The 56,139-nt window shown below is 59.8% G+C and carries 58 protein-coding genes and 1 pseudogene; 35 read left to right on the plus strand and 24 right to left on the minus strand.

Going from position 1 to position 56,139, the window contains the following annotated elements:
- Positions 1-2,556: 2,556 nt before the first annotated feature.
- From JMY24_RS30090 to JMY24_RS30100, 3 genes are all read right to left on the minus strand, one after another.
- Positions 2,557-3,597 carry a ParB/RepB/Spo0J family partition protein gene (locus JMY24_RS30090; RefSeq protein WP_131317170.1) on the minus strand — a complete coding sequence of 347 codons (1,041 nt, stop codon included), beginning with the start codon at positions 3,595-3,597 and terminating at the stop codon, positions 2,557-2,559.
- On the minus strand, positions 3,590-4,279 hold the full coding sequence (parA, locus tag JMY24_RS30095) for a ParA family partition ATPase (protein ID WP_128598587.1): 690 nt from the start codon (positions 4,277-4,279) through the stop codon (positions 3,590-3,592). The genes JMY24_RS30090 and parA overlap by 8 nt, the downstream gene beginning before the upstream one ends.
- Before the next feature lie 1,283 nt (positions 4,280-5,562).
- Positions 5,563-6,855, minus strand: coding sequence for a replication initiation protein (locus JMY24_RS30100; protein ID WP_128598588.1), 1,293 nt, complete (start codon positions 6,853-6,855; stop codon positions 5,563-5,565).
- Between the two features lie 1,950 nt (positions 6,856-8,805).
- Between JMY24_RS30100 and JMY24_RS38565 the strand changes: the two are divergent.
- Positions 8,806-8,997: pseudogene (locus JMY24_RS38565) on the plus strand (TrbG/VirB9 family P-type conjugative transfer protein); the annotation flags it as partial.
- 45 nt (positions 8,998-9,042) lie between these two features.
- Positions 9,043-9,273, plus strand: coding sequence for a hypothetical protein (locus JMY24_RS38570; RefSeq protein ID WP_236597566.1), 231 nt, complete (start codon positions 9,043-9,045; stop codon positions 9,271-9,273).
- A 33-nt stretch (positions 9,274-9,306) separates the two neighbouring features.
- Here JMY24_RS38570 and JMY24_RS30110 read toward each other — a convergent pair whose 3' ends face one another.
- Positions 9,307-9,882: a hypothetical protein gene (locus JMY24_RS30110; RefSeq protein WP_128598716.1), complete on the minus strand. Its 576-nt coding sequence runs from the start codon at positions 9,880-9,882 to the stop codon at positions 9,307-9,309.
- Between the two features lie 432 nt (positions 9,883-10,314).
- Here JMY24_RS30110 and JMY24_RS30115 point away from each other — a divergent pair, with 432 nt between their 5' ends.
- Genes JMY24_RS30115 through JMY24_RS30180 form a run of 14 tightly spaced genes read left to right on the plus strand, consistent with a single transcriptional unit; the run spans position 10,315 to position 25,267 of the window.
- Entirely contained in the window at positions 10,315-11,016 is a 702-nt protein-coding gene (locus JMY24_RS30115; protein WP_027780336.1) for a VirB8 family type IV secretion system protein, read from the plus strand.
- Complete coding sequence (locus JMY24_RS30120) at positions 11,013-11,900, plus strand: TrbG/VirB9 family P-type conjugative transfer protein (protein WP_128598717.1); 888 nt, start codon at positions 11,013-11,015, stop codon at positions 11,898-11,900. The genes JMY24_RS30115 and JMY24_RS30120 overlap by 4 nt, the downstream gene beginning before the upstream one ends.
- A gap of 10 nt (positions 11,901-11,910) precedes the next feature.
- Positions 11,911-13,206 (plus strand): TraB/TrbI/VirB10 family type IV secretion system protein, encoded by a 1,296-nt coding sequence (locus JMY24_RS30125; RefSeq protein WP_201703421.1) that lies wholly within the window; start codon positions 11,911-11,913, stop codon positions 13,204-13,206.
- Between the two features lie 19 nt (positions 13,207-13,225).
- Positions 13,226-14,026 (plus strand): transglycosylase SLT domain-containing protein, encoded by an 801-nt coding sequence (locus tag JMY24_RS30130; protein WP_236597588.1) that lies wholly within the window; start codon positions 13,226-13,228, stop codon positions 14,024-14,026.
- Entirely contained in the window at positions 14,023-15,330 is a 1,308-nt protein-coding gene (locus JMY24_RS30135) for a TrbG/VirB9 family P-type conjugative transfer protein (RefSeq protein WP_201703422.1), read from the plus strand. The genes JMY24_RS30130 and JMY24_RS30135 overlap by 4 nt, the downstream gene beginning before the upstream one ends.
- Positions 15,327-15,761, plus strand: coding sequence for a lytic transglycosylase domain-containing protein (locus JMY24_RS30140; protein WP_128598709.1), 435 nt, complete (start codon positions 15,327-15,329; stop codon positions 15,759-15,761). Before JMY24_RS30135 ends, JMY24_RS30140 begins: the two co-directional genes overlap by 4 nt.
- Positions 15,758-16,321 (plus strand): toxin co-regulated pilus biosynthesis Q family protein, encoded by a 564-nt coding sequence (locus JMY24_RS30145; protein ID WP_201703423.1) that lies wholly within the window; start codon positions 15,758-15,760, stop codon positions 16,319-16,321. The genes JMY24_RS30140 and JMY24_RS30145 overlap by 4 nt, the downstream gene beginning before the upstream one ends.
- Positions 16,322-16,324: 3 nt before the next feature.
- Positions 16,325-17,953 (plus strand): type II secretory pathway protein, encoded by a 1,629-nt coding sequence (locus JMY24_RS30150; RefSeq protein WP_128597355.1) that lies wholly within the window; start codon positions 16,325-16,327, stop codon positions 17,951-17,953.
- Positions 17,954-17,961: 8 nt separating this feature from the next.
- Positions 17,962-19,290: a hypothetical protein gene (locus tag JMY24_RS30155; protein WP_128597356.1), complete on the plus strand. Its 1,329-nt coding sequence runs from the start codon at positions 17,962-17,964 to the stop codon at positions 19,288-19,290.
- A complete protein-coding gene (locus tag JMY24_RS30160; protein ID WP_128597357.1) occupies positions 19,277-20,056 on the plus strand; it encodes a hypothetical protein in 780 nt (259 codons plus the stop codon). The genes JMY24_RS30155 and JMY24_RS30160 overlap by 14 nt, the downstream gene beginning before the upstream one ends.
- 16 nt (positions 20,057-20,072) lie before the next feature.
- Entirely contained in the window at positions 20,073-22,349 is a 2,277-nt protein-coding gene (locus JMY24_RS30165) for an ATPase, T2SS/T4P/T4SS family (protein WP_128597358.1), read from the plus strand.
- Complete coding sequence (locus tag JMY24_RS30170; protein ID WP_128597359.1) at positions 22,346-23,476, plus strand: type II secretion system protein; 1,131 nt, start codon at positions 22,346-22,348, stop codon at positions 23,474-23,476. Before JMY24_RS30165 ends, JMY24_RS30170 begins: the two co-directional genes overlap by 4 nt.
- A gap of 13 nt (positions 23,477-23,489) precedes the next feature.
- On the plus strand, positions 23,490-24,122 hold the full coding sequence (locus tag JMY24_RS30175; protein WP_413231278.1) for a type 4 pilus major pilin: 633 nt from the start codon (positions 23,490-23,492) through the stop codon (positions 24,120-24,122).
- Positions 24,123-24,133: 11 nt separating this feature from the next.
- Entirely contained in the window at positions 24,134-25,267 is a 1,134-nt protein-coding gene (locus tag JMY24_RS30180) for a hypothetical protein (RefSeq protein ID WP_201703424.1), read from the plus strand.
- A gap of 778 nt (positions 25,268-26,045) precedes the next feature.
- Here JMY24_RS30180 and JMY24_RS30185 read toward each other — a convergent pair.
- The 6 genes from JMY24_RS30185 to JMY24_RS30210 form a co-directional block, all read right to left on the minus strand.
- Positions 26,046-27,107: a CAP domain-containing protein gene (locus tag JMY24_RS30185; RefSeq protein ID WP_328809287.1), complete on the minus strand. Its 1,062-nt coding sequence runs from the start codon at positions 27,105-27,107 to the stop codon at positions 26,046-26,048.
- Between the two features lie 154 nt (positions 27,108-27,261).
- Entirely contained in the window at positions 27,262-27,624 is a 363-nt protein-coding gene (locus JMY24_RS30190; protein WP_128597360.1) for a hypothetical protein, read from the minus strand.
- Positions 27,625-27,811: 187 nt separating this feature from the next.
- Positions 27,812-28,999 carry a FlhC family transcriptional regulator gene (locus JMY24_RS30195; protein ID WP_128597362.1) on the minus strand — a complete coding sequence of 396 codons (1,188 nt, stop codon included), beginning with the start codon at positions 28,997-28,999 and terminating at the stop codon, positions 27,812-27,814.
- A gap of 38 nt (positions 29,000-29,037) precedes the next feature.
- Positions 29,038-30,291 (minus strand): hypothetical protein, encoded by a 1,254-nt coding sequence (locus JMY24_RS30200; RefSeq protein WP_201703425.1) that lies wholly within the window; start codon positions 30,289-30,291, stop codon positions 29,038-29,040.
- 36 nt (positions 30,292-30,327) lie between these two features.
- Positions 30,328-30,633 (minus strand): hypothetical protein, encoded by a 306-nt coding sequence (locus JMY24_RS30205; protein ID WP_128597364.1) that lies wholly within the window; start codon positions 30,631-30,633, stop codon positions 30,328-30,330.
- Positions 30,634-30,972: 339 nt separating this feature from the next.
- On the minus strand, positions 30,973-31,689 hold the full coding sequence (locus tag JMY24_RS30210; RefSeq protein WP_236597567.1) for a nuclease-related domain-containing protein: 717 nt from the start codon (positions 31,687-31,689) through the stop codon (positions 30,973-30,975).
- 286 nt (positions 31,690-31,975) lie between these two features.
- On the opposite strand from JMY24_RS30210, the gene JMY24_RS30215 reads away from it, so the two are divergent.
- From JMY24_RS30215 to JMY24_RS30230, 4 genes are all read left to right on the plus strand, one after another.
- Positions 31,976-32,521 (plus strand): hypothetical protein, encoded by a 546-nt coding sequence (locus JMY24_RS30215; protein WP_236597568.1) that lies wholly within the window; start codon positions 31,976-31,978, stop codon positions 32,519-32,521.
- Between the two features lie 124 nt (positions 32,522-32,645).
- Positions 32,646-33,074, plus strand: coding sequence for a hypothetical protein (locus JMY24_RS30220; protein ID WP_201703426.1), 429 nt, complete (start codon positions 32,646-32,648; stop codon positions 33,072-33,074).
- 10 nt (positions 33,075-33,084) lie between these two features.
- Entirely contained in the window at positions 33,085-33,915 is an 831-nt protein-coding gene (locus tag JMY24_RS30225) for a hypothetical protein (RefSeq protein WP_128597365.1), read from the plus strand.
- 265 nt (positions 33,916-34,180) lie between these two features.
- Positions 34,181-35,320: a primase-helicase zinc-binding domain-containing protein gene (locus tag JMY24_RS30230; RefSeq protein ID WP_128597366.1), complete on the plus strand. Its 1,140-nt coding sequence runs from the start codon at positions 34,181-34,183 to the stop codon at positions 35,318-35,320.
- A 36-nt stretch (positions 35,321-35,356) separates the two neighbouring features.
- On the opposite strand, the gene JMY24_RS30235 is transcribed toward JMY24_RS30230, so the two are convergent.
- The 5 genes from JMY24_RS30235 to JMY24_RS30255 all read right to left on the minus strand — a co-directional run bounded on the left by JMY24_RS30235 (position 35,357) and on the right by JMY24_RS30255 (position 37,621).
- Positions 35,357-35,614: a hypothetical protein gene (locus JMY24_RS30235; RefSeq protein ID WP_164853759.1), complete on the minus strand. Its 258-nt coding sequence runs from the start codon at positions 35,612-35,614 to the stop codon at positions 35,357-35,359.
- A gap of 99 nt (positions 35,615-35,713) precedes the next feature.
- Complete coding sequence (locus tag JMY24_RS30240) at positions 35,714-35,974, minus strand: hypothetical protein (protein ID WP_128597368.1); 261 nt, start codon at positions 35,972-35,974, stop codon at positions 35,714-35,716.
- Positions 35,975-36,127, minus strand: coding sequence for a hypothetical protein (locus JMY24_RS30245; protein WP_164853760.1), 153 nt, complete (start codon positions 36,125-36,127; stop codon positions 35,975-35,977).
- Between the two features lie 112 nt (positions 36,128-36,239).
- A complete protein-coding gene (locus JMY24_RS30250) occupies positions 36,240-36,590 on the minus strand; it encodes a hypothetical protein (protein ID WP_128597369.1) in 351 nt (116 codons plus the stop codon).
- Between the two features lie 14 nt (positions 36,591-36,604).
- Positions 36,605-37,621 (minus strand): PRTRC system protein D, encoded by a 1,017-nt coding sequence (locus JMY24_RS30255; RefSeq protein ID WP_128597370.1) that lies wholly within the window; start codon positions 37,619-37,621, stop codon positions 36,605-36,607.
- A 1,122-nt stretch (positions 37,622-38,743) separates the two neighbouring features.
- On the opposite strand from JMY24_RS30255, the gene JMY24_RS30260 reads away from it, so the two are divergent.
- The gene (locus JMY24_RS30260) at positions 38,744-39,886 is read left to right on the plus strand and encodes an integrase domain-containing protein (protein WP_128597371.1); all 1,143 of its coding nucleotides are present in this window, start codon (positions 38,744-38,746) and stop codon (positions 39,884-39,886) included.
- A 235-nt stretch (positions 39,887-40,121) separates the two neighbouring features.
- Here the strand turns inward: JMY24_RS30260 and JMY24_RS30265 are convergent, their stop codons facing one another.
- From JMY24_RS30265 to JMY24_RS30300, 8 genes are all read right to left on the minus strand, one after another.
- Positions 40,122-40,793, minus strand: a complete 672-nt coding sequence (locus JMY24_RS30265; protein ID WP_128597372.1) for a Lar family restriction alleviation protein — start codon at positions 40,791-40,793, stop codon at positions 40,122-40,124.
- Positions 40,794-41,016: 223 nt separating this feature from the next.
- Positions 41,017-41,805, minus strand: a complete 789-nt coding sequence (locus JMY24_RS30270; RefSeq protein ID WP_128597373.1) for a phage Gp37/Gp68 family protein — start codon at positions 41,803-41,805, stop codon at positions 41,017-41,019.
- 21 nt (positions 41,806-41,826) lie between these two features.
- The gene (locus JMY24_RS38575) at positions 41,827-41,970 is read right to left on the minus strand and encodes a hypothetical protein (RefSeq protein WP_236597569.1); all 144 of its coding nucleotides are present in this window, start codon (positions 41,968-41,970) and stop codon (positions 41,827-41,829) included.
- A gap of 413 nt (positions 41,971-42,383) precedes the next feature.
- A complete protein-coding gene (locus tag JMY24_RS30280; RefSeq protein WP_128597374.1) occupies positions 42,384-43,619 on the minus strand; it encodes a DUF1173 family protein in 1,236 nt (411 codons plus the stop codon).
- A gap of 62 nt (positions 43,620-43,681) precedes the next feature.
- Positions 43,682-43,921: a hypothetical protein gene (locus JMY24_RS30285; RefSeq protein ID WP_128597375.1), complete on the minus strand. Its 240-nt coding sequence runs from the start codon at positions 43,919-43,921 to the stop codon at positions 43,682-43,684.
- A gap of 196 nt (positions 43,922-44,117) precedes the next feature.
- Positions 44,118-44,822 carry a hypothetical protein gene (locus JMY24_RS30290; RefSeq protein WP_128597376.1) on the minus strand — a complete coding sequence of 235 codons (705 nt, stop codon included), beginning with the start codon at positions 44,820-44,822 and terminating at the stop codon, positions 44,118-44,120.
- A gap of 51 nt (positions 44,823-44,873) precedes the next feature.
- On the minus strand, positions 44,874-45,017 hold the full coding sequence (locus JMY24_RS30295; protein ID WP_164853762.1) for a hypothetical protein: 144 nt from the start codon (positions 45,015-45,017) through the stop codon (positions 44,874-44,876).
- A gap of 196 nt (positions 45,018-45,213) precedes the next feature.
- A complete protein-coding gene (locus JMY24_RS30300) occupies positions 45,214-45,738 on the minus strand; it encodes a hypothetical protein (RefSeq protein ID WP_201703427.1) in 525 nt (174 codons plus the stop codon).
- Between the two features lie 521 nt (positions 45,739-46,259).
- Between JMY24_RS30300 and JMY24_RS30305 the strand changes: the two genes are divergently transcribed.
- From JMY24_RS30305 to JMY24_RS30360, 13 genes are all read left to right on the plus strand, one after another.
- Positions 46,260-46,481, plus strand: coding sequence for a hypothetical protein (locus JMY24_RS30305; RefSeq protein WP_128597378.1), 222 nt, complete (start codon positions 46,260-46,262; stop codon positions 46,479-46,481).
- 70 nt (positions 46,482-46,551) lie between these two features.
- Positions 46,552-46,929 carry a hypothetical protein gene (locus JMY24_RS30310; RefSeq protein ID WP_128597379.1) on the plus strand — a complete coding sequence of 126 codons (378 nt, stop codon included), beginning with the start codon at positions 46,552-46,554 and terminating at the stop codon, positions 46,927-46,929.
- 71 nt (positions 46,930-47,000) lie between these two features.
- Positions 47,001-47,996 (plus strand): N-6 DNA methylase, encoded by a 996-nt coding sequence (locus tag JMY24_RS30315; RefSeq protein WP_236597570.1) that lies wholly within the window; start codon positions 47,001-47,003, stop codon positions 47,994-47,996.
- A 283-nt stretch (positions 47,997-48,279) separates the two neighbouring features.
- Positions 48,280-48,597 carry a hypothetical protein gene (locus JMY24_RS30320; RefSeq protein WP_128597382.1) on the plus strand — a complete coding sequence of 106 codons (318 nt, stop codon included), beginning with the start codon at positions 48,280-48,282 and terminating at the stop codon, positions 48,595-48,597.
- Positions 48,598-48,712: 115 nt separating this feature from the next.
- Positions 48,713-50,401, plus strand: a complete 1,689-nt coding sequence (locus JMY24_RS30325; RefSeq protein WP_128597383.1) for a PRTRC system ParB family protein — start codon at positions 48,713-48,715, stop codon at positions 50,399-50,401.
- Positions 50,402-50,484: 83 nt separating this feature from the next.
- Positions 50,485-50,949, plus strand: coding sequence for a PRTRC system protein E (locus JMY24_RS30330; RefSeq protein WP_128597384.1), 465 nt, complete (start codon positions 50,485-50,487; stop codon positions 50,947-50,949).
- A 10-nt stretch (positions 50,950-50,959) separates the two neighbouring features.
- Positions 50,960-51,178 carry a PRTRC system protein C gene (locus JMY24_RS30335; RefSeq protein ID WP_128597385.1) on the plus strand — a complete coding sequence of 73 codons (219 nt, stop codon included), beginning with the start codon at positions 50,960-50,962 and terminating at the stop codon, positions 51,176-51,178.
- A complete protein-coding gene (locus tag JMY24_RS38580; RefSeq protein ID WP_236597571.1) occupies positions 51,171-51,386 on the plus strand; it encodes a hypothetical protein in 216 nt (71 codons plus the stop codon). Before JMY24_RS30335 ends, JMY24_RS38580 begins: the two co-directional genes overlap by 8 nt.
- A gap of 41 nt (positions 51,387-51,427) precedes the next feature.
- Entirely contained in the window at positions 51,428-52,417 is a 990-nt protein-coding gene (locus JMY24_RS30340; protein ID WP_236597572.1) for a PRTRC system protein F, read from the plus strand.
- Positions 52,418-52,427: 10 nt separating this feature from the next.
- On the plus strand, positions 52,428-53,153 hold the full coding sequence (locus JMY24_RS30345) for a PRTRC system protein B (protein ID WP_128597387.1): 726 nt from the start codon (positions 52,428-52,430) through the stop codon (positions 53,151-53,153).
- Entirely contained in the window at positions 53,150-53,788 is a 639-nt protein-coding gene (locus JMY24_RS30350) for a PRTRC system protein A (RefSeq protein ID WP_128597388.1), read from the plus strand. Before JMY24_RS30345 ends, JMY24_RS30350 begins: the two co-directional genes overlap by 4 nt.
- Complete coding sequence (locus JMY24_RS30355; protein ID WP_128597389.1) at positions 53,785-54,603, plus strand: PRTRC system ThiF family protein; 819 nt, start codon at positions 53,785-53,787, stop codon at positions 54,601-54,603. Before JMY24_RS30350 ends, JMY24_RS30355 begins: the two co-directional genes overlap by 4 nt.
- A 168-nt stretch (positions 54,604-54,771) precedes the next feature.
- Complete coding sequence (locus JMY24_RS30360; RefSeq protein ID WP_193425332.1) at positions 54,772-55,035, plus strand: hypothetical protein; 264 nt, start codon at positions 54,772-54,774, stop codon at positions 55,033-55,035.
- A 67-nt stretch (positions 55,036-55,102) separates the two neighbouring features.
- Here JMY24_RS30360 and JMY24_RS30365 read toward each other — a convergent pair whose 3' ends face one another.
- Complete coding sequence (locus tag JMY24_RS30365) at positions 55,103-55,651, minus strand: hypothetical protein (protein ID WP_128597390.1); 549 nt, start codon at positions 55,649-55,651, stop codon at positions 55,103-55,105.
- 272 nt (positions 55,652-55,923) lie between these two features.
- Here JMY24_RS30365 and JMY24_RS30370 point away from each other — a divergent pair, with 272 nt between their 5' ends.
- Positions 55,924-56,115, plus strand: a complete 192-nt coding sequence (locus tag JMY24_RS30370) for a hypothetical protein (protein WP_128597391.1) — start codon at positions 55,924-55,926, stop codon at positions 56,113-56,115.
- Positions 56,116-56,139: the final 24 nt, after the last annotated feature.

Raw genomic sequence — 56,139 nt, forward strand, 5'->3', positions numbered from 1 at the left:
GGCGCCCGCAAATGGGTAGCCCTGGAATTGTCATGTACTCCTGGACATTGGCCTGGTACCGACGGTTTTCTGGAGCTCGACTTGAGCCAGGGGCGAATGCCAGATCAACGGTACTCGCCTTGATCCTGATGGGTGACTGGCGCGGATCAGTTCCGCAGCCAGACAGACGAGAAACCGGGCGCGTCATCATGCGCCTCGCAACGCGGTGTGGTGATGACAGATTTGAGTGCGACGTAACTTGAGGCGTCGGGTGGATTCATTTACCTCTTTACCTTGGCCTTTCAATGGGTGACACATTTAATGACGCAACAGAGACAGAATTAATACGTTCTACGGGCGTCGCCCTGCGCTTCACGGCAGGCATAAAAGGCTAAACAGGAAGTCAACGATTACGCCCGCATCGACGCCTGGCCCATCGGAAATAACATCGCTTTTGGTAGGTACTTTCGTGGCCGCAAAACACCAGCCTTCATCGCCCGGAAGTCAGTTATCCGAAAAGGTATCTGTGACGGTTCGATTTTTCTAGCGAGGTTTCGCCGCGCTCGCCGATTGTGGCGTCGCGCCCCTACCCACGCGTCCTGGTTCCGCGATAGTCCGTGATACGGGAGCAGGTCTATTTTGGCGGGCGACGGCGCCGTCAGGACTCCCTGAAGCGATGGCATAGCGGCGCATGGCCGTGTAATCCAGCCGTGAGAGAATTGCCGGCATCGTAATGGGCTTTTCGCCCGCCTGCGTCAGCGGGCAATCACTGCAGTCCGATGGCGGCGTCTTTAAGCCGGAGAGTGGATGACCACGGTAATCAGATACAGCACGTTCCTTGTGGCAATCGCTTTTCCCGCATTTGCAGGCGCCAGGTATGTTGAAGTGTGGACTCCCCTGAGGCGAGACGCGCCACGCGGCGGGTGCATCCCTTGGGAACAGCATCGAAGCATCGGCGCGCGATTGTGCGCACCGGGCGAGGCCACCCGCAACACTCCATCGTTGCCGCAGCGCCCGGCAGCCCGAAGGCATCAGTCGCGGCAGTCGGGCACCGTGCAGGAAAGCCACGCTATGATGACACTCGCCGTCAGATCACGCCTGAGGGCAATGTGCTTCGCGTAGGTGGGGGGCGCGGAGGTCGAGGTCCAAGTGGGACGCTGATGCCGAGTGGGCAACGTAGGGTTACATGCTGCGGGACCGCGCCCTCCTTCAACAGAACACGCATCTCACCGGACGTCTCAATGATCTCGCTGTCTTTCACGATGATGCCGCCGGCGTAGCGTCAGGGGAAGCTGAACAGACCGCCCTTCATTGGTCGACCTAAATAAGTTGTCACAACCCCGTCCTAGCAGGCGCGAGCGAAAGCGCAACCCCGTTGACACTAGATCTGCCTTCGAATCGGAATATAAGTGTGAACCGCGCGGGCCATCAGTCGCCGATCGCTGTTGCGAACGGGGCGACAGGATAACCGCCTCTTCCCCTCGCCAGTCTATCGCTGATCAGGGCCATGGCGCCGCTTTTGCCAACCATTAGGTTCAGTACAAAAACGACTCTTAATCTGCGCTTTCGCTCATCGCGCAAACGAAACTCCCGTGTGTCGCATCACTACAAATTACGTATCGTCTGCTACGCTTTGCTATCCGGAAGAAGTACCAATGCACTTCTGGCTCCACGTGGCGGCCTCGCCTGTTCCGGATCACGCCTCATCGTGGAACAATCGGACTAAAAACAGCCCTAATTGCCACAAAGTCGCCTCTGGCGTGGAGTTTCGCCAATCCGAACGTTGATGGGGTATGTTTCACAACCACGTTCACCCTCCGATGCCCGGACCACTCGGCACTTCAAACTTGCTTGCAACCTGATGAATTTCTGACTGCCAGTTGTTGAGGCGCAGAATGGGAAGTGACGTTCGGCATGCCGGAGACCACGCCTCCTTCAATGACTCCGCCGATTGGCGGTGCTACCACTTTTCCGACAACCCACGGCTGCCTTCAGCACGGGCTCCGCTGCGCGGAGCTGTGTGGCACGCGCCTCCAGACGTACTTGCCCCTTGTCCCGGTTGCCGGGCCAAGCCGGGATGAGCGAAGTGCCGACCGGGCAGTCGAGGGTTCGCACGGAAACTGCGGGTGTCCAAGAAATCTCGAAGCGCCTCGAGCACAAGCGGCACGAAGCGCTCCGTCGCGCCCTTGCCGACAGGGCGCACCGATGCATCGAGCCCAGTTCGGCGCCCGCATAACGGAAGCTGATCTCGTCCGTACAGCGGCCAATCAAACACGGCCAGATTATGCGGAAACTTTTCTTCGAAACGTCACCATATAGCTGCATTGCCTGTGGCTACGTGCGTCGGGACGCCCTGCCCTTAGCCTCCGTCTTTACGTCGAAGTTTGCCGCCGTCGAGTGGACCGGCCCGATACGGGCGGAACGCCAAGCCGCAGGATCGTGGTGCCTCACAAACGCCGAGGCGATTGGCAAACGCGACGGCTGGTAGAGGAGATACCGCATTGCCGTGCGTGCTCGACGGCTAGCAGGGGTTCCTTTCACGGCAAGATCGCTACTGCTTTCTGATACAACTGCATCTTACGTCTGTTCGGATTCCGTTCCCGTTCGCTCCTCGAGCGTAAGGGCAGCGTCACTCAGCTCGCTACTCCATTCCTCGATCAGTTTCTTCATCCTCTCTGCTAGGCGCTGTTGATCATCGCCTTGCACCCCCTGCAGGCTAAGCTCTGTCCGCCCATCCCCAAACAGTTTCAGCTCGCCTAGGGAGACGCCATCACGCCGCTTGAATTGGACGCGCGATTGGTAGTGTGTGCGCCTCGAACCCGGCCGACGCGTCGGTGCGTCGGCCGATGAGACCTGTTCAAGCTTTCGGACGCTGGCTCTACCCTCAACAACCTCATTCAGCCAGTGTTCGGCCACTCGCTGACCTGCCCTATCGAAGATAAGTTTCAAGTTGTACGCGTGGGCGAGGCCAATCGCTTTGGAGTGGTGTGCCATTTTCTCTATGAAGGACACCGGCAACGACGTCAGGTGGATAATCTTATTCACCTGAGCAGGAGCCTCACCAACCGCGATAGCTAGCTCCCGGTAGTCCTGGTACACGCCCTCATCGAGAAGTTTTTTCCAAGCCACTGAATCATCGAATACGGTCTGTTCGTCGCGTTCCTTGTTGGCACGATAGGCTCGCAGATAAAGTGCCTTGGTCTCAAGCTCTTCATCAACGAATTCCGCATCGATATAGTCGTCGCCTCGGGATTTCGCTGCACGTACCCGCCGCTCGCCATCAATGATTACGTACTTGTCAGGGAATCGACCCAGCTTAGTTACTTTGATTGGCTCGAGTTGGCCCTGTTCGTCAAAACTCTTTCTGAGCGTGTCGATTGTCTCGGGGTTGTAGAAGGCGCGAGGGTTGTATGGATTGGAAGCGACGTCTGTGAGCCTCACCTTCAACCGTGATCCTGTAACCGCGGCAACGGGGTGACCGTTCGCGCCGACTAAGCCGGAGGCCTCTCGATGCGCAGTCGCCGCTACGTCTTTTTCTTCGAGACGGGCGACCGCCGACTTTCTTTCGACCGCCATGCCCTGCCTTACCCGACTTGTCAGGTCAAGCTTCTTAGTCATTGACAGCCTCCGCCTCTTCTTCGCTGCTCAGCAGCGCGACGATTTCTTCGTAGAGCGCCTTTATTTCATCTTTGGCCGGTTTCACGCCGCGAACTCCGCGCACGTCAAACACTGTGCGCCCCAAAGCGGCAGTTTGGGGGTAGACCTCTCGACTTCTAACAGTGGTCTGCAAGAGCAGGACGTTACTCTCGGCCAGCACTTCGCTCATTTGACGGTGGAGAACTGTTTTTGAATTACTCTTACTGACCAAAATAGCGAATTTACCTGCCGTATTGTGAACACGCGTTCGTTCGATCAACGCGATCATCCCTTCACTACTCCACAGGTCGAGGGGCGAGGCATTCGTCGGGACAATGGTTGCATCCGCAACGGCGAGAACGCGCCCGGTTGTCAAATCGTCGATGTTCGGCGGGCAGTCAACAAGCACAATGTCATAGTCGTCCGCAAGCCTCCCGATTTCGTTCCCGATATTCTTTTCAAGCCGACGGACGCTGCCTACGCGAAAAGGCAACGGCGCCGTGGGGTCGGCAGTCGCCGCCCAGCTTACGCATGACTGCTGACCATCAGCGTCGGCAACGAAGACTCGATAGCCTTCCGCGGAGAAGGCGCCAGCCAAGTTCATTGTCGTCGTAGTCTTACCGACCCCGCCCTTCTGATTCGCCAGTGCAATTACGAGCCCCATACTCATCCCCTTGATCAAAGCCAATCGGCCGCACGCGCCAGTTTATACGACCCCGCGCAGAATTTCTAGATTTTACTTTAAGTCTATCCCGACTTCGGCTGCCGCGAGCTATCACCTTGCTCACGCATTCAGGGCTGCTGCCATTGAAACCTCGCTTTACCACGTGGCAACGCTCCGATGGCTGCCATCAAACTTAAGGCCGTGCGATTTCGTTCGACTCGGGTGTCGGCGAAACTCTCATGGCGCACCCGCGGGATCGGCGGATCCTTCGACGCCACATCTGTGCTGCCGACACGCTGACACGCGGCGGGACGAGCGTCCGTCTCCATCCGCTAACAACTGCACAGCTTCGCCTGCGGGTCATCAGACGATAGAGCGTTACCACGTGGTAGCGAGCGCCTATTGCGATATCACGTTTCCGAACATCTTTGAAAAAAGCGGCAAATCGGAAGCTGGCACCGGTCGAGATCCTTCAAAGTCGGTCCGTGCCCCGAAGAATGGTGCCCGTCAGAGTGTAGCGATAAAGCGACGGCGATCCTCCGACCTAAGAGATCGATCGCCGGCCGTCTAGCTTTCTGCTCGGGGCGGGCATGGCCGTGTACTTTGGGTCGGAAGGTGGTCCGCGGGAGAGCCGTGTGCCGTTACCACGTGGCAACGGCCGGATATTGCCTCAGACCCTCCCCGCTAGGCCGATCGTAGGGAACCGATTCGTGAACTGTGCATTTGAATGCCGCATGAGCACGCCTTATCACGTGGTAATGGCTGGCAGTAAATGCACGGGGCGATTTGGTCCACGCGCTTATGCGTTGTAAGCGCCGTTTAGCCGCTGGGCTCTCAGTCGTTACGGATGTGCGTCCCTTGGGGTTCCCTTAGCAGTCGGTCGCCCCTGAATTTTCTTGGGAAATATGTACGGGCGTCACGGTGCTTCAGTAACGCGTTCGTACACTTCACAATGTTTTACTGTCTGAGGAGGGGAGGGCGCAGGTGCAAGCATGGAAGGCCGGATCTCGTGCCGCAGCAATCCACTAAGGGGGAAAGTGGCAACGCTGTACCTTAGCTGATACGGCGTCAGTGAAGGAGCATTGACACGGGCACCGTCTCGATTCGTTCGAAGCTTCGCCCGCCGCACCGGGCCTCAAAATCTTTTAGTCGATAAATAGCATATCAAGGCATAGTCGGCAACTTGGACGAACTTGACGCGTCACTCCGCTTACATCTTTGGCCGCGTAAGTTTTCCGCGCGGAACGGAGTTGATTGGTGGTGCGGCAATCGCGCGACCACCTTCAGCTCGCTTTTGAGAGCAAAAACTCAAGCAGCTCGTCGGCAGTTGGCTCGCCCCAAGTGTCCAGCGCCAGCCAAGTAAAAAAACTAGTCTCCGCAAGTTTCGAGGGCTTCTTAGATGTGGATAGCTTTAGATTACTTGCGCCGACTGAGTCGTTGTAGCGCGCGATCAATTGGGACTGGTCGTTGATCTCCAGCTCGAGAAAATAGGCCCTAGCTTCTCCAAGCTTCCAAGCGTCGTACTTGGCACGTAATTGTGCTTGTTGCTCAGCTTTCCCCACTGGCTTTGGCGATTTGTCTTCACCCGAATCCGCGATTGGAGCGTACTCATTGATCAACGCCTTTCTGAAGTAGGCGGGGATATTGTCAATGGGAGACGCGCCTCGCTTGGTAACTCGCCCGTTAGTGTAGACAACGGCTGCACGAACCCGTTGGTCACCGTATTGAGATAGCAGCTTTTTCGCCTCAGAACGGGGGAGCCCTAGCTTGGTCATCTCTTCTATTAGCCCCTCGTTGCGGCCGTCGGCGTCGGGCCCGAGCGTGACGCTCGGCTTTCGAGTCACCCTGAATTGCACGGCCTCAACCTTGCGCCCAACCTTATGTTCAACCAGTTCTAGGGTATGGTCCGATAACTCATTGACTTCCCGTATGCAGGGCAGTAGCACTTTGCTCTTGAATAGTTTGTATTCCTGATACGTCTGCGCGCTTTTGTCCTGTCCTAGAATAAGGTCTCTAAACTTGCCTAGCGGAATCCTTGCGGTCAGCCCTACGCCTTCGTACCGGACTGTGTTCTCCCACAAGGCTAGGGAGTGCGAACGCCGAAACTCGCGAGCAATGCGCATATCGATAAGCGCAAATACCTCTGGATTAAGTAGCTCCCCGCGTATCTGTTCAGAAAAGCTGTACCGCAGCACGGCTTGCTTCAGTTCAGCGCCAGCCAGCAAACCGGACGCCCGCCATACCGTACTGCTATCGGACGCAAGATAGTCCCAATTTACAACCGTGCTGATGAGCGAATTTACGGTGTCTTTAACATACTGGGTGTTGTTGCTGTTCAACCCGCTGTCTTGTGACAATGCTCCGATCGTTATGGTGAAGCTGGACCGACCGGGCTCGACGGACTCCTGTTTGATTGCATTCTTGATGAGCGAACTGAACATCTTTCGCTGTTGCAGGCCGATCTTGCCGGATCTAGGAGCGATATGAATCGCCTGTACCGCTTTCCTCAACAAGTCGGGCGGTTCGACCGAATTGAACAATGACACCTGATTTTCCGCCGACTTGGAGCGCGCCATATTTTGATAGGTAGCCGTTCTTCGTGCGGACTTTATACCTTAGATGGCTGAAGCGCAAGTCTCTTCGAAACCGGATCAACACACTCGCGTAAACCCATGAAAATGCAAGGGTGCACAATGAACCTGACGCCTCCGCCTACCACCATACCCAGCTACCTTTAGCTGAAAAGGTCACCAAAACGGGTGTCTTACGAGGCGCACCTGCAACCGGAACCCGCTCGGGATAGAGAAAGGTAGACGCCTATGGGTATTCCCCACCGGTTGCTACCTATGGAACAGCTGGAGACGGGAAACCCCGCAGAGCTACGCAAAATCCCATGAACGGTTACCTTACCGAAGTCCCATAGCATGTTACCTGTCGGTAGACCCTCGCGACGCTCCGTCGGATAAATGCTCCCATAGATAGCCACCTTATAGAGAGCCCATAACTGGTTACCTTACGCCGTCGTCGCAGGATCATAACCACCGAGGGGTGTTCGCTGCAATCGCCACGATGCAAAACGGCCCATGGGTGACTACCTTAACAACATCCCATAAACGGGCACCTTACGGCGTCCTCCGTAGGAAGGAAAGGCCCCATGACAGTCTACCTTTCCAATACCCCATACCCGGGTACCTTCCCAATTCCTCGGCGGGGAGCCCACAGTCGGTTACCTGTCCCCCATATCCACAGACCTTCAGCCCCATAGGCGACAGCCCTTTCCCCATATCCACATCCCCTTTGCCCCATCAGGGGCTACCGTAGACCCCATGAGTTGCAACCTTATCGTCGTCAAAGCCTTGCCTGGCAAGGGTTCGCGGGGCCCTAAAGGTTTACTAAAGGGGTAAACGGTTCTAAATCTCTAAAGGTTGTGGGTGTTCTAAGAAACGAACTTCCGGACGGATAGGGCGTCCACGATTGACGCTCCTCGTCGCTCTAGAAGAAAGGTAGCCAGTTTTGGGAGGCTTTCTCGGACCGCCACGTGGACGACAGGCGCTCAAACCACCGGCGCAAGTTATCGCGTCACGCTGTCGACAGCGGCCGGCTCCCTTCTCACGAGTTGCTGGCGACCAACGTCCCAGATATCAAAATTGGATTTGTCCTAGTCGACAGATTCCGGCGGAATCGCAGGCGCTGGACAGAGAAGCGACTGCACGGTGACCTTTTTTCTGGGCTGGTAATTTGGGGAGCCCATCCTAAGAGCCCTATGTGTTATTGATGTCAGCCTTTGACCGTTCCCTTCGATGGGAGGGACACGGAAACGGCGGCTATCAGCTGACAGATAATTTCTCTCGCACAAGTCTTAACTCCCTCGCGCGGGGCGCTGCTGCGTTGCGCCCTGCGGGGAGACCGGCCGTAGCTTCTTCTTGTTGGACTTCCTGAGCATCACTTTAAGAACCGCTTCCAGTTCTGGGATCCACGGGGCAATCTGCTCGAAGTTCGGCACGTCGAGCCGCAAATCCTTCTGTCCGGGAACGATCCTCAATTTTACGCCCCCCGCGAGACCGCTTTTCCGGTGGTTAGCGCCGAAAAAATCTCTTCGACTGAGCAATCATCTGTAACGCACGTAGCTCGGCGAGCGATTCAGCCTCACCGAGCTGCCGGATGAGAGTTTGAAGAGTATGGACATTCCGAAACGAGAGGGGACGATTACTAAATAACGTTAGGACCACAGAAGGAAGGTGCGGCCGCGACCATCCTTGACATCTGCGAAAGTGAAATGTTGAATGCGGTTGCAATTGCTCTTGACTTGACCACACGCCTTGGTCCAGCAAGGAAACATAGAATCTTCCCATGTCAAGGGCCGACACCTTATTGGCCCGCGATCGCTGCGGCAGCCGCGCAAGCGAAAGCGATGGACTGACAACTGACCCCGCGATGGGGGTTCCGTCCAGTGGGTTATCGACACCGACGGCTAGAACCACGTCTTCGCCGAATCCGTTAAGCCCGGCCTCGTCAACACGCTGCACCTGACGACGAATCTGCGCGAGTACAACTTCACGCTGATCGCGTTGGCTGCGGGTGGGCTCTTCTATCAGACAGTACGGTTTCAGCATCCGCGCGCCGATGGCTCGGGTGCGCCCGACAAGCTCAACTGGGACTACTCGGTCGACGGCAGCGCCGAATTCAAGCCCGAGGTCATGTTTGACGACGGTCACTCGATCTGGATGCGCATGCCCGCGAAAGCGCAAAGGTGGCCGGTGCGGATGTACAAGGACCACGGCGATCGCGTCGTCGGCCATTTCATTCGCCGAGCACGACGCACGTCGGAGAAGATCAGAGCTCTGTCTTTGGCTGAAAAGCAGCAATTTGCTGCCGAATACATGACCCAAGGAGGAAAGGGCAACACGTATCAGCACGACATCGGCACGTTCAAAAATGCATTGGAGAGAACCGCGTACACCGCGTGGCTTCGCGCCAAGATCGCGGCCGATTAGCGCCTGCGGTACCCGCAACGATAGAGCCCATAATCAACCACCGCTTTTCCTTGTTCTTTCAAAGCCTCCGCTCCAGTCCTTGCCATTACGCGTCGAGAGCAAAAGGTTGAGGAGCTGCTCCAGTTGGGCTATGCGGGGTGCCACTCGCTCGAAGTCCGGCACGTCGAGACGAAGATATTTTTGTCCGTGCACGAGGCTCAATCTCACGCCCTTCTGCTCTTTTTGATGGCCCGTGGTCAGCACGCCGAATACATCTTCCAACGAACAGTCATCAGAGACATACCGGCTTCGACGGACGATCTCAGTCTCCCCTAGCTGTGCGGATAACCTTCGAAGGGTGTCAGCTTGCCGGAACGAGAGAGCCCGGCCAATAAAAAGACGAAGCACCGCTTCGGGCAGTCTGGCTGCAGCAACCATCCGTGACATTTGTGATAGCGAGACATCAAGATCGGCTGCTACGGCTCGTTGGCTGGGCCAGAGACCACGCGATAACAACGACAAATAGAACTTCCCCATTGCGAGGAGCGGCGCGCTTTGTTCGCGTAGCCTCTCATGAAGTTCCGCAGCAGCTTCACGGTCGTCGATACAAGTTTCTTCGAGCGCAAACATCGATTGAGATCCTGTAATAATCCGGCACCTTTTCAGCGGCAACCGCGTGTTCCGTTGCGATTTCAGTAAAAGGACCTTGAGCCGGATCAGGTCTCTTTTCTTTTGAGCTATCGTCCGCACAGCGTTGCGAGGGGCAGCTAAGTCTCGGAGGCTAAAGGGGGAAAACTCGGAAGAGGGCGCTCAAGGAAGCCCCGCAAGCCGCGGTCGCTGCTGTGGAACGCGTGAAACGCGCGTAGGACAACTCTACCGGTTTTTGGGAAGCGCCAATACACCGAAAGCTATCCGTTTTTGCGCTTCATTTAGGGTTAGGACATTGAGCCGGCTAAGCGACAGTGCTCTCGCGGAAAAGCGGTCGCAAATCGCCTCTCTTTTGCATGACTGGCTTCTCCTCAAGGCTGATTCAATTGAGTCGGCCCAAATGGATCGACCGTCATGCGTTTATTCCGCAGCAAAAAGCAGATAGCTCTCTCAACCGCGCCCGGCGGTTACTCAGAAGACGACCCTGAAAAGATCATCTTCGATATGGGCGCGCGTCTGCGCACTGAAGCAAATCATTGGAAAACGTTCTGCTTCATCCTGGCTGTTATCGCAGCGGGAGCGGTGTATTCGCGCAATCCGCCCCCCTCCGTCGTCAAGGCATACGGCGTCTCGTCTGACGCCAACGGCCACGCGGTTGTCACACAGCTGGCTGCCTATAAGCCGGACGACCAGGCAATACGCACTTCGCTGCGTGAATCCGTGGAGCGCTGGTGGACGATTGAGCCGGTTCTCACCGACAACATCCAGACTTCGCGGATGGCCAAGAACATCAACGGCGTCAAGGCCATGATGGTCGGCAACGCGCGCAATCAGTTTGGCGACTGGATCAAGAGCGACGCGCCGTTTCAGGCCATTACGCTGAACCCGAAGCTGGTTCGTGAAGTGCGCGTCACCAACGTTGCGCTGCTTGAAGACTCCACGGGCGTGGTCGAGTTCACGACCAGTACGACGCAGTCGCCCACTGATCGACCTGTGGTCCAGAAATACGCCCTGACGGTTCGCTACCAGATCATCCCGCCGACCTCCGAAGACGCTCTTGGGCCTAACCCGTTCGGAATGTTCTATCCGTTGTTCTCGATCCAGAAGACCCAATGATGATCGTCTCCCGCTCGCTCGCTTCGTGGTGCGTCGCTCTGGCATGCGCGGCAGTTGTATCACCGTCTGTGTATGCCGGGAAGCAAGCCACTCCCAGTTCGGCCGCATCGTTCGATATCGCCACTGCAATGAGCGATCCGATGAGCCCGGTGAATCCATATAACGCCGGTTCCGACCCAATCACTATGCCGGGCGATGCCCGGATGGTCGTGTTTCCCTATAGCCGCGACCAGATCTACCGGGTCATGACTGCGCCGCTCAAGAACACGACGATCGAGCTGGCGAAGGGAGAGCGCCTGACGACCGACCCCGCGATGGGCGATTCCGTTCAGTGGGTTATCGACACTGACGGCGAAAACCACATTTTCGTCAAGCCGGTTAAGCCAGGCCTCGTCAACACGTTGCATCTGACGACAAATCTGCGCGAGTACGACATGACGCTGGTGTCGTCGCCGATGGGTGGGCTGTTTTATCAAACGGTGCGTTTCAACTATCCCGGCTCTGTCATGGCTAAGGTTCGGGCGCGGGAGCAGGCGAGCGGCGGCGCTCGTGGCGGGCAAGGGGATGACGCCGGTACGCAGACGGACTCAGGCCCAATCGGCGTCTCGCCGGACAAGCTGAACTTTGACTACAAGGTATCTGGTTCCGCTTCTTTCAAGCCTGAAACCGTATTCGATGATGGAAAAGCGGTATGGCTGCGTTTGCCCGCCGACGCGCCTTTTGCCGTCCCCGTCGTCAAGGACCACGGCGACTACGTCAGCCCCAACTTCATCCGCCGTGGTCAGTACATCGTTGTGCAGGAGATTGCCAACGAGATCGTGTTGCGTGCACCGAATGAGGAAGTGACCATCACGCGTCGCCGTGCGGGTCTCTTTGGATTCTGAGGAAGAGACCATGAACCAACCGAACGGCCAACAGAACAATCAGCGCGCAACCCTCTTCAAGGGTAAATCGCCTCGCAATGCGCTATTTGCGGTGGGCGGCGTCGCGGCTATTGTGATTGCGGGGCTCGGCTTCTACTACCAGGTCAAGGAGAGCGCGAAGGTCGACGAAGAAGCGGCGCTCCGGAAGAAAGCCAAGGCCGCCGAGGTCGTCGACAAGTCGAACAATCCGCAGGATCTCGACAAGACGATTGAAGATCAGATGCAATCGGCGCGCAAGGCCGCTGCGTCCGAGGCACGTGCGGCAGCCGCCGCGCGCGCGCCGTCCACGGGAGCAACACCGAATGCCGCGCCGGCCCTCACAGCCGACGGCTTCATTAACGATCAGCAGTCGCGCCAGACTAAGGCTGAGTCGGATACAGACGCCATCTTCGCGTCGCCGATTTTCAAGCCGGGCCTGAAGGTCAAGGATACAGCGCCCACGCCGCCGAACCAGATCGCAGGAATACTGACGCCGGCCCAGGTCGCAGCACAACAGGCAGCCGCACAGCAGGCAGCGGCCGGGTCAGTCGGCGACCGGGTGTCGGCAGCACTTGCCGGAGCGGGCTTCGGCAGTCAGCCACAATCCGCACGTCCGTATTCGACTCAGGATCACGATTCGGCCTTTATCAAAAACGTGTCCGCACAGTCTGGCGGTCAGGACTTCGCGCGTGCCGGTTTCGTCGGTCAGGCACGCGGCTGTGTGCTGTCGCCTCCGCATCACATTGGCGTGCTGTCGACCGAGCGTCTGAATTCCGATCGTCCCGGCACCGCCTCGCTGATGGTCGAAAAAGACGTGTACGACAGCATTCACGGCGACTGTCTGATGATCCCGAAAGGCAGCTTTATCACCGCGCCGTATAGCTCGGACATCCAGCCGGGGCAGGAAAGCATTCTCGTGGCGGCGACGGAACTGCGCCTTCCCAACGGAAAACATGTGCCGCTCTTTGGCGCACAGGGCGCGGACGGTGACGGCGCTGCGGGCTTTTCGGGTGACGTTAACAACCACTTCTTCAAGATTTTCGGTACCTCGTTCCTCGTCGCGATCCTGCTGCGCAAATACGACAACAGCGACGCCGCGACGACTTCCAGTCCGCTCGGCGTCACCCAGGTAAGCAGCACGGGCGGACAGGTCGCCGCACAAACCGCACAGTCGATTCTCGAGCGCTACAAGAACATCCCGCCGACGATCACCTCGGATCCGGGCCGGCGTCGTTTCATGCTGAAGGTCAATCGCGACATCGTGCTGGAGCCGTATCGCGATGAATAACTGGATGGCAAACCGCTGGATGATGGGCCTGCTGGTGGCCGCGCTTGCAGCGCATTTTCACCTTGCACGCGCCGCTACGATTGCGGAAGTGATCAGCCCGACGAACATCGTTCTCGCGCAGGGCAATGCCCGTTCGCTCGCCACTCTGGACGGAAAGCCGGTTTTCTGGTGCGGCCTGAAAGCGTTCGAGACCTGGGCAACGCCGCTCCTCGGCCAGCAAGTCGCGAGTAACCCCGACGCAGGCATCACGGTGACCGTCGACGCACACGACGTTTCGCTTGAGCAGTTGCTGGTCAGCAAGGGCTGGTTGCAGCCTGTCGTGTTTGACGACGACGCGCAGGCGGCAATGACCGAGGGCCGCGGTGGCTGGGCATGCGCAAGCGCAGCAACCCCGTTTGAACTGATGCATAACAGTGTCGACCCCAAGGTGCTCGCGGGTATTGCACTGAACGAATCAGGGCTTAACGGTCGCGCCTGGCCCTGGACCCTGAACATTGCGGGGCGGGGTTTCTTCTTCAAGACACGCGAAGACGCCTATCGCGTCGTGCAGTCGCTGATTGCGCACGGTCGCAGCGATTTTGACGTCGGCATTATGCAAATAAATTGGGCGTATCACGCCCGCCGTTTTGCTTCGCCGTGGGACGCGCTGGCGCCGGCGACAAGTATTCGCGTCGCAGAAGAAATTCTCAACGAAAACTATAGCAAGACGCATTCGGTTGCCAAGGCGATCGCCTACTACCACAGCGCCAATCCGGTTCCGGGCCAGGCGTATCTCGCGCGCTTTGCGAAACACCTCAACCAGATTCAGGCCGGATTATGAAGCACACCATTTTCCGCACGGCCTTCGCCTGCGCCACGCTGTCCGTGGTTGTGACGTCGCACGCTGCGAACACCGATCCGTTCGACTTCGATTACGAGATCGCCGGGGGCATTGCAGAGCGCCCCGCGCTCATTTTCAACGACGGCGCAAAGACGTATATCCAGCCGCGCGCGGGCCAGGTCATCACAGCGGCGGGTGGTCATCAGGAAGGCCCGTATGTCGTCGTTGACGGTACGCCCGAAACGATCACCTACACGGTGGCCGGTCGCTCGGCCAGTGCGCGCTGGACGAAAGCCAACGCCTTTATCGGTGCCGGCGCACGCGGGCCGCTCGCTTCGTTGCGCGATGATCAGCCAGCAGCCTTCGACGGCTTCACGAATCGACTTGTGCTGATCGGCTCCCACGGGTCGCTGGAGCCGGTGCGTGCACTCAAAGGCTCGATGCCGGTGGCCGCGATCGTCAAGGCGTTGGTGCCGCAAGGCTGGACCGGAGCTGCGCAAAAAGATGTGGATCTTACTGACAGCAGCAGCTTCTCCACGCGCGTGGGCGAGAACTGGATGCAGGCGCTCGACCGCCTGGTGGCGCAATGCGGCCTTTACGCCGACGTCGATTTCACGTCACGGCACGTGAGGCTGCATCGTGACGCGCCGAAGTCCGGCGCGCTGAATTATGCGGCAGGCCAGAAACCGCCAGCAGATGCGATGGCGCAAACGGGCGCAACGAAGGAAGACGCGGCCAGCGGATCAGTCGTAGCTCCGCCACAACCTTCAATGCTCGCCCAATACTTCGGCGCACAGGCTATCCGCGACGGCGACGACACGCACACGCAGATCCGGTTCGCGGCAAAGCCTGCAACCGAACTGACGTTCAGGACGCCGGAAGGTCGGTCGCTGCATCCGAAATGGGACGACGGTGCTCCTGTCGTGACGGTCGAGCGCGCCGAACGCATGCTCGTTTCCGACGGTAAGCGAGTGGTCGAGGTGGGCCGGTCAGCGGGCACGGTGTACGACTTTGACGCGGCGAGCGCAGCGCATCTCGAGGCGGTTTTCGACCGCGACGGCCAGACATTCTTCAAGTTCGCCGACTCGGTCGTGCAGGTCCATGTGAGTGACGTCAAACACCTCGGTTCGGGTGAGCAGAAGGGCCGCTACTACATGTTCAACGGCACTGCCGACCAGTTCATCGTGACGGCCGATGGCACCACCGTCAATGTCACACGCCGTCACGACGTGAAGTATTTCGAACGGCCCCCAGCGGGCACACCAACAACGGCGTCGGCTGCATCCGGAGCGGCGAAATCATGAGGTGCGTGATTCCTGTTCTCGTCGCTGCGGTCCCTGCACTGTACGGGCCGCTCGCGCACGCCGACTGCCTCGATGACGCTGCCGCGTACCAGCACGTGAGTACGCAGCTTGTCCATGCGATTGCACAGCACGAATCGGGGATGCGTGCGAACGCAGTGAACGTGAACAGCAACGGTACTGAAGACATTGGCCTGATGCAGATCAATTCATCGTGGCTGCCGCGACTCGCGCGGTATGGAATCCGTCGTCAGGACCTCTTTAACGCGTGCGTGAACGGCTATGTCGGCACGTGGATTCTTGCATCGAACGTCCGGCAGTTCGGCCCGACATGGAAGGCCGTCGGTGCCTATAACGCGGTCTCGACGCAGAAGCAGTTGATTTACGCGAACGCCATTTATCGCCGCCTGCAGCGGCTGGGGCAACAACAATGAATGTGACCATCGAACGTAATGATCGGGTGCGCGTGATCGCGCGCGTTCTTGCAGCAATGCTGTTGCTGGCCGGGCCCGCATGGACGAATGCCGCGAACGACCCGAACCCGTCGCGCGTCGGCGCGCCCGCTGGCGACGGCTGGCAGGTCCTGTCCAGTATTCCGCCTGCCACCACGTCCGGTGAGCCACCTGTTGTAGCCGCGGGCGCTTCGACCTCGCCCGTCACTGCCTCGCCGGCGGCGGTGGCCGTGGCGCCGGTCGTTTTGCCAACGGCCACAGCGGCTTCGAGCGGTGCGCTGACGTTTTCTGTGTCGCCTTCCGACCGCAACCTGCGCAACGCCCTCGACCGATGGCTACAGACGCAAGGATGGCAACTCGCGTGGAAGGTCGACGATGACCTGCCGCTTGAGTTCAACGCGACGTTCACGGGCGACTTCACGTCGGTCCTTGTTCAGGTCATGAAAGCGACCAACCACATGCGGGTGCCGACACGCATCTGCCGTCATCCTTCGAACAACGTAATCCGCGTCGTGGCTCGCGCGGCCAACTGTCAGGAGTAACCGATGCGCCACGCTTTCATCTTGAGGACTGCCATTGCGGCTGCTTGCTCGCTGGTCATCGCCGGCTGCGCCGTCACGCAAGGCGATGTCAATTCGGCCTACGACTCTGCAAACAGCACGGCGAGCGCTGCCATGAATAATCTGCCCGGCTCGATGGCGCTCGTTGAAGATGTGCCCACGGCGTTCCTCGGCGATCGCCTCGTGCCGGTCGCGTATGAAGCGACACTGCCGGCGACGTTTCGCGAAAAGCGCATCACGATGCCGGCGAACCTCGACATCAACCAGATCGCTAACCTGGTCTCTGGCGCGACAGGCTATGCCGTTCATCTGAGCCCTGACGTCTTCGTGCCGCGGAGTTCGCTCGTGCCGCGCGAGGGCGCATCGTCGGGTGGCAAGTCGTCGTCCGCACCGGGCGGCAACGGCGCGAGCAACTATGAGAAGCCCCACTATGCGCAGGTGTTTGACGGCCCGGCGGGCGAGTACCTGACCCGCATGACGCAGGACCTCGGGCTCGACTGGTCGTTCGATGGCTCGACCATCAATATCACGCGGTTTGTGACCCGCATGTACCAGATCGCCGCGATTCCGGGCAAGGTCTCCATCAAGTCCACCATGTCCAAGGGTATGGACACGTCCACGGGCAATCAGGCGAATGGCAGCGGTGGTGGAGGAAGCGGTGACACGGGTTCTTTCTCGGCGCAGACCTCGACGGGCCGTCAGGGTCAGTTCGATCAGATCCAGTCGATCACGGACGCGCTGAACAAGCTGCGCTCGCCCATGGGCAGCGTCAATGTCAATCCGCAAAGCCGTCTCGTCATGGTCCACGACACGCGCGAGGCCGCAGATGCGATGGGCAAGCTGCTCGCGCAGGAAAACGCGGTATCGACGCGTCAGGTCGCGATCCGCGTGCGTACCCTGCAGATTGCACTGAACCGCGGCAGCCAGGCAGGCGCCAATGCCGATGTCGTGTTCAACGCAATTGAGGGCGGCCTCGCCAAGTACGCGATCAGTTTTACGTCGCCCACGTCGCTGTCGTCTGGTGGTGGCACGCTCGGCATGTCCGTGTTGCGCCCGAACGCGCCGTTCTCCGGCACCAATGCGGTCATCAACGCACTGAACCAGTACGGGCGCACGGTGCAGGACAACACGCAGACCAAGCTCACGCTTAATGGCCTGCCAGTGTCCATCGCTTCGTTCCAGAGCGACGACTATCTGCGATCGACGACGTCGTCCGCTGGCAGCCTGACGGCGACGTCGGGCGGCGTTCCCGGCCTGAACCCGGGCACCGTGACGACCGGCGATTTCGTCAACATCCTCCCGTCGGTGAACGATCACAACCAGATCGTGCTCGCGTACTGGAGCGACAGTTCCAAGCTGAACGGTCCGTTCACCGAGAAGTCGGTCGGCTCTGGCCAGACGCAGCAGACCATCCAGCTTGCGCACACCGTTGGCAGCAAGGACGATCAGATCGTCGCGCTGGCCGATGGCCAGACGGTCGTACTGTACGGCGAGATGACCGATCACGCCGACAGCACGACGAATGGGGGCATCGCCGGTATCACGGGTCTGTGGAACAAGGTGAAGACGTTCCAGGTGATCATGCTGACGGCTTCGGTCGTCCCGTCGATGTGAGCGGGCTCATGCACATCACGGATCCACTGCCGCGCGAAAAGAACGCGCGTCTTGTCTTCGGGCTCGAGTGGCGCGCGTATCCGTCGCGGCAGATGCGGGCGGATCGCCGTCGCTATGCCGATGACTTTGGCGCGACCCATTACGTCGAATACAGGAACGGCAAGGACGTCATCGGTGGCTTCTGCGCGCCGGAGATGGCCGAGCTCAAGGGCGCCAAACTTTACTCGGGCGCCGCGCGCATTGCACAGCATGACCGCGTGAAGGGCAAGGCGGCCGTGGCTGTCCTGCTGCAGGACGAGCAGCGCGTGCACGTCGTGTTCGTGGTACGCGGGGTCGTGCGCAGCGATGAGGTGCTCACGGTACCGCAGGCCCACGAGAGGAAGCTTGCCATCGAGCAGGAATGTCTGAAGCTGAACCTGCCGCTCACGACACTGGGCTCCGGGCCGGCCGTGGGAGACGTCGACGAGAGCTTCGGTGCGGCCGCGCTGCTTGATGCGCGCAGAAGCGCGCGCATTGGCAAGGTGCCCGCCAGCGTTCCTTCCATTGTGTCCATCGTGGTGATTGGTGCCGCAGTGATTTTTGGCGGCATCGAACTGGTCGACATTCTCAATCCGCCGCCGCCACCGGCGCCGCGCGAACCGTCGTTCGAGGAGAAGTATGCCTCGCAGGTGCGTCAGACGTTCGCGGCAAAGATGCCGCGCGCGAATCTGCTCGCGCCTGCGCTGCTTGCGACGCTCGGCAACAGTGAGACGGTCGTTGCAGGCTTTGTGTTTGAGAAGGCGGTGTGCGGCACGGAGGGCTATTGCGCACTGACGCTGCGCCGCTACGGCGGCAGCTTCGACGATCTTCGACAGACCGCTCCGGAGTCGATGCGCCCGCTGCATTTCGATGCGGACGGACTGCATGCCGGGGCGCGCGGTCCTCAGGTTCCCGCAGTCGCGTTCGTCGCTGCGAAAGACCAGAGCGCCTGGCCCACGGAGCAGGGGCTGATCGACGCCTTGCAGACACCGCCACAGAGGCTTTCCGCAAAGCCGTTCGAACTCGACAGTTACGGCTACTCGGTGCACCTCGAGCCTCCGAAGCCACTCCTCGCGGCTCCGATGGGCGCCAACGACTCCCGCCCGGCGCAGATGATCCGCGTGGGCGAATGGACCATCAGCGGATACCGATGGCAATCGCCGTTGCTGGCGAGGCTGCCGTCGAACATGACGCTGGACACGATGGCCGTTGAGCTGAAGCTCGGAGAGGCCGGCGCGAACAGGTCGCAAAGCGGCGAGGCGGTCATCCAGAACGGTATCCATTTCACAGCCAGGGGCAAATACTATGTTCTCAACTAAAGTCCTGCCGGCGCTCGCGTGCGCCTTGATGGTTGCTTCGGTCGCCGTCAATGCCCAGCCAAAGATGAAGGCGACGCATCCACAGGCGGTCAGCTCAAATATGCCGTCGGCAGATCTCGATCTGAGCGCGGAATCGCCGGGTGCCGATGCAGCTGCCCATACGCGCGTGGCCTCGCAGGCCGCAGTCTCACAGTCCACAGCGTCACAGACCGCAACCGTCACGCCTGTGACCGCTGCGCCTGCGTCGGCAACTGTGCCGTCAGAGTCCCGCCTTTCCATCGAGGATGTGGACCGGATCGCGCGTTCGTCCATCGCGCGGCAACTGGCGGGCAACGGGAACGCGCTGCCCGGTGGTGTGGCTCTGAATGGTGCTGCTCCGGCCGCGGCGCCCGCCACTGCTCCTGCACCTCCCGCGAATAGCAAGCCTGCGCCCGTTCGTTCGCGCGCGGAACCTGTGCGGTTCGTTGGCGCCTTCAGCGACGTGAGCGGGCAGTCCGTGCTCTATGAGTATCGCAATGCGTCGTATCCCGCACACGTCGGCGCCAGGCTTCTTAACGGTTGGACAGTGAAGCGCGTCGACGGCTTCGTGGTGACCGTGGCTGACGGGACGGGCAAGGGGGCGCGCACCTGGACCGAGACCATCAGTGGCGGCACCCCCGCGCAGGACGTCCAGCAATCCGGAGCGGGCGGGCTGGCGGTTCGAGGTTTGCCTGATCTGTCGGGCCCGCTGCCTCCGAACATTCCTCTTTCCGCTATTGCTCGCTAACAAGGGACGCTGAGTCATGAGTATGTTTTCTGGAATCGAGAAGAACGAGCCGTCGACTGGCGGCATCTTCGGGCGCCTGCGCGCGTTTCGGGCGGGTTTCTCGGAGGACTCAGCGTCGTCCATGCCCATTGCCGGGTCGGACAAGGTGGATGCCGCTGATCGTGAGCCGCGCTTCAGCAAGAAAAGCACGAAGGTGAAGGCCGAACCGGTTGAAGTACAGCCGGGGCAACCGATGACGCTCGGTATGCGCCTGCGGATGGCCGACGTCAGTGACGTCGACGCGCACGAGGACGGCAATCCGGAATTTCTGCATTCACCGGACGCCCGGCCGTTCGACCAGCACATGAACGAACCGTCGGCGAGGGCAGACGAGCGGCCACTACATGACGGCAACACGAGAGTCGCTGCTACGGCTGCTGACGCTGCGCCCGCAACGTCGACCAACGACACAGAGGCAACGGTTGAAGTCGCCGCCGGGGATGCGCGTCGTCCAGCTTATCCGGAGGCTGACCTGCGCGCGAAGCCGGAGTTGCCCGAGCTGGATGATGGCAATACATCCTCACCGCTGGCAGACGGGGTGCACGAAATTCATGCGCATGCCGAGCCGATAGTGCAGCAGGAACCGGAATTGATCCCGGTTGGACTGCCGCAACTGCCGTCGGCCGAAGCGCTCGCATTCAAGCGCATCCTGAGCGAACGCGGCGCCGATGCAACGTTGCGCATCACTGATGGGGCTCGCCGCGAGTTCGTGGCAGTCGAAGTGCAGGCGGGCATGGCGATCGTCGTGACGACCCAGGCGTTCCACGAGTCGGCGCTCTATCCGACGTACCTGAAGGATCTCGAGCGCGCCGATATCAAGATGCATGAAGAGATGATCGCGGTCGAGACAGTCATCTCCGCGATCTACGGGCGCGAGCGCAATCGCTCCGCGGCCATCGTCCCGGAAACGTCGCGCGCGATTGGCACGTTCCGTGATGTGGCGGAGGCCGCACATGAATATGGTGCCGGCGACATCCACTACGAGTACCGCGACTTTAACGACGACGTCGAAGTGCGTTTCCGCGTGAACGGCGACCTTTACACCTATCGCAAACTGTCCAAGTCGCTGGTGCGCCGTGCCCTGTCTGCGTCCTATCAGGATCTCGTTGCACGAAACACGAATTCGGGCGAGACATTCCAGCCGAGCGCGCCGCAGTCGGCCATGATCCCGCTCGTTGTGCACACGGACATTCTCAACATCCGCTGGCAAAGCTCGCCGCTCGTTGGCGGTTTCGACGTCGCCCTGCGCCTGCTCGACGGCAACTTCCGGAATCTCAAACTGCTGATGCCGGACCAGATGGGTCTCACACGCAGCCAGTTGAAGATCCTCGACTCGTTATGCAATGTAAGTGGCGGGGTATCGATCTTCACCGGTGAAACCGGCTCAGCAAAATCGACACTGCTGCGCGCGCTTTCCTACATGCTGTCGTCGCGCGACCTGCGCAAGCAGTATGTCGTGAGCGAACCGTCGGAGTACCCGCATCCGTGGCTGTCGGAAATTTCGATTCCGCGCCGGCCGGACGAGTCGGACGAGGACGCGAGTCGCAAAGGGGCCGAGGTCATTCGCACGCTGATGCGGATGGACCCGGATGACCTGACCGTAAATGAGATCCGCGACCGCGTGATGGCGGCTCTCGTCGCGGAGCTGGCACTGACCGGTCACCCGGTCAGAACCACCCTGCACGCGGACAGTGCCATCGGCGCATTCATGCGGCTCGCAGGCGGCCGTCTGCAGTTGCCGATGGACGAAATGTCGTCGGAGAAGTTCGTCAACGCAGTCGCCAACCAGAAGCTCATTCCGCTGCTGTGCCCGCATTGCAAGGTTCCCGCGCGTGACGTGCTGAGCGCAACGCAGGTCGACACGCTCGAGAAGAAGTTCGGGCTCGACACGTCGACGATGGCATGCCGCGACGAAGCTGGTTGCGAGCACTGTCGCCTGAAGGGCCTCTTCACCCGCGCAGGCAAAGTAGCTGCCGGCACCAAGGGGCAGACGCTGGCGATGGAGATCTTCCGGCCGACGCTGGAATTCCTGGACTTCGTGGCGGTACGCGACTGGCGCAACGCGGAGAAGGTCTGGCGTTCGACACGCGTGTCTGGTTTCGACGATGACGACATGACGGGAAAAACGATCTACGAGCACGCCCTTTACAAGGCGTCGCAGGGGATCATCGACCCGCGCTTCATCGATACCACGATGCGCTCTTTCGACGAGTACAAGGTTTTCGCAGACCGTGACGGGAGGATGCCGTCGTGATCAAGGGACTCGTCTACACGGTCTTCATGATGCTGCCGCAGAAAGAACGCATGCGCGTGGCGATCTGGCGTTTCAGCAAATTGCGCGAGGGCTTCTACCGCGAAACGCGGCTCGATGTGGCCGCGAAAGGCCTGCGCAATCGGGAGACGCTGCTTGAGCGGCTGACGACGCTTGAGAAGCGCCACCGCAATCGCAAAGGACTGGCGTGGCCGGTCTTTCAGGCTATCGCCAAACGGATGGTGGCGGGGGACAACTTCGCGAACGCAATCAGGCCGTACATCCCGACCGACGAATATGCGCTGCTGGAAATCGCGGGTGCATCGACGCAACAGGATGCGGCGATCCGCGGCCTCGAGCTTGCGGAGATGGCGGCGAACGCGAAAGCGGTACTGGCCACGACCACATCGCTGCAGATGGCTTACCCGGCGCTGCTCATCGTCTACATGTACCTTTACGCGATGCTGTTCGGCGGCAGGATCTTTCCGGCCGTCGCGGATACGAAGCCGGTCTCGGAATGGTCACCGTTTGCGCAGACGCTTTATGCGTTCGACAGCTTTGCGTATCACTACTGGTGGCTGAGCGGCTCGATCGTCGGCGGAATGGTCTTCGGATATTTTCATACGCTCAAGCGTTGGACCGGGCACCTGAGAAACAAGGTCGATTCGATGCCGCTGATGTGGCGCAACCGGCGCGACCTCCGCGCCGCTTTGCTGATTGTTTCGCTGGCAGGCCTCTTCGACTCGAACCTGACCTTGCGCGCGTCGCTCAACCGGCTGACGAAGACGGCAGATCCGTGGCTCAAATGGCACCTGAACCGGATGGGCCGCAAGCTCACCCAGCGTCCGGACGAGACGATGCGTGCGCTCGACACTGGCATCTTTTCTGAAACGGTGATGGACACGATCGCGGACGCGGCCGGTCGTGACCAGTTCGTGCAGGCGATCAAGTCGCTCGGTCGCAACTCACTGGATCGCGTAGTCGCGACGGTCCGCCGCAACGCCCGCATCACGCACTACGTGCTGCTCGGCTTTGCAGTCTCACTCTTTTTCGTTTTCGGCATCGGGTCGTACGTTGCGACCGGTGCAGTCAGTTTCGATTCGTCATCGTCGGCTGGCGCCAATTACTGAGGAATAAATGAACATGAACAACACGATGCCAAAGACAAGCGCTTCTACCGCGGCAATCTCATCGGCCTCAGCTGAGCGCAAATCGTCACTGACCAGGATGGGCCGCCGCCGCCGGCAGTCGGGCGAACTGTCGCTGATCGAGGGAGCAGCCGTGATGGCTGGCGCGGCGCTGCTTGCGCTTGTCGTCTATCAGGGGCGTTCGTTCGTGATGGATCGTATCCACGCGCATCAGTTCAAGAGCGAAGCGCAGCTTTTTCGCAGTGGCATTCAGGACGCGACCTCAAGCGACGTCGATTTTTCAAGCGAGACGCAGCAGACGCTTGCGAAGAACCATGCGTTTGACTCGGCGAATTCCCGCGTGAACACATCAACCGGGGCGCTGACGGGAATTTTCGGCGGTGCAGTGACTGCGGTGCCAGGAACGATCGCGTCGACGGACGACGCCATGATCGTGACCTATCCGGTGCCCAGTACGGTGTGTTCGCTGTCGATCGGTGCCGTCGCTGGCGCTTATGCGAAGGTGACCGTCAACGGGACAACTGTGTATGACCCGAACACGCCGTTCGGCGGTGCGACGGCAGGTACGGCATGCGCTTCGGCCGGTGCGACAGCCAGCATCGGCATGTACGCCACTCACAATAACTAAGGGCGCCGGGTATGTTCAGCATCGTTGAGATGATGGTTGTGCTGGTCGCTGCGGCATTGATGACGGTTGTCGGGATCAAGGAGGATGCAGCGAAGCGGCGCAACCAGGTGCTGACGGCCGAAGGGCAGAACGAGGCGGTCATCAATGCGGCGCTCGGTAACTGGGTAACCAAAAGCTACGCGACGCTTACCCAGAACGGGCCGGTTGCTGTGGTGCCTGCAACGGATCTGCCCACGCTCAACGATCTGTTCACGCAGGGCAACCTGCGGCAACCGCACGCGAATGGTCCGTTCTGGGGCGGGGCGTACGTCATCAGCATGAGCGTCGGACCATCGACGTGTTCGGTGAGCGCGGGGGACTGCCATGTCACCTACGTGCTGTACCCGTCAAAGCCGGTGACGCGTGGCGGCAATCCGGACGTGATCGGCGCTTCGATAATCGCGCAGGCTGGCGGTAATGCGTTTGGCTTCTCGAAGACACAGAACTCCGGAACCGTTACGGGCATCAACGGTGCGTGGAATGCGACCAACCCACTGTCGGGCAATCCGGCTGCTGTGGTCCTCGCTACGAACGGCCCGACGTCGGATGGAAACTCGGTCTACATCCGGCGAGATGGCGCGCTGACGTGGACCGGTGACCAGAACGTCAATCACGTCAGCCTTCATAACGTGCATAACCTCGATGCCGAAGGTACGGTCAGCGCGGCGAACATCGGGGCAACTGGCGCAGTGGCTGCAAGCGGCGCGGTTTCCGCTGGCACAACCGTCTCGACGGGCAACATCGGCTGGCCGCGAGTAGCGTGCCCGAAGATCAGCCAAATAACGGGCGCGAGCGACAACTCCGGCCTGATGCTGTCGTGTCAGAGCGTGTCAGGTGTTCTGCAGTGGATGCCGATGGGGGGTCCCAAGCTCTGGTACGGCTACACAAACATACCGAGCGGCGGCGGCACGTTCGTGCCGAATCCGAACTGTCCCGCGGGCGGCACACCGCTACTGGTGGTGTCGGGCCAGAGCATGTACACGGACCCGACTGCGGTCATCAACTACCCAACGGTCGGAAGCGGGCCATGGACGGTCTATATCACGGATGGCAGCGGAAACGTCATATCCGGAACTGCTGTCGCGACGAGCTTCTGTACATATTGAAGAGGATGAGAAATGAGCTTCGCCAGGATTTTTATGCGGATAGCCGTGCTTACGGGGATGGTGACGGCTAGCAGCGCAACAATGGCAGGGCCCGTTCGGTGCTCCGTGAGCAACCAGGACTCCACGTGCGTCGGGCATCTGACGACGGCATGGCAGACGCCGCCACCGTGTCCTAATCAGCCCGGATGGACGACGGCCGCGCCGGCGCAATGGATCGGGTCTCAGTACTCCGCGCCACAATGCAACTATCAAGCGCCGCCCGGCTGCCCTGCGGGCACCGATCAGTTGGTAAGTCCCACTTGGAACGGCTCAAGTTGGACAGGGCTGATTTGCCAGCCGAAAGCGCCCCCGCCGCCGCCGACACAACCTCCAGGTAACCTAGCGTCGATCTGCGAAAGCGCAATTGCAGCGGAGATGGCGCGGGCCGGGTTTAATGGGACGAATGGCACGTATCGCGGCGTCTGGGGGGCTTTGCAGGGGCCATACACACTCGGAGGAGGCCAGGTATATCCGCCTGAAATGTTCGCTGGCATGGGAGGCAGCATGCGAGGCGGCCAAGGTCCGGGGGATTTTTACTATGTTCGTGACCTCGGTAACCCGTCCGCAGGCGGTGCCACCGGTGGCAACGGCATCGGTGTGTGCTGGTTTCAAAGTGGCACTGCCAATCTTACCGGCTACGACTACTTAGAGGACTTAAGCTCTGACGGCGGCTGATTCGACTGTGAACTGAAAAAAAAGCGCCCGGCGGGGCGCTTTTTTTTGAACCAAACGACGTGGTTCAGGCGACGATGTTTCCCGTTGTAAATGTAAAGGTGCGCGAGAACGCCTTGCCATTTATCGTCCCGCTGATAGCGGCGGTGTATGGCATGTTAGGGCTCAGCGGCGTCGCTGAATAAGCGACACCTTCAAACGCCGGCAACAGCTTGTTGGGATCGTTCGACGAATACAGCAGTTGCAAGGTCACCACGTTACCCGCTGTGTCCGTCAGAGTGCCGGACGTCAGTATGACTGTGTCGCTCGGATTGCCGGTGACTGCGATCGGAGTGCCCCACGTGCCCGATACGTTGGGAGGCGTTGGCGTCTCGGCGCCAGTCTTGTAAGCCACTCCCGAAGTACCCTGACAAGGGAAGGTCAATGGCGCGTTTGCGGTCATTGGCTTCAGATCGCCAATTGACAACGACGACCAAACCTGCGGAAAGCCGTTAAATGCCGTCTCGACGTGACCGATACCGACGCCCGTTACGGGCCACGCCGCAATTGCAATGTGATAAACGCCAGCTAGGTATCCCCAGATGACCTGTTCGCCATACTGCTGCTCAGTCCACTTCGCGTTGGTATAGAAGCCGCCGGTCACTCCGCCCGAATAGACGTCTTGGGGATAACCGAAATGCACCGCCCGGTCGGCATAGGTGACGCCGGTAAAGCCGGCATTGCTGGCGACCTCATTGTCCGAGACCACGTTGTTCGTCGCAGAGTATTGAGCATGCGCTTGCGCGGCCTTGTCGAGCGCGTCGTTTTCCTGAAGTGCCGGAAAGCCGCATTGCTGGCGTTGCTGGTTAAGCAGATTGAACGCAGCCAATTGCGCGCTCGTCGCTGCATATTGCGGCGATGTCAAATTAGTCGGCGTCGACGTCGTGGGATTGCTGGCACCGCTCGCCGGCGCCGCCGCTCCTGAGCTATTGCCTCCGCCACCCCCGCCGCCACATGCTGACAGAGCCACCGCAGCAGCGAACGAAACAGCGGTCAACGCTGAAATATTCTTGTGTTTCATTGTTCTGGTCCTCGATTTTGATGTGGCCGTGCCCTTGCGCGACCTTGATTTCATCTTATAGAGCGGCAACGAAAGTCAAGTTGCCGCTGGTTGCGAACCCACTGCGGCCCGCGTCAGTTCCAATGTCGAATTTCGGCCGTCATTCTATGGGTTAACGGAAAATTCCGGCCGGGGTTTAGCCCTACGCGCCTAAGCGATAAAAACCCCGCCCGGTCGCTGGCTTTCAGCGACGCTTGCGGCGCCGGTGGAAAACGCGCAAACCGACGAAGGCAACGACTAGGACGATGCCGGTTACGGCAGGCCCGATCTTTGCCAGTTGAGGAACGATTCGCGTGCCCATGTAGAGAGCGAAAAGCGAAATGGCAACACGCCCGACCCATGGCGCACTGAGGAGCGAGAGGAGCGATGATGGCTTGTCGCCTGCAAAATTGCCGTAACCCTCGTTGACCCTCTCCAGATCGAAGCCTGCCGCATCCGCTTCACGTTCGCTCTGATAGAACTTCTCGTATTGCTCAAAGCGACCATCGCCGCGACCATCGAGCCACGCTGCGTTGCTCTCCTTGGCCAGATATGCAAAGTCTTCCATCCGAGCGCCTCGCTAATGCATGCGGCCGGCATGCCAGGCCACCGCGCCAACCGCGTCAGCAATGATGCTTCCGTCCGCCTCTGCGTAGTACGCACCTGTTTCCGGGTTTTGCCAGCCAAACTGGGCACGACCGTCACGGTCGAAGATCACGAGTCCAGCGGGCAGTTCCGGAAGGGGTCGTTCCGGATCAGCTCTCACTGCTCGACCTCCGCGCCGCGCGCTTCCTTGCTCCGAGTTGCTGGTTGCAGGCCGGGCAGGTGAACCGGCTGTGCATTTCAATCTTCGCGTCGTTGTTCGACACAACGTAGTGTGTGCTGCACGTCCGGCATGGAGCGACGGTCAGACGGGCGTCCGCAGCCATCGACCGGATCAGGTTCCATCCCCGGTCAGGATTGATGAGCCGGTTGCCGCCGAAGAGCCTGTCATACACGTCGTTAGTCGCTAATAGCGCCTCCGCAGGATTGGCACCCATCGCTGTAGCCGAGCGATAGAGCCAGGTATAGACGGTTGCATGAAGCCGATGGACGTGGGTCTCTACAAACCACGTCAGCGAGGTCGCCGTGTTGCCCATCGGCGAACTTTTTCCGTGGATCTCCTGATACCGCGTTCTCATCTGATGCTGGTTCAGACCGAACAGATTGGTTGCGGTGGACGCGCGCAAACCATAAAACATCATGGCACTCGCAAATGCCTCATTCTTCAGCCGGCCCAGTCGCAATTCGCCCCATTGGGCGGTGTAAGGTAGGTCGCCGATACGCGATGGCGAGGTAAGCATGATCTGGTGAGCGATCATTTCATCGGTCAGGGTGCTGCCGCGAAATTCCCACCAGAACGTTGGGCTGTTGAACCGCCAGCGAAATAGCGGGAGTTCCTTCATCCGGCCAAGCGCAACGCTAAGCTTGTGCGTGGGAACTGACAGCAAATACTTCGCGACGTCAGTCGAGGTGCCGAGTAGCGGCGCGCTCATGACGCTCATGTTGAGCACCTGGGTAACGAGCGAGACAAAGACCGAGTTCTGCTGATTCACTGCATAGGCTGTCAGCGAGTCGAGCGGGGGGGTCTTGCGGCGAAGCACGTCGACGGCCACGGTCGTCGCCGTATTGTCGACGAAGCACCGCCAGTCCTCGACGGTCTGCAAGGTCGGCTCGACCATCAGGAACGGGGCGCGAAGGAGATTGCGAAGCGAGGACTGATTGAGCTGGAGCTGCTCGATCTCCTTGCGCTCGACGTTGAAAACTTCGTTGAAGCGGCCGTCCTGCTTGAGGAGCCACTTCATGTGGTCGACAAGATTGAAGTTTGCCACCTGAATCTGATCCGTGAGCCACTCCGGCACGTACAACCGGTCGATCGCCCGATAACTATCTTTATTGTTCACTGCTTCTTTCCTTATCTCTCAACAACTTGTTTGTGGCGTCAGGCTGCCCGTACTGCGGCTTGCAACTCTCCATGGAACTTGCCCGTGAGGTCGGCCAGACCCGTCAACAGGCCCTTGAACCGGCTGAGCGTGCCATCCGCTGTAACCAGAAGCTGCACGCTATGAAATTCCTGGATGAACGATCCAAAGTGCTCGACAAGCCCGGCCACACGCTTTTCGACGGCTACCTTCTGCTCGAGTTCTGCTTCCTGCCTGGTCCTCAGGGCGGTCAGTTCCTCGAGACGCTTTTTCGCATCGTCGCATTCAGCGTTAAGCCTGCTGAGCTCATTGAGCCGGCTTTGCGCGGCCGCTTCCAGATTACGCAGGTGTTCGGGCGTGACCTCAACTTCGACTTCCTTGATCGTAACCTTCTCGTGGGCCTCCTTGAGTTCACGATGCATCGCATCACGTTCCCGTTCGAGGTTCGCAATGGTGTTCTGCAAACCGCTGGTAGCGCGTTCCGCCTCGGCCAGGTCGACCAGCGTCTTCTTTAGCTTTTCCCGGTCGTCCTTGACTTCGCGATTCAGACGATCGGCTTCCGCGGCGAGCCGCTCGTTGTCGCTCGTCGCATCTGAGAGTTGGCCGTAGGTCTCATGGAGCTGACTCATCACTGTGGAAAGCGCACTTTCCTTCTCAGCGAGACGGTCTTCATACTCGTCGATGATTTTTTTGATGTCGCGCTTGCTCAGGTCCGGCTTCTCCCGCTTGGCGTCCAGCACCATTTCCACGACTTCATCGCTCTTGTTCACCAGCAGCTGCATATCGCTGATGGACAGCATTTCCACGGCGCCGCTGTTCGTGCTGAAGCGCTCGTAGCAGCGGATGTAGAGTCGAACCGAATCCCGCTTCTTGTGAAATGTCCCTTCGATGAAGTTGTACACCAGCTCGGCTGCGCGGCGGCGGACTGGCGTCGTGTCGCCGAATGTACTGACAAAGTGCCCTTCAATGCGCGTGCGAATGTGATAGAACGAGCCACCAATGCGCATGTGTTCCAGAAGGATCTTCCGGGTGGAGTGAGCGACTTCCTCGGCCTCCTCCGCGATTGAGGCGCGCAATGCCTCCGGGATCTCGTCGCCGCCGAAAAACTCGGCTACCTTCAGTCCAATTTCCTGGTTCGACGGCACGTGCGCGAAGGCCAGGGGGAGGTCGCGCTCAATCGCCTTATCGTCCCGATTGCTGTCGTTGCCTTCAGGCCGGGTCGGGTCAAAATCGTCGTCTGCCGCTTCAGGCGGAGTGGTGTTTCGCTTGCTCATATTGTTCTCGTATCTATCGGTTGGTCTTCGCGAGTTTCAGATCGCGGCCGGATTCGAACCAGTACGCGTCAGCATTTCTTTCAATGTGAGCGTATGGGTCGTCCCGAGATCGCTGAAACGTCGGTAACAGCGGATGTAAAGCCGCAATGTGGCTGGACTTCGACCGATTTCCTTGGCGAGAGACAAATAGGCGGCGTCTGCAGCGAGCTTACGGTTCTCCGGCGTGTCACCGTTTTCCCGGGTATACACAGCAATCGCCTTTTCCATGATCTTCGCAAGGCTCTCACCGATGCGCAGATGCTCCGATAGATGCCCGCGAGCCTCTGGCTCGACGCCCGCCATCCGACCTTCGCACGGCGTTGAGCGCGGGGACGCCGCGCCTGCACCGATTCGGTTCCGTTCGCTGACGTCTTCGTTTGACGCAGGCGACTTCTTCTGATTTTTAGTCATTCACAAACTCCAGCTAGTCGTGGTGATTTGGCCAGACGCTTGGTCAGACGCCTGGTTTTGTGAGCTGTCGACTCTTCCACGGGGAGAGACATCTCAGATTACGCGCCGTTTCTCCGCCGTTCCGCCCGAAAGACGCGCAGTTTCATACAGCTTTTGCCTCGCGAAAGGTGGGAAGCCGCCGAAGAAGCAAACGTTTAAGTGCTAACTTAATCGGCAATCGCTGCCGAACCTTTAGGCAAAGTCGGTAATTTTTTTAGGGTTTTCCCTCGGTTTCGATCGGTGCCGGTCGATCGCGTCTGCCGCCGTTTCCGACACCGCGAGGATTGCCCGCTTTGCATGCCGCACGTTTATCGGCATGCCGCCTCTTGACGCGTGCCACGACTTGCGGCCGCGCAGCCATTGGCGCAGGTCGCTGGCGCGCATCAGGTTGAGCGGAAGTGCTGCCGACAGATCGGTCTGCTGATGCGAAAAAGCGGCGATTCCTTCCACCGGCCAGTTGGCCGGGAGGATCGCCCGTAGGAAAGCTACTTTGGAGCGGTTCTGCTGCAGGGGAGAGCGGCGCATTTCCCGGTGGCCGTCTATACCAATGCGGACGACACTCTGGCTTGTCGGCCCAGGTTCGATACGACCCGTCCAGCTTTTAGTCTCGACGACGAAAATGCCAAACGGCGTTACGGCAAGGTGATCGACTTCGGCTGTCGGGAAATCTGTGCCCGGCGCATGGTTGAGCAGTAATGCGCCCGGATGAAGATAGAAGTCTTCGCCACATAGCCAACGCAGTGCAGTCAGAAGTTCGCTATGGACGATGGCCTCGCCCTCATCACCGCGCTGCTCACTTCGTGTGGCAGGCAACGTGCCAGCATGAGCGCTGGCGACGGAACGCATTTTCTGACGTTTAGCGGCATAGATGGCCGCCGCAGCGGCGAAGAGAAGAAACCAGATAGACATGTGCGCTCCCGTTTGGCTTTACGAGATTCAGTCTGCCAGGCCTATTACGAAGTCAAGTTTTCGCGCCGGATAAGCCAAGCGTTATTCAAGCTTCGTGAAATCCAAGAAAGCTAGATGGTTTGTCGAGCATTTCGGGTAAGGACCCTGAGCCGGCTCCGTGAACCAGAATCCAGGGCATGCAGCATCGGATTCCAAAGCTGCATGAGATTGGCGAGCATTTCTCGCGTCGGGTCGCGTCCCGCGCGCTAAGCTTGCTCTATCCCATTGCGTCTCCGGACGCATCGACATGCCGCAACTGACCGCGCGCGACCTCGTTTCCCACTCTGTATTTCTTCTAATGCCAGTGCTTTCGTGCGCGCCTTGTGCGGGCGCAGACGAAAGCGCTTCGCGCCGTGTTTCCTTGCTCATCGAGCATCGAAACCACCGGACAAGGGTCCGGACATTCCCTGTTGAAATTTTTCTGGAGAGAAAAATGCTAATCGTGTTCTTCAAAGACGCAATCAAGTCGCCAGCCAAAGTGCTGGCCCTCTGTTTCATCGCCTATTTCGCAACCATCTCATTTGTTGTTTTGGGCTTTCTCGTTTTGCTGGCTATCCACTGGGTAGTCAAGGAAATGACGAAGAAGGGCAAGGCAATCCTCGCGGCTGAAGCGGATGCTGAGGCTGCTCGCATCGAGAAAGAAAAGCTCGCTGCGCGCGCCGAGGCAGAAGCGAAAGCTGAGGTGAAAGCCGCTGTAACCCCTGCCGCCAACGACAGCAGTGTGCAACCGGCAGCGACAAAGCAATACGCGAAGTCAGCCGTCGTTCTTCCGTTCAAGACCGGCACCCGTTAATCGGGCTGCTGCTACCACCTACCGTCACCCGGGCTTCTGCCCTCGGTGACGGCACCTTAACCCTGCCGGGAATCCATTCCCGGACACGGGCCATGCGATTTCCCGGCACCACCGGAGCAATCCCATGGAAACGCATGTGGCTGCCTGGCAGCTGGACATGTTCGGCGAATCTTCGCCGGTTATCATCACATCCCCCAAGCCCGACCCGTTGCCCGATCCTCATCTCTGGAGCGAATCGGTGCGCACAAAAATGGTCGACGCGTTGATCTCGCTCGCGAGCGACAGCCGCCGCGGTGACAGCATGCCTGAGTCCCTGATGGACTGCGCGGACCTTTTGTCCGAGCGGCTACGCAACCGGAAGATCGACGTTGAAGACTACCGTGCGACCCTTGGCTGGATCATGGGTTACTGGGACGGCGCACTGCCATATGTATACGTTTGCAAGGTCAACGGAGTCGATCCGGAGATCCTGCAGGACGCGATACTGAGCACGCCACTTCTGGCGCACGATGTTCGCGAACTTCAACGCGTGTGCTTCGGCACGCTGCTGTAGGAGGGCAATCATGCCGAAAGCAGCAACACTCTTCGCCCGCGTCATGGCGGACGTCTTCCCCGGCAAACCATCAGGTCAACCGTCCGCGGGACCCTCTGCGCCGCAAGCTGCTCCTGCGGCGTCTACCGCAGACCGCGCGTATACCGATGCGCGTTCGGTCACCACTACCGTTGTTGGACAAGGGGCGTCGAACGAAACCGTCGTGACAATCGGCGATATCCCTCATCTGTTCGTTGATGAAGGCGATCACGTTGTCCAGTTCAGTCCAGCGTTTGACGACCACGCCGAAGAAACGGAATTCGGTGTAAAGATCCTCCCGGATCTGATTCCGCACTGGTCGCAGCGCTCCGTTCATCGTTGTCCGCTCAAGGAAGCGGTCGCCGCCGCCATCCGTCAGGACGGCAAGCCTGCGCCTGTCAATGTGCCTCGTGGAAAAGAGGTCGACAGCGGCGCCCGTGAATCGCCTGGTGGTTCCGACGAAGCGTCTGAGCCCGAATCAACCGCGTCTTCGCGGCCGCGACGTGCCCACAATGCCGACGCGTCGAACGTGGTTGGCCGTATAGCCTCGTGGGGCGAAGAAAGCTTTCCCGATCGCAAGAAACCGGGGCGCTTCTATAAGTCCTTTGCGATGCATATCAATACCAGTGACGGTGACCGAACCCTGCAGGGCGAAGGCCTGAAAGAAGCGATCGCGGACTGCCGCTGTGTCGTGGGCGATGTCGTTTCTGTACGGCGTACAGGAAAGGTCAAGGTTCCTGCAATCCGGACGGACGGAACTCCGATCCTGAAGGATGGCAAGCCAGTCATGTGGGACAAGTGGCTCTGGGCCATATCCAAATAGATGGCGGCGTCGTCAAGGATGCGGCCTCCTCCCGGAAAGGCTCACCGCTAGTTTTCCTTCTTCCCGTATTACCTCACCTTCGCCGGCACACCCTAGGGTGTGTCGAGCGATGGCCTTTCGTTTAGCGCTGGCGCCGATTCTCCCTGATCCAACATCACGTTTGCTGAAAAAAGCCGTCGGCTCTCGCGGACCGCTTTTTTGAGCACGCGTTTTCACGCCTGTCTCAGGCACCGACCAAACCCACTCACTTCAAGGAGAGTGCTTCATGACTGTACGAGCAAAAGAGCTGACGCCAGATCAATACGCGTGGCTTCAGCGCGCGCTGGCCGGGTTCTCGCGTTCCCCGGAGCAATGGATTTCGCTTCTGGTGAGCTACGGGGTGCCTGCAGACCGTCTTACCGGCAATGCATGCGCCTGCCCGATGTGCGGAGGGACCGATCGCTTTACCTACGATAACAAGCGTGGGCGGGGGGATTGGGTCTGCCGTCAATGCAACAGCGGCAAGCCCGCAGCTGGTGACGGCCTGCAGTTGATCACGCGTCTTAACAAGATAGGGCTGTATCGACTGATGCGCGAACTGGACGGCGGCAACGTGCCGCGGCCGACGCGTCGTGCTGATGTAGCCAACGCGCCGAAGCCGAAGCGTAAGCCTGACGCGAAGTTTATTGCGAAGAGACTTACGTCGATGTGGGATGCAGCAAAGCCCGTGTCGACCGGCGATCTCGCAATGCGATACCTCGGCGCCCGGGTGCCTGGGCTTGGCGTTGCACCGTCGAAAGCGCTGCGGCTTGGCATGCTGGAGTACTGGCACGACAGGAAAGTGATTGGCAGCTGGCCCGGCATCCTCGCGCGGTTTGAACTGCCGGATGGCCGGCTTGGAACCTTGCATCGCACCTATCTGGAACGATCGGCGCCCTCAAAGGCAAAGATCGTTTCGGATGACGGCGAGATTCTTGACCCGAAGCTCAATGACATGACACTCAGCCCCCTCCGGGGCGGTGCGGTGCGGCTGATGGAACCGGTGAATGGTGAAATCGGCGTGGCAGAGGGTCTTGAATCGGCGTACGGGGCATACATGGAATCCGGCGTCCCGATGTGGTATTGCCTGAATATCGGGCTGCTGCGCCAGTTCGTCGTACCGGAAGGGCTGGGCATTCGGGTCGTGCACATCTTCGTTGACTTCGACGAGATCAATCCGAAGACCGGAGAGTCGGTGGGCGTGGCAGGCGGGCTCGAGCTGGCCAAGCGCCTGCGGGCAGAAGGCTTCACGGTGCTAGTCCATCGTCCCCGCGTCCGGGGGACAGACTTTGCGGATCAGTGGTGCGCACGTTCAGCGAATCGTGTGGATGCTGTGGCGGCGCCGCGTATGCCTGCCGTTCGATCAGAGCTGGTGGCCGCGGCTTAGGCGGCTTCTATTTAACGCGGCTACAACCGCACTTGTTCAACTTGCCCGATGGGGATTATCCCCATCGGGGAATCTCGCGCGGGCCAATTTCATTCGGAGTAGAAAATGGCTTCCTTCCAGGTTCTCGTAGGTGGTTTTGCAATCGTCGCAACCAACGGCGTAGAAGGTGGGCGTCAGCGGGTGGGAAAGTCTGAGGCCGTCGCCTTCGACGTGATTGACCGCACGGCTCCCGGCAATACCGCGTATGCATGTCGCGATCAGTCTTTTGTTGATGCCTGGGATTTTTGCGCGCATCGTCTCCTCGTTACCGCGGCCCCTCGGTCGCATTGACCTCGTAATGAAAAACGGCACCCCGGATTCTTGGGGTGCCGTTTTTTTTTGTGCGCGCCTTGGTCATCGCATGATCGCCAGGCAGACCGCCACAATGATCGCGAACACTTTCCACATACGCCACAGTCCGCTGGACCACAGCGCACCGGCCGCGCCTGTGAGAAGCAGAACAACGCATAGGTCGTTATTCACATGCATGCTCGCGAGCATCGCAGCGAACCACCACAGCGCAAGCGACGCCACAAAGATGATCGCTCGGCGCGTAAAGAAGGGCAGCGCCATGAATTTCGAGTAATACGATGTCAGTCGGTCAACAGCGTTCATTTACTCCTCCGCCTTCTTGTTCTTAAAATCTTCGATGACGTTGAGGCTGTACCAGCCTGCCATACCGGATGCGGCGAGCGCCGCAAAAAAGAGCCAGGTGCGGAGTTCAGATAGCGGCAGGCCGTGACGCACGATTTCGATCAGTTCAAGCATATATCCACCTTGGCAGTTGATGATTCCGATGCACCGCGCCCCGCGCGGTGAACACCGAAGCCATGACCCATCTTCGCATCTCTGTAGGGAAGTCAAGCCGCGCTTCGGGCACTCAGAAAAAGCCGCCAAAAGCATCAGCGATCTGGTCGACATCGTGCGCGGAAGCCTCACTTTTCTCGTTGACCAGAAGACTCTGCGTGGCGTCGGTCGCTGACCTCTGATCAACGCGGATCGCCGGCGCAGGTTGACCGCGCACCGTCGGCTGAACGTTAGAGCGCTCGCTTCCGGCTGGCTCGATATCGCGGGCATCGATCTGATACGGCGGCGCGGACGCCACGACGCTCCCTCGAAGCGCTGCTTCGGCGAGAGATCTGAGGAGTGCCGCGCGTATCCGTGCGGAGCCGGCCTGACTGAGTCTCGCGTGCAGGAGAGGGGTGGTCACCGGGTCAATGACCAGCTTCATGTCAAACTTGTCGCTCATGCTTTCGCGGTCGCGCGCTCGCGGGTCAGGCCAGCCTCGCCAACGATCAGGAAGCCTTTCGCATTGGCCGTGCAAGGCGAGTCGATAACTTCGAGCTTCACACGTGGGAAGGCCCTGAGGATTGCAGGCGCATACAGGGCGCCGCCGCCGCCCGACAGGATGATCGAGCGCACGTTGGTAAGCTGGCCGACGTTGTTCTGCATTTCCTTGACAACGCCAGCAATGACCGGCTGCGACTGCTCGAGATAGGGATCGAGGTCGATATCGTTACCGTAGAAGAAGAACGGCTTGCGCTCGCGCAATGCTTTGTCGATCAGTTCAATATCTTCGACCTGATCGTCCTGGTCGCGTGAGATAAGCGATGCAATGCGTTGATAAATTTGCGATGCGCCGCCCGGAATGCCGTCGCTGCGTTTGTCGTCCATGGTGAAACCGTTGGCATAGACCCAGTCGGTCGTGAAGTAGCCGACGTCGATCACAAGGTGCGCGCTGTCGCGGCCGAATTCGCTCTGGCGGTTAGCCGACGCTGCGACGAGCGAGCCGAGGGGCTGGGGTATCACCACAACCCTGTCAATCGTGATGCGACCCGGACCGTAATCGAATGTGCCGGTAAAGCGATCACGCAGCGCCCCCGAATATTTCTTCATGTTATGAACGGGCAAGCCGAGCACAAGGCGTTCGATGTGGCTCATGCCTGCGAAATGGATTGCGCCGAACAGCAGGGCTGCGTAGTTGTCGGACAGCACGAAATCATTGGACAGCGCGCGGCCCGTGTTGCCGTACGCGGCCGTGAGCGACACGTCAGGGCCAACTTCGTACTCAACCTGGTCGATGACGATCGTCGCGACCTTGCGCGCGGCGAGCACGCTATCGCCGTAGCCGGAAAGAGCATGGCTGGCGGCGAGCGGTGCGAGCGAGGGAAACATGCCCGTTGCGACGGTGCCGCTCGCAGCACGATGAGCGTATTTGGTGTTGCCGTAGCCGACGTCGATAGCGAAGACTGAGGTTTTCAAGATGACTCCATGCGTTAAGTGATCCGCGGTCCGAAGTGACAGAAAACTGATAGAAAACTATCAGTTCGACCTGCTTCGGTCGCGCGGGGCCGACGAACTATCAGATATCAGACAGAAAACTGTCAGTTGGGGTGTCGCGTCGGATCTGTCGGAGAGAACTGACACTTTTCTGTCAGTTCTGCCTGGTTTCAGTCTAGCTAGCGCGTAGGGAAGTCAAGCTAACGAAAGCCGACCGGTTCTGACCATCTTTCGACGTGCGACGCTTGCGCAAGCGGCCTTATTCTTGGCGTACCTACCGCGTCCCTGACGCATCGAAATGCGAGTGCAAGGCACACGCACGTCTGTACCCCACGCCCGCAACGGGCCAGAAGTACCCCAATGACCGGGCCGCACAGTGATGCAGCCTTTTTCTGAAGCAAATCAAGTCCATGGTGATCCACGTTGAGGACACCCGGACACTGCGATATCCATACGATTGGCGGCGGTTTGCCGCGTTGTGACGCGTTGAGGACATGTGGAGATGCCGGACACCGGACACTTTCCACGTCTCGACAGCGTCTGAACACGCCCTTACAGCTTCGGCTGGGTGCGACTCACGAAGCCCGATACAACGCGGCGGAGATGAGCGACTTGGGGGCGGGGGAAGTCTTGCGGACCGGAAAGACCGGAGAACTGCGATTCCCTGACGGAAGAGGACACGGCGTACCGCGGCCGTACAAGAACGCGTAACGGGATTGGCCCGGCAGGAGCACGAAACCGAAAAACGGTAGTGCTGGCAGGGTAGCCACGAAGCTGCATCCGCGGAGTAATCCGCACACCGCGACTGCCGGGAGGCAAAGCGCGAAACGTCGGAGATGAATTGCGCGAAGCGCCTTTCACTCCGACAGGCAGCAGGTTGGACGGTCGGAAGGGTGTTCTTCCCACCCTTCTGGTCGATCGGATGGAATCGCTAAAGGATCGGAAGGCAGGACCCACGCGACGGGGATACGGCGCAGCCGCCATAGGGCGAGCAACGAAGGGTGGACCCGATGGTCGGGTGACAGCGTCAGGTAGGGATGCTGCGACCATCGGACCGGATGACGGCAAAGAGAGGCAGCGCGGCAGCGTTGCAAGGGATTTCGGATGGCGGCAATTCTCAACGTAAGGGCAATCGTCAACAGCTATGGTTTTGGTCCCGAGTTCCGGGATGCGATGCTCAATCTGTTTGACGAGAATGTGGCGCGGGTGCATAGCACTACGCGAGTCAGTGGCCGGGCGTTGTCGATCAAAACGCAGGAATATCGCGTGGCCAAACTGTGCAAGGCCTTCAGGGAGCTACTGGACGGAGGTTTCTTTTTGCGCTCGCCATGGTCTCTCAAGCACAAACACGTAACGTTTCTGGTCAAGTCGTGGGTGGCAGCTGGACAAAGCGGCGGCACGATCGAGAACAAGCTGACGTACCTCCGCGCACTCGCTCAGTGGATGGGCAAGAGGAATCTCATTGACTCGCTCGACGACTATGTGGACCGGCAGGCTCTCGGCCTGAAGCGTAGCTACGTGGCGACTGAGGACAAGTCATGGTCGGCACACGGTGTCGATGCGGTGGCGAAGATCGACGAGATTGCCCAGACGTGTCCGCATACGGCGGTACAGCTGAAGTTGCAGGCTGCCTTCGGATTGCGCATCGAAGAGAGTTTCATGCTCCGACCGGCAGAGGCTGCGAGAAGCCCGAGATTATTGGCTGTGACGCGTGGCACCAAGGGTGGTAGACCGCGCGAGGTCCCCATCGAAACGAAGATTGGAATACTTGAAGAGGCCGCCGGCCTCAGTAACGGCCTGACGGGTTCGACGGTGCCTGCCGATCGGACATTAGGTCAATGGCGCGATTGGTACTACTACGTGCTCGAGAAGCACGGTATCACCAAGCGGGGGATGGGCATCACGAGCCACGGCCTTCGACATGAGTATTTACAGATGCTGTACAAGGACACAACGGGCGTGCCGGCGCCGATCAAGCGCGCAGACGCGCGCCCGGACCCAAAACTGCATGAAGAAGCGATGCGCCGGGTTGTCGAAGCGGCAGGGCACTCCCGCCTGAACAAGTCAGGAGCGTACCTCTCTACGTTCGCCACGCAGGACCGGATGCAGAAGAAGCTTCCGACTATAGACGACGCGCAAAGCGCTCTAACGGCGGCTAGCGGAAACAAGAGCCATGCGGCTAAGGCGTTGGGTATTTCACGGCAAGCGCTCTACCGGATTCTTGGAAGTGCAGGCAGCGGAAGCTAGGATTCGGACTTTCGCGGAAATGATGCGCGATATTGTGGGTCATATGCCTCGTCGCGGTGGGCAGCCGAACCGCACAATGAAGCATCTCTCAGGTTCTGGCATCGGCCCTCGGAAATATGCCGGAACTTTTTCGCAAGCCGACTCGTTTGAGTCGGCTTTTTTTGCCCCCATTCAGCCACGGCTGCCAGCCCCAAGCCAGCGCAGCGCTACGGCGCAGGCTTGTATTTGCAGACGTCTACCAGCGATCGCGATCTGGCATGCCGTCGATCGCGAGGGCGATCCGGTCCTCGAACATCAGATCCGAGTGTTCCGGCGGCGTAGGGACCTTGGGGAACTGGATGTAGCGTTCTCCATCGATATCGACCCACTTTACAAGCTGCACCAACTTCCGGTAGCGGGCGGCATCGCGCAGAACCGGTTCGATCGGCCAGCTGTCGATTGTCGATATGGAAGCGTCAACGAGTCGTTGCGCGAGCATCGCAAACAGTGGGCCACGTGTCTCCCAGTCGTCGTCGTTACGCGCCAGCATATCAATCACCATTTGCACGTCGCATGCCCCGATCTCTTTCTCGATGAGGTCTCGCAGATCGCCTTCGGTGATTTGGGGTCGGGTCAAACGGCGGTTCCAGACCGGCGCAGCCAGCGTCAACGCTTCGCGCTCATCTTGGGCATAGGGAAACCAGGGTGTAGACATGCCGCAGTCGGCGCAATAGATGCACGCAAGCCGCTCGGTCTGTGGAGCAAATGGCGGGCGGCGAATGGTGTCGCCCACTACGGGAGGGCCGGCGTGGCGTCCAAAATGGCCGTAATCGAAACCGGATTGCCCGATTTCAGCAACGACGCGTTGTGACTGGCCGACGGTGCCGCGCCCACCGCAGTGGTCGCAGGGATAGAGCTGTTCGTACATTTGGGGTTTGCGCGCGGTGTTTGGTTCGAATTATCGTTGGACACCGGGCGCGGGAGAAGCCGAATTTACATTTAGAAAGCAACTTGCTCAGTGCTCGCCCGTCATTTCAGGGAAATCGTCGTGCAAACGGCCGTCAAGGTGGCGCCCCGCAGCCTTCTTGCCGATTTTGTCCATCGTCTGACGAAAGGCGTTCGGACCCAGCGGATTCCACCCATCGTTGTAGTCAAAAAACCCGCTGGCGATCTTTTTGCCGGTCCCGGTCAATCAGATCGTTGCCCGCGCAACTATTTCCCGGCGCCCATTCGCCCCATTGTTTGAAGTGGAACGCGACCCCGGCGTCGCAGCACTGGTCGCGCAGCGATCGCGCCCATGACGGATGCATTGGGCGCGCTCCCCGTCCACTTTCTCCACCAACGAATACACCGTCGATCATCGGCGGCGCTTGAAGCTCTGTCGGACCGCCCCATGGACCGATCCAGTCGTACAGATTGACGGGGCCAAGCAATGGTTCCATCGAAAGGAAGCGGACGCTGGCAGGTGCATCGACCAGTCGGGGAATGTCCCGGTCAGCCTCCGCCTGATTGATGATTGTTGCGCCCAGCCAGACGTTCGCGGGTGTGCCATCCGGAAACATGGCTGCCAGCATCGGCCCGGCGTTGCCGATACGCTTGGTGAGCAGTAGCCACACCAGATTCGGCGTGCATCGGATGAGCTCCGCGAAGCGCTCCCTTTGTCCCTCAGGAGCGGCGTTATCAAACGGGTCACAGACGCTCGGGAAAACCTTCCGGCGGCGGCCAGTCTTCGCGGCGTCGGCGTTCCAGCGCAGGGGCTTTTTCCAGTGCTCGTCGCTGTAGGTCCGCCGCGGTGCGCCGGGGCCCCAATTGCTGCCGCTACGCAGCCATCGGTTCATCGACTCTGCGTAGCAATGATCGCAGCCCGGTCCGACTTTCTGGCAGCCCTCCCAGGGTGACCACGTCATATCCGTCCATTCGATTGCAGTACTCGCACCCATAGCAAAGGCTCCTTCAGCGATTTAGACGTCGACAGCGCTGGAGGCCAGCGATCCGCACAGCCGGGCGCGCGCTTCGATAGCGTCCAGCCAGGTGCGATACGCCCCCTGCTCGAGATCGCCGACGCACGCCGGTACGATCAGATGGTCAAGCGCGAGGCCGGTCACGTTGAGGCGGTCGAGCGTCTGGCGATCGGGAACAATCCAGAAATATCAGCGCTGTACGAAATACCACCACGTCTTCGCACGTCCAAGCTCATCCCGCGTAGCGGTGAAGTCAAGCACAGACCCGATGGCGCTGAAGAAGACGCAACGCACGCCGGTCGATGAGATCGCGGCCGCGACCACCTGTCGGCCGTTTGAGAGGGACTGGGAATCGTGCGCGGCGTAACTCAGCGCCGGATACTGACCCGCCCAGTCCAGCGAACGCGCGATCGCGCGGTCCAGAAAAAAAAGTCTTGTCGTGCAAGATGCTTCCTCGAGTGGATGCCATAAATAGGGCTTGGGGTCATCATGCCGCGTACTGACGGAAGTCAAGCTAACGACCCGACCGAAGCGCGCAGCGTTGTGCGACACTGCTGTCAAGTGAGTAGGCTGCGTTTTCGTGATGCCGGGAGTGAGACAGCCTCCAGCGGCTCACAATCGGCGTTCCATTCGACGGCCGGGATCCGTCGCGAAAGTCTGAGTGCGCGTTTCTGATCCTTCCTCGCTTCGTAGGACGCCAGCCCGTTCATCCCGTACACCTCGATGTGTGTCGGCACATCCGTATCACGAAGAACGAAGTCCGGAAGCATGTCGTCGTCAGGCGACAGGCGGACCGGTTTAAGAAAGTCCCGACGCTCGGCGACGAGACGGTTTGCCATCCCAACCTCATACATCGAGTCGCAGGGTACGAACGCTGACGAGCACAGCATCGCCGCCAGGTCGATCAGCTTCAGGTGGCCCTTCGCAGTCCGTTCAACGAGGAGGATCGCCACGACGCGTGCGGTGCGAACGCCAAGTGCTTTCCATGCGTGCGCGAATGTCCTTGACGCATGCTCGATGAGCGTGGCGCTGGCGTAGTATTTTCGTGCGCTCTGCCGCAGGCTCAATGCGTGTCCGAACTGAGTCGGCACGACATCGTTGATTTCCCCGATAACTAGCCCGCGATGTGTCGCGCCGTTGGCGCTGGTAGCCAGTCGCGCGACAAAGACGTCGAACTCTGAATTGATGGCGGTCCGATCGGCCTCTTCGTAACGGCGCATGATGTGCAGAACTTTCTGGGCGTCGGACCCATTGATCAAGGCGGTACCAACCTCTGCGAGTAGCATTGCGTTGCACTGGCCCCAGTGACGCGCAGTGGCGGTGCCTGTCCACTGGTTCAGCGCAGATTCAGACCAAAGTGTCTGGAGAAACGCGAGGAGGCTGGCCGAGCGGCGGCTGGTGCGGCCGGTCGGCTGCGCAGCAGGGCCGCGGGAACCGGTAGCGGTTTCGCGCAGCGTGAGCGCCGCATCGAGCTTGACGTTGAGTCCCGTGGGCGTCGCCATGATCGCCGCCTTGCTGTCGCCGCCGCGCGCTGCACGCGGCGCATCCGGGTCCTTGTAAAACGGGCAGCTATCCCGCTTGTGGCGGTGCCCGTCCTCAGGCCAGCCTGCCAGATGTAGCAGGCTTCCATATCGCCTGATGACCAGTTGCAGCGGTGTCTGGTGACTCGCGCACATGCAGACGGCGTAGCCGGGCGAGACCTTCGCGCGTTCGAGCCGTTTGACGTAACGGGCCGGATTGTCCTGCACGTCGGCCAACGGGAAAGTGCCGTTATCGAAAGAGACGAGAGACATGTTTTCGCACCATAGAAAATGGCCGCAAGGGCGGCCATGGCTTTGAATGGGATTGGGCTAAGTCAGCGGCTATAACGGTTTTCCGCGGAGGCACGCACATCTTCGGAGACCTGTTGCAGCCATCTGCTCGAGCCGTCGCGCGTGCTGCCGAATGTGAACGAATGGTGAGCTTCCTCGGTCGGCTCGTACTCGCGGCCCGTAGATCTGTCCGTCAGAAACCAGTTTCCGTTCGACAGTCGGAGCACGTGGCAGCCGGGGTAGCGCTGCTCCATCGCTGACTGTTCCCTGCATTCGCGACGCATGCGAAGCTCTTTCCGAAGCGAGTGCAGCAGCGCTAGCGCCAACAAAGTCGTTGCGGCACCCGCCATAACAGCGACCGGCACCCACGATGACCAGTGCAGGGCAGACGCCACAGCGCTCAACGCGCGCCACGCGGCGGTCAGAAGTAGGAGACAACCGACGATCGGCACGATGACGAATTCAACGAACATGGACGCCTCACGCTGGCTGGACACGACCGACCGTGCGGGTCACAGGACTGAAGTACAGCTTGCCTTCGCTGGCGCAATTGATCTTGAGTCGAATGCGACGGTGAACAGCGCTGCGAAAGACGTTGGCAAGCCCAAGGTCAACGCCGAAGCTGAAGCTGAAGCTGGTTGCGATGACAAACATGAATACTATCTGCGTTACAACCAGAATCTGGGTCGCAGCACGCGCGAGGTCTGCCGGCTGCAGACGGGCGATCATGGACATCGTAGTCTGGAAGGTAGCGGGGGAAATCCACGCTGAGACCACGCAGGTCCAGAAAAGCATCAGCGGCACCAATATGAGTGCGGCAAGCGTCCCGCGACCTGCGAACCCAATGATGTTCGCGAACTGGGCCGCGTAGTTTCGAGGATCACGAAGCGAGTCAAGCTTCAGCGAAATGACGTCGATCGACGCGATCGAGCCGACCTGCGCACCGTTGATATAAACATCAAGAAACGCATCGGGGTCCGTCGCGTTCAGGCTCGCGACGAGCTTACGAACCGCGTGGCGCCGCGACATCTCAGCGAAGATGCCGGCAAGGACGGCAACAACAGCGGGTTGAACGACTCCATCTGCGCTGCAGATCGGGACAAGAAATGCAAAAACCAATGCTGAAACGGTCGTGACGAATGCCGCGCTGCCAGCTGGGTTCACAGGGTAGTTCGCGTTTGACATAGGGTATCCAGTGGTCTGTGTCTAATTGGGCTTCAGTAAAGAACCGCACGCTCACACGATGACTTCAACGTCAGCGTCAGGCCCGCGCCAGAACGTGCCGTCCGAATCGTCAAGCACGATCACCATTCGTGTGATCGGGTCATGCCCGGTGACGAAGCCGTCCCGGAGCCGCGCGTTCCCGGTCGGGTAACGCACGCGTCGCTTCCAGAGCGACGTGCCCCCTTCGACTGGGATAAGGCCTGCGGCATTGGATCTGGACTTCGCAATCATGTCGGTGTGCGGGGGTATAGGTCATTCTCCCGCCCGATGGCACGCCGCGGAGAGCAAAAGACGCCACCTTTTCCGTTGCTTTCAGGTTCTGATCGAGGAAGCCTGCCGCATACCCCGACTCTCATTCCGTCGTGCGTAGGGGATGCAGCGTCAGCTTGTACTGGTCCCGCAGCGCAATGGTGACGGAGTCACCCGGCGTGACCTTTACCGTTTTACTGTCGCTCCAGCCGTGCGAAAGTGGGCGCTGTGTAGCGAAGCCGACGTGCTGGATCGTTTGCATGCCGTCGAGCGTCTCGCGGCTTACCCATGCGGTCAGCGACACTGTCTCGGGCGTTGCATCGTCCAGCGACAGCTGTAGCGTGTTTCCGATATCGACCGTGGCGAGGTCGCACTTTGGCCCATTACTGACGATGCCCGAGTCCGGGCGGCAGGATTCGACGTAGCTCACACGCACGTAGGTGGTATCGATGTTGATTGGATTGCGGCGTGACAGGGTGGTACGTCCCGCTCCTACTACCTGGCCCGTCGGGTCAGACAGCCGGAACTCGACCGTGTATGAGCTTGGCGCGGGGTCGGCAGCGAGGGCGGCGCTCGCGCCAGAAAAGAGGGCAGCAGTCATCGAACAGGCGAGGAATGTCTTGAGCATTTTGGGTTCTCGGATAAGTAAGCATCGGGGCAATCGCGCCCACACCGATTCTGTGGTGGTCTGAGGGAAGTCAAGCGCCTGAAAGGGATATGGATTCACGCGTCTTAGTGGCGCATCGTCACCGCTTGCCGGTTTCCGTCCCCGACTGAAAGCTATATGGTTTTCTGGAGCATTCCGGCTTAGGTGGTTGAGCCGGCTCACGCGATCGGACCCTGCCAACTCGCTGATGAGTCATCAACCGAACGCCTTATGGGCAAGGGTTGCCGCGACACTATCCACAGGGTTATCCAGAAAATCTGTGGATAAGCATGCGTCGACCGGCGCGCGGCTGGCGCCCGAAAGCGATATAGATTGCCTGTGCATTCACGAATTTTCGCCGAGTCGTCCGCGCTAATATCGGTTCAACACTCGCGTCAGTGACGCATCGATCAGACGCCTGCAGACAGCAGCGCGCCATTCATTCATCCCGACGGGTTTCACACCCGTTGCGGGCGTGCTCCCGTCCAATCGTTGGAGCTCGCATGAATCGTCAACGCATCTTCTCTTTCGGACTGATGGTCTGGCAGACGCATGGTCTTTCTCACGACCAGCTGCTGCGGATCGTCAAGGCGAAGAGACGCTATTCGCGACATTTCCGCGCGGCAGCGCTTCGCCATCTCGTAATGGATGCGCCGCTGGCGGTGACCGGTGGCCGTCCTTTCGCAGAGCGGCGCCGGCGCGTTCGTGCCTACTACGGCATCTAGCAGCAACATTCACTCACCCAACGGGGCCTCCCCGTTGGGGATGCGCCCCGGATCATTTACGGAATCCGGCATGTTCAATCACTTTATTCAAACGTTCATTGATGCGCAGACGGCAGCATGGCGTCACTACAGCGCGGTCGCGGCGACTGAAAAGCGCCTGTTTGGCGACACCAGTACTCCAGCGGTTCGGGTGCCCGGGACCCTGCAGATAGAGGCAGAACTCCGACACGCATACGAGGCCCTCGCGCTCAGGATCATCGAGAAGGCGCGTGACAGGTTCTCTGTGGGCCGCGCGCGTCCGGCGGTCAGTCGCACGCAGGTGTATCGACAGGCGGGGTTCGACATTGAGCGATCCCTTGCGGCTGGCGAAGTGCCTGACTTCGACCTGCTGTGGACGGTGCTCGAATCGCAGTTGGGCAATATCGGTGCGCCGGCGGGGGAACGCTAATGGGACGCCAGCAGAGGAAGGAGCGTGCCGCGAGCAGCGGCGATCCGCACAAGGCTGCGATTATCAAGCTGATGCGCGAGTTCACGCATTCGCACGACCCGTACACGGTGTTCGCGCATTTTGTAGAAGTAAGCGCGATCGCCATTAGCAGCAAGGTCGACCAGTCGCAGTTCGAAGCACGCGAGAAGCGTTACCTCGAAATCGTCGGCAAATACAAACGGGAGGAAGTTAACCGGTTTGCCGCGATGTTTGCGGAACTGCAGATGTGCTATCGGACGCGCATCGATGCGATCGGCGATCCGGGCTCCGGTCATGAGCCTGCCAGTGGGCTTGGTGACGTGCTCGGCGAGATCTTCATGGCGCTGGAACTCGGGAACGCTCGCGCAGGGCAGTTTTTTACGCCCTACAGCGTGTCGCTGCTGATGGCCATGATGACTGTGGGCGATGGCACCTCGATTCGCGAGCAGGGCTTCATTACCTTGCAGGAGCCAGCCTGCGGATCGGCTGGCATGGTGGTGGCAACGGCACAGGCGATGCATCAGGCGGGTCTGAATTATCCCGAGACCCTCCATGCGACCTGTGTCGACATTGACCCACGGTGCGTGCACATGGCGTATGTGCAGTTGTCGCTGATGGGCATTCCCGCCGTGGTAGTGCACGGTAATGCGCTGTCGCTCGAGGTCTGGTCGGTGTGGTACACGCCAGCCCACGTTCTCGTAGGCTGGAACAGGAAGCTCAGGCGCAGCAGGCCGCAGTTGCCAGTTGAGCCTGAAGTGTCCCCCGCAGATGAGGCGGGGATGTCGCAATCCAGTCTCGAGTCACCTGAGGCAGCGAGGTCCCATGACGTCGAAACAGACTCAGGCACTTGCCGGCTGCACGCTGGCGATACCGCTGTTTGTGAAGAATCCGATATCGCCGTCGCGGTAGAGGATCGAAGCGACGGTTGCGCGCCGCTGACCGTGGCGTCGTCGCTTGCGGACCTCTTTGAGCAGGTGACAAAGGATCCAGGGGCAAAGCGCACTGAGCCCACGATCTTCGATCGTATCGGCCAGATGACGTTGTTTTGATGGATCACTCTTCTTTCGCGCCGATCCGGGTGGCAGCACCCGGTGAAAGCGATGTATGTAGAAAGCCCGGTCTTGCGACCGGGTTTTTTTTCGTCCGCTGAAGGCAAAAGGCGATACGATTTCTGCACCTTTTCACTGCGGCGACGCGCGTCACTGGCGGTATCGTTCAAATACTTACCGCGTCTCTGACGCATCGACCTTGCCGGCTCTATCCGGCTTTTCATCTTTGACCCCATCGGGAACCACTCCCGAACGGGGCAGGTTCCCTCTCCGGAGAGCCTGCATGTCAAACAGCTATCTCGATATCCGCGTCGCGTTCGCGCTCGCGAAGATCACTAACATCGCCTTCCCCGAAGACGACGGTTTTATTGTTCCGATGACCGCCGCTTTCGAGCTCGGTCTGCGAGACGCGGCCGATGCACGGGACGGCGAACTGAACGTGCCCACATTCTTTGCTGATGAGCCGAATCTTGCTGAGTCGTGGTTACTCGGTACAGAGACGCACAAAGCAGAAGACGCGGCAGAAGACGAGACGTCAGGCATGTGCTCATTCTGCTTCAAGGGTCACCAAATCTGGGATTGCCCGCACCTTGAGCATTGAGAATTCACTTTACGCGTCGCTGACGCATTGAACGGCCGTAATCACGGCGCCCATCTTTGACCCCATCGGGAACCACTCCCGACAGGGGGCAGGTTCCCTCTCTGGAGAACCTGCAATGCAACAACAACTTACTGCTCCTCTCAAGCGCATCAGAATCGGTCGGAACCCTCGCACGTATTTCGATCCGAAGGCGCTTGCGGAACTGACCGAGTCGATCCGTCAGCACGGCGTGGACACACCGATCATCGTGCGTCCGGTCGTTGACGACGATTTCGACTACGAGGTCATCGCCGGTGGCCGCCGTTACCGCGGCGCCATGGAAGCCCACGGTGAAGACTTTCCGATGCCCATCGTTGTAAAGGACGTCGATGAGGTCGAAGCGCGGCGTATTGCGCTCATGGAGAACATCCAGCGCGAAGACCTTTCTCCCGCCGAAGAAGCCCGCGACGCTGCCGAGCTACTCGGGCTGCAGGGCGGCGATCGCGACGTGACGGCCAAGATCCTCGGCTGGTCACGCTCGACGCTCGATAACCGCCTCGCGCTGCTCAACTGTTCGAATGCGGTGCTAGATGCACTAAGCGAGCGGAAGATCAACATCGCTCATGCCGAACTGCTGGCAGCGCTCTCGAAAGAGAATCAGGACAAGGTTCTGCCTGTCGTCGTTGCCGAAAAGCGCACAGTCGCTGACGTGCGCAAGCTGGTGGAATCGGCATCCTGCGCGTTGGCGTCAGCCATCTTCGACAAGGCAGATTGCGCGGGTTGCCCGCACAACTCGTCGACTCAAGCGCAGATGTTTGGCGAAGCGATCGGTACTGGCAACTGCACGAACCGTAGCTGCTTCAACGATAAAACCGAGAAGCAGCTTGAGGCCACAGCCGCGGCTTTGCGCGATGAGTTCCAGACCGTGCGGATCGTGCGGGCTGGCGACAACCACACGCGTGTGCAACTGGCGGTGGACGGGCCCAAAGGCGTCGGGCTCGAACAGGCGAAAGCCTGTCATGCCTGCGCGAACTACGGCGCGGCTGTCAGCGGCTTGCCAGAATCCCTTGGGAAGGCCTATCGCGGTCAATGCTTCGACACCGTCTGCAACATGAAGAAGGTGGCCGCTCGCATCCAGGCCGATAAGGCCGCGGAGCAGCCGAAGCAGGCCGAAGGCGCGAAGTCGGCGCCGGCGCCGAAGAGCGCGAGCGGCACCGCGAGCAAGTCTGCAGGCGCGCTGGCGTCGACGAACCCGTCGGTGACGGTGATTGCCGAGTCCGAGAAAGTCAAGGCATATCGCGTGAAGCTCTGGCGCAAGGCGCTACGCATGGACATCGGCATGGATCACGATCTGGCTCGCCAGTATCTGATCGCAGTCGTGCTAAGCGGCAACGCCCGGCACATTGAGGACGGTGCGTTCCGCAAGTTCTTCGAGCGCATGGTCGGTGGCGACGTCGAGTTGCCGATGGCGGATCTTCCGAAGTCGGTCAGCGCTGTTCAGGCGACCAGCGAGAAGGTTCAGGCGGACCTCACGATTGCCATGCTGTTTGCGGCGATCGAGGGGCTGGAAGTCACGCGGCTCACGCAGTTGTGCAAGTTGCACAAGCTGGACCTGAAGAAGCACTGGAAGCTCGACAAGGAGTTTCTGGAGCTGATTACGAAGTCCGAAATGCTGGTGCTGGCCGACGAGATCGGCATTCGCGCCGCACTCGGCGACAACTTCAAGAAGGTTTTCGCGAAATCGAAACCCGAACTCATCGAGGCACTGCTCAAGGTCGAAGGTTATGACTATGCGGGCAAGCTGCCGAAGGTGCTGAAGTTCTGAAAGCAGGGGACGCGTTCTGTGTCCCATTCCCTCTATATGTATACGCCGCCATCGCGGGGCGTTCCTCTTTTCTGGAGTCAATCATGTTTCAGCAACTGGAAGCGCTCGTGCGCTCCGCAGGCAAGGTCGTCATGACGTTGCAGGCAGCCGGTGATCAACTGGCGGTGTTCGTCGTGCCGCAAGGTGCGACCGACCCGGCGCTGCGTCAGCCTCTCGTGCTCACGGCCACCGCGGCGGAGCTCGATGAGGGTTTCGCGGCCGCACTGTTGACCTACACGGGTTCGCACAAGTCGCTCGAGGAGCAGGTCGCTGCAACAACGGCGATCCTGGACGAAGCGAAGAAATCGCAGGCCGGCAAGGCGCAGAAGGCGTTGCAGGGCGGTTCGAAAAAGGCGCTTCCCGCGCCGGCTTCGGGCAGCGCTGCGGATAACGACGAGAGCGATGAGGATGACGATGCGCAAGCGTTGGAGCCCGCGTCTGCTGTAGCGTCGGCAGAGCCCGCATCCGCCGAGCCGAAAGGCACGGACCTGCTGTCGCTTCTCGGATAAGGGGCCTGCCATGTCGATCTCCATTGCGGCAGTGATTCGCGAGTTCGCCTACAACGGCATGAACCTTCTCGACCCCGGCCCGGCGTTCACGCCGGATCAGGTTCGCGATCTGTTCACCGCACAGTACCCGGAACTGACGACGGCCGCGGTAGACGGGCCCGAAATCAGTGGGAACGTGATGCGTTATACGTTCGTCCGGGCAGCCGGGGCCAAAGGCTCCCATGCGTAAGGACGCCTTGCTCAAAGCCCTGTCCGGACCGGACGCGGCATTCAACCAGGAACCGCCCGAAAGGGCGGTTTTTCTTTATGACGAGGAAGCCCGCTCATGCTCTTCGATCCTTCAACAGCTGATTCGCACCTCACTCTTGGCGCCGGTGGGTCGTGGCAACCGCCACGCGCTGCCGCTGCCCGACGTGGATCTGCCGCTGATTTTCTGACCCTGCCTAGCGTCGCGGACGACGTCCCCGTCGCTGCACGCGTGAAGTGGCGCGAGGACGTATCGCTCGCGTCTCTTGCAAAAAAGCACTTCCTGTACGGACCCCTGCGTGCGGCAGACGTGAACGAGCCGGTCGATGCTGGTGATGCCTTGCAGCAGGCATTCTTTGCCTGGGCGAGGCGCCACACATGCCGACTCGAGCGAATTACGGTGCAGGCGCGGCTATTCGACAGCCACGCGGTGGGCGACGTCCTGCGGTACACCGGAACGGCGAGCAATGACGAAGATCCTTCGCCACTGTTCTTCGCTCTGGAGTCGCCAGAAGAATGGATCTGCTCATTCGGGGCGACGGCCGCGAAGTTGCGCGCCGCGCATCCGCTGCTGCTGCGCACGGTCATGTCCGTCATCCATCGGGCCTCCCTGCGTACGGTGTGGCTGCGAACCCCCGACTGGTTCATGTATGAATTTTCATGCTGGTACTGGGACGGGGACGAGCGCATCACCGACGCGGAAGCGGACGAGATGCTCAAGGAGCGATTCGGCGAAGACGAAGAGGCGCGCAAGGCTTATCTGCCCTCGGTCGTCAGACCCATGCTGGCCCCGGAGGACGCTGAAGCTTCCGTTTTCTCCGGCGGCCGCTGGCGGCTTCGTCCGGCATTGACGGACGACGAACTGCTTGTGCTGCGTTCCAGAAGCAGGGGGACAGTTCGCCGCGTTTGCACGGAACTGCTCAGCCTGAACAGGCTGATGCACGGCACGCGTCGGCGAAGACTCTTTGACGCCTGCTACGAGACCAATCCCGTCTACGCGGGATGCGGAATCGTCTACGACGGCAACGAGTTCATCGGCGACATCCTCGACGCTCATTTCGACAGCGAGGCTCAAAGCGGCGAGGCCACGACCTATCACGGCTTCATCGCATTGGGCGACAACGCGCGCGCGATCCGCCGGCAATACGCCGACTGGGAGCTCGCATTTTCCATTCTGAAGCGTCTCGACCGCCTGCTGGCGTTGGTGACGCACATTATCTAGGAGTCTTCTTATGTCTGGTATCTCAACGGGCCGCGCCGGTGCAGATGTAGCACTGCAGTCGGCGCTGCTGTTGTATGGCGCGAAAGATGACAGCACGGTGTTCGCAACGGCGCACCCCGTCGCGTTGGTGAACGGCCGCCCGACGGTCGGCGCTGGTCGGCCGCTGCAGCGCGATGCGTTGATCTCTGCGCTCACGAAACTGGCGGAGCACGCCGCACCGAAAGCGGAGTTCCTCCCGCCGACGGTGTTAGGTGTCTCGCCGGCGGCCGTGACGTGGTGGTGCCCGGGCGGCATGCGCCGGGTGTTCTTCAAGTGCTCTAACCTTGGTGAGCGCTCCGCCGTCGTGCCGCATCCGGGACTCGTATTCCAGGCGTCCAATCTGGGATTTCGCGTCTTTGCGCTCGCCGATGGAGTGCGACCCACGGCGGGCACGAAGCTGTTTGAGCCGCCGTACTTCAACACGTGGGATCAGGGTGGCATCTGCATCGGAACGGCGCGGGTGCCCAAACGTGTCGATGTGGCATCCATCCCCCGCTGGGAAGCCGGGTTTTTCGAGTCGGCATTTACCCATCCAAATGCTGGTGGCAAGCGCGTCAGCTATACGGATGGTGAATACGCCTTCTGGCGCGACATGCTGGACGGCAAGTTCGGCGAGTCGTTTCCGCTCGAGTGCCTCGTGCCGACGAAATTCACGGTGCAGGCGCTGGTGAGCGGTCGCGTCGGAGGTGCAGCATGAACGCCCTGGACGCGGTACTGCAGAAGTCGTTTCCGTCCGTCATGGTCCCGCGCAATGAGGCGGTGCCGCCGCTGACGGCAGCGGGCGAGCGGCTGCTGATCGCCGCTAACGGCATCTGGCTGGAAGTGTTCCGTCCATGGATCCGGGTGGTCCGCTGCATAGCCCGCTACGACGTGCGCACGGCGATTCCGTACGGCGAGGTTGCCGAATCAACGGAACTGCTGTGCGGCGCTGTACCGGGAGAGCACTTGGCTGCGTTCTACCGGATGGCACGGGCTGCTCTGCCGAACGAAGCGGGGGCGTGGATCGTCTGGAACAACCATGCGCGGGAATTCCGGATCGTGCCGTTGCCTTCGTTGTCACATGGTCCTGGCCATCTCGTGTATGAGCGGCCGGTTTTGCGTGACGGCGAAAGCGTCGTGCTTGACTGTCATTCGCATGGCTCGGGCGCCGCGTTTTTCTCGCGTACCGACAACGATGACGACCGGCATGACGTGAAACTGGCATTGGTGCTCGGACATTGCGACCGCGCACCATCAGTCGCGCTTCGACTGTGCGCCAAGGGGATATTCGAGAAGCACGACGGTATCCCCGGCACGTGGCAGGCGGCGCTGGATGGGGAGGTGACGGCATGAGTACTGCCATCAAGCACCGCATTCCGCAACACATGCTCACGCAGCCCTGGCGGGTGGTTGTCGTTGGCGCTGGCGGCACCGGCAGTGCGCTGCTGCCGAGCCTGGCACGGCTGCACCACGCAATGATCGAGCTCGGACATCCGGGTGGAATCGAATGCACGGTGTACGACGACGACACGGTCAGCGAGACGAATGTCGGCCGGCAGGGGTTCTATCCGAACGATGTTGGCCAGTACAAGGCGTTGCTACTCGTGAACCGGCTGAACAACCTCATGGGTACGCGGTGGATTGCGGAGGCGCGCCGTATCGATTCAAGTGTCCGGCTGTACGCGGACCTGGTGATCGGATGTGTTGACACGCGGCGTGCCCGCCATGCAATCGTGCAGTCTGCGAAGCGTGGCTCGTGCGGTTACTACCTCGACTGCGGCAATGAGACGGATCGCGGCCAGGTCATTCTCGGCGAGTTCGGAAAGGCACGGCATGACAGGTTGCCCCACGTGGGCGATCTGTTTCCCGACCTGCTGAATGCGAAGAACGACAAAGGTGACGACACCCCGTCCTGTTCGATGGCCGACGCACTGCGCAAGCAGTCGCTGGTTATCAACCAGGCGATTTCGGTGCAGGCGTTCAATCTGTTGTGGACGCTCTTTCGCACCGGGTCGCTGGATTGGTCGGCCGTATTCGTGAACCTCACAACGGGGCGAACGAATCCGGTTGCCACTGATCCTGCTGCATGGGCGCGCTTCGGGTACGAAGCACCGAAGCCGGCGGAGAAGAAGGCTCGCAAGAGCCGGAAAAAATCCGCCGCACTCTGATATGCCGCTTCCTTCGGGAAGCGGCTTTTTTTTACCGGAGAATCATGAAACAGAAGATTGTTGATAGCCTGGCGCAACACGGGTGGGCCAAGGACCGGATCGTGGATGCGTTCAGCAAGACGTTCGAGACTGTTGTCGCGCCGAAGCGGGCCAGCATCTGGCTGAGGTTTGACCAGGAAGGCAATCGATGGTGGCTGGCTCACCGACGGCCACTTCACAAGCGCCGGCGAAAATGTCCTCGCGGGCAGCTACGCGATTTTCCCCGTCGACATGGCCGACCGGGAAATCCGGGAAACTGTCGCGGTGCTCGTCAGCGAGATGGAACAAAAGGTTGCGGGAGCGTATTCAGTGCGTCTGCTAGGTATCGCCGAGAATAACGCACAGAACACTTTGGCGGCGGAGCGGAATCGGGAAGAAGTGCCCGGCATCTAGGGCTCTCATATCATGGCAAGCAGCGCCGCAACCTTCGGGAGCGGCGCTTTTTTTTCGCTAACTGTGCTCACCAGTAGTAACGATGGCGTCGATATTGGTGGATTACAGCCAGAACGAGCAGGGCAACGAAAATGAATTCGACGCCCCACGTCATCCATGCGCTGTTAATGAATGAATCCTCATGCCAGGGACGGAACGAAGAGGCCGGGTCGTTGCCGCCGTTCGCAATGCAGGTCAGAACCGGCCACGTCGCCGGCCATCCGAAGGCGAAAAACGCAGCGAAAAATGACAGCCCGAACTTCTTAAAAAAGTACCAGGCGACGCCGAGGACGCTGGCAATGATGAAAAGCCCTGTGGCAGTTGCGAGTACGGACGCAAAGCTTGCGCCGATCGAGCGGGAAACCGCGAGGACGCCTCCGAAAACTACTACCAAGACGAAAATAATGATCGCGGACACTAGGCCGTCATCGCGGTTATGCATCTTACTGACCTCATAAATTAAGGGAACGTTAGCCGGTGTAACGGCATGCGGCACATGCTTCTGAAGGTACAGAAGAGGGACGCCGCCAATTGGCAGCAGGCGACACCTGCGTAGAGACCAAAGCCGGTTATTCATCGTCGCACCTGCACACGGAAGTCAAGTACGCGAGATTAACGCGGCGAAAGAAGGGTGGTTTTCCGGATGTTTCCGGGCGTTGATGACTGGCGGCGGCTCTAAAATCACCGTATCACCCGCGCTTCTGCGCATCGAATGAACACTTCAGCTTGCTGGAGTGCTCGAACCTTTGACCGGCTAATGTCGGTCGTCCACGACGGAGCAAATCCGTCTATCAACCCTGTTGGGAGCCATCCCAACGGGACCGGCTCCCGTTTTTTTGGAGCCGCACCATGCTGCAGCACGTCACCAAATCCGCAGAACTCGTCAAGTTCCTGGCAATCGCCAACGACCCTGAGCGGATCTCGGAAAGTGGGGCTTTCGTGAGAACCAACGCGTTTCCGCGCAAGCTGTTACAACTTTGCCCATCCGGCAGTTCCAAGGCACCATTCTGTATCTGTGGAGCGATGGAACGGCCACTGTGAAGTTTGATTTTCAAATCCCTTTTG

Source organism: Paraburkholderia kirstenboschensis, assembly GCF_904848585.1.
In the GTDB taxonomy this organism is placed as follows: domain Bacteria; phylum Pseudomonadota; class Gammaproteobacteria; order Burkholderiales; family Burkholderiaceae; genus Paraburkholderia; species Paraburkholderia kirstenboschensis.

Coding starts and splice junctions, on each gene's coding strand:
- JMY24_RS30335 (WP_128597385.1), top strand. CDS start 50,960: ATGTCGATCTCCATTGCGGCAGTGATTCGCGAGTTCGCCTACAACGGC.
- JMY24_RS30300 (WP_201703427.1), bottom strand. CDS start 45,738: ATGCTCAAGACATTCCTCGCCTGTTCGATGACTGCTGCCCTCTTTTCT.
- JMY24_RS30240 (WP_128597368.1), bottom strand. CDS start 35,974: ATGAACGCTGTTGACCGACTGACATCGTATTACTCGAAATTCATGGCG.
- JMY24_RS38580 (WP_236597571.1), top strand. CDS start 51,171: ATGCGTAAGGACGCCTTGCTCAAAGCCCTGTCCGGACCGGACGCGGCA.
- JMY24_RS30150 (WP_128597355.1), top strand. CDS start 16,325: ATGCGCCACGCTTTCATCTTGAGGACTGCCATTGCGGCTGCTTGCTCG.
- JMY24_RS30090 (WP_131317170.1), bottom strand. CDS start 3,597: ATGACTAAGAAGCTTGACCTGACAAGTCGGGTAAGGCAGGGCATGGCG.
- parA (WP_128598587.1), bottom strand. CDS start 4,279: ATGGGGCTCGTAATTGCACTGGCGAATCAGAAGGGCGGGGTCGGTAAG.
- JMY24_RS30365 (WP_128597390.1), bottom strand. CDS start 55,651: ATGAATAACCGGCTTTGGTCTCTACGCAGGTGTCGCCTGCTGCCAATT.
- JMY24_RS30270 (WP_128597373.1), bottom strand. CDS start 41,805: ATGGGTGCGAGTACTGCAATCGAATGGACGGATATGACGTGGTCACCC.
- JMY24_RS30165 (WP_128597358.1), top strand. CDS start 20,073: ATGAGTATGTTTTCTGGAATCGAGAAGAACGAGCCGTCGACTGGCGGC.
- JMY24_RS30190 (WP_128597360.1), bottom strand. CDS start 27,624: ATGGAAGACTTTGCATATCTGGCCAAGGAGAGCAACGCAGCGTGGCTC.
- JMY24_RS30180 (WP_201703424.1), top strand. CDS start 24,134: ATGTTCAGCATCGTTGAGATGATGGTTGTGCTGGTCGCTGCGGCATTG.
- JMY24_RS30315 (WP_236597570.1), top strand. CDS start 47,001: ATGCGCGAGTTCACGCATTCGCACGACCCGTACACGGTGTTCGCGCAT.
- JMY24_RS30285 (WP_128597375.1), bottom strand. CDS start 43,921: ATGCGTCGCGAATGCAGGGAACAGTCAGCGATGGAGCAGCGCTACCCC.
- JMY24_RS30145 (WP_201703423.1), top strand. CDS start 15,758: ATGAATGTGACCATCGAACGTAATGATCGGGTGCGCGTGATCGCGCGC.
- JMY24_RS30100 (WP_128598588.1), bottom strand. CDS start 6,855: ATGGCGCGCTCCAAGTCGGCGGAAAATCAGGTGTCATTGTTCAATTCG.
- JMY24_RS30355 (WP_128597389.1), top strand. CDS start 53,785: ATGAGTACTGCCATCAAGCACCGCATTCCGCAACACATGCTCACGCAG.
- JMY24_RS38570 (WP_236597566.1), top strand. CDS start 9,043: ATGTACAAGGACCACGGCGATCGCGTCGTCGGCCATTTCATTCGCCGA.
- JMY24_RS30320 (WP_128597382.1), top strand. CDS start 48,280: ATGTCAAACAGCTATCTCGATATCCGCGTCGCGTTCGCGCTCGCGAAG.
- JMY24_RS30160 (WP_128597357.1), top strand. CDS start 19,277: ATGTTCTCAACTAAAGTCCTGCCGGCGCTCGCGTGCGCCTTGATGGTT.
- JMY24_RS30325 (WP_128597383.1), top strand. CDS start 48,713: ATGCAACAACAACTTACTGCTCCTCTCAAGCGCATCAGAATCGGTCGG.
- JMY24_RS30215 (WP_236597568.1), top strand. CDS start 31,976: ATGCCGCAACTGACCGCGCGCGACCTCGTTTCCCACTCTGTATTTCTT.
- JMY24_RS30140 (WP_128598709.1), top strand. CDS start 15,327: ATGAGGTGCGTGATTCCTGTTCTCGTCGCTGCGGTCCCTGCACTGTAC.
- JMY24_RS30200 (WP_201703425.1), bottom strand. CDS start 30,291: ATGAGCAAGCGAAACACCACTCCGCCTGAAGCGGCAGACGACGATTTT.
- JMY24_RS30245 (WP_164853760.1), bottom strand. CDS start 36,127: ATGCTTGAACTGATCGAAATCGTGCGTCACGGCCTGCCGCTATCTGAA.
- JMY24_RS30370 (WP_128597391.1), top strand. CDS start 55,924: ATGCTGCAGCACGTCACCAAATCCGCAGAACTCGTCAAGTTCCTGGCA.
- JMY24_RS30155 (WP_128597356.1), top strand. CDS start 17,962: ATGCACATCACGGATCCACTGCCGCGCGAAAAGAACGCGCGTCTTGTC.
- JMY24_RS30220 (WP_201703426.1), top strand. CDS start 32,646: ATGGAAACGCATGTGGCTGCCTGGCAGCTGGACATGTTCGGCGAATCT.
- JMY24_RS30235 (WP_164853759.1), bottom strand. CDS start 35,614: ATGCGCGCAAAAATCCCAGGCATCAACAAAAGACTGATCGCGACATGC.
- JMY24_RS30290 (WP_128597376.1), bottom strand. CDS start 44,822: ATGTCAAACGCGAACTACCCTGTGAACCCAGCTGGCAGCGCGGCATTC.
- JMY24_RS30205 (WP_128597364.1), bottom strand. CDS start 30,633: ATGGCGGGCGTCGAGCCAGAGGCTCGCGGGCATCTATCGGAGCATCTG.
- JMY24_RS30225 (WP_128597365.1), top strand. CDS start 33,085: ATGCCGAAAGCAGCAACACTCTTCGCCCGCGTCATGGCGGACGTCTTC.
- JMY24_RS30310 (WP_128597379.1), top strand. CDS start 46,552: ATGTTCAATCACTTTATTCAAACGTTCATTGATGCGCAGACGGCAGCA.
- JMY24_RS30125 (WP_201703421.1), top strand. CDS start 11,911: ATGAACCAACCGAACGGCCAACAGAACAATCAGCGCGCAACCCTCTTC.
- JMY24_RS30350 (WP_128597388.1), top strand. CDS start 53,150: ATGAACGCCCTGGACGCGGTACTGCAGAAGTCGTTTCCGTCCGTCATG.
- JMY24_RS30130 (WP_236597588.1), top strand. CDS start 13,226: ATGATGGGCCTGCTGGTGGCCGCGCTTGCAGCGCATTTTCACCTTGCA.
- JMY24_RS30280 (WP_128597374.1), bottom strand. CDS start 43,619: ATGTCTCTCGTCTCTTTCGATAACGGCACTTTCCCGTTGGCCGACGTG.
- JMY24_RS30210 (WP_236597567.1), bottom strand. CDS start 31,689: ATGTCTATCTGGTTTCTTCTCTTCGCCGCTGCGGCGGCCATCTATGCC.
- JMY24_RS30110 (WP_128598716.1), bottom strand. CDS start 9,882: ATGTTTGCGCTCGAAGAAACTTGTATCGACGACCGTGAAGCTGCTGCG.
- JMY24_RS30250 (WP_128597369.1), bottom strand. CDS start 36,590: ATGAAGCTGGTCATTGACCCGGTGACCACCCCTCTCCTGCACGCGAGA.
- JMY24_RS30230 (WP_128597366.1), top strand. CDS start 34,181: ATGACTGTACGAGCAAAAGAGCTGACGCCAGATCAATACGCGTGGCTT.
- JMY24_RS30265 (WP_128597372.1), bottom strand. CDS start 40,793: ATGTACGAACAGCTCTATCCCTGCGACCACTGCGGTGGGCGCGGCACC.
- JMY24_RS30115 (WP_027780336.1), top strand. CDS start 10,315: ATGCGTTTATTCCGCAGCAAAAAGCAGATAGCTCTCTCAACCGCGCCC.
- JMY24_RS30305 (WP_128597378.1), top strand. CDS start 46,260: ATGAATCGTCAACGCATCTTCTCTTTCGGACTGATGGTCTGGCAGACG.
- JMY24_RS30120 (WP_128598717.1), top strand. CDS start 11,013: ATGATGATCGTCTCCCGCTCGCTCGCTTCGTGGTGCGTCGCTCTGGCA.
- JMY24_RS30175 (WP_413231278.1), top strand. CDS start 23,490: ATGAACAACACGATGCCAAAGACAAGCGCTTCTACCGCGGCAATCTCA.
- JMY24_RS30260 (WP_128597371.1), top strand. CDS start 38,744: ATGGCGGCAATTCTCAACGTAAGGGCAATCGTCAACAGCTATGGTTTT.
- JMY24_RS30135 (WP_201703422.1), top strand. CDS start 14,023: ATGAAGCACACCATTTTCCGCACGGCCTTCGCCTGCGCCACGCTGTCC.
- JMY24_RS30330 (WP_128597384.1), top strand. CDS start 50,485: ATGTTTCAGCAACTGGAAGCGCTCGTGCGCTCCGCAGGCAAGGTCGTC.
- JMY24_RS30345 (WP_128597387.1), top strand. CDS start 52,428: ATGTCTGGTATCTCAACGGGCCGCGCCGGTGCAGATGTAGCACTGCAG.